Origin of the sequence: Candidatus Nitrosopumilus sediminis (assembly GCF_000299395.1) — an archaeon.
In the GTDB taxonomy this organism is placed as follows: domain Archaea; phylum Thermoproteota; class Nitrososphaeria; order Nitrososphaerales; family Nitrosopumilaceae; genus Nitrosopumilus; species Nitrosopumilus sediminis.
Window position 1 is genome coordinate 561,884 of record NC_018656.1, and the last position, 54,969, is coordinate 616,852.

Consider the following 54,969-nt stretch of genomic DNA (forward strand, 5'->3'; position numbering starts at 1 on the left):
CTGTAAAACTCAAATTAATTTTTTCAAGATTGTATCTTTTTGCAACTACTATGCTATTTTTTTCAATATCTTTGGGACCTATCTCTATTCTTAGTGGGACTCCTTTCATTTCCCAATCATTGAATTTGTAACCTGGCGATAACCCTTCTCGTTCATCTACATGTACTCTAAGATCTTTTGATTCTAATTCTTTTTTGATTTCTTCCACTTTTGGAAGAACTATGCCTTCTCCTTCATCATTTCTGTATATTGGTACAATGACTACTTGTATTGGAGCTACCTTTGGTGGTAACACTAATCCCGTATCATCTCCGTGAACCATTATCATTGCCCCAATTAATCTCCAAGACACTCCCCATGATGTTTGCCATGCAAAATGTTCTACATTGTTTTTATCTGCAAATTTTACTTCAAATGGTATTGAAAAATTTTGGCCAAGAAAATGAGATGTACCCATTTGCAATGCTTTTCCGTCTGGCATAATTGATTCCATAGTTGTTGTATACACTGCGCCGACAAACTTTTCTTTTTCACTTTTTTTTCCTGTCGTTACAGGAATTGCTAATTCTTCTTCAACCGTATCTTTGTAAATATCTAAAATCTTCATCACTTCTTTTTCTGCCTCTTCTTTTGTAGAATGCACTGTATGACCTTCTTGCCACAAAAATTCTGATGTTCTAAGGAATGGTTTTGTTGCTTTAATTTCTGCTCTCAGGGCTGTATTCCAAAAATTAATTTTTAATGGTAAGTCTCTCCAGCTTTGAATCCATTTTGAATATAGTGTATAAGCCAGTGTTTCAGATGTAGGTCTTAACGCAAGTCTATCCCCGACTACGTTGGTTCCTGAATGAGTAACCCAAAATACTTCTGGATTAAATCCTGCAAAATGTTTCTGCTCTTTTCCTAAAAGTGACTCTGGAATTAATATTGGCAAAAATCCGTTTCTAATACCATTTCTTGAAAATTTTTTATCAAATGTGCTTCTAAGTGACTCCCAAATGGAGTATCCATCTGGTCTGAGAACAATTAATCCTTTCACTGGAGCATAATCTGCAAGTTTAGCTTTGAGAACTACTTGTGTGTACCACTCACTAAAATCGCCTTTTTTTGAAACTGTGATGCCTACGTCTTCTTTAACCAAACTAGAATTGATTGAATTAATTTAACTAATGAGCCTTTCGTGATAACCTGAACTATTACAGTTTGTCGCCTTTACAAAGTACTTTTCCCATTACTCTGCTCTGGAAATTTGGACATACAAAACACTGTATGAAATGAATGTCTTCTTTAAGAACTGGACAATCGACAAATTCTTGTTTCATTTTTTTGAGCATTTTTGGACTAACTCCTTTTAGTTTTAGTTTCCCTTTCTCGTCCATCATTCCTGACGATTTTAGTTCTTCTTTGACTGGATCTGGGAGTTTTTGTCTGCCCTCTCTTTCTTGAATTACTACTTCGAACTTATGTTCTAATTCGTCAGCCATATCTAACACACTACCTTCGGTGATTTATTACTAGCGTTTTTTAGATCTAAAACCGGTTTAAACTTTAATATAATTAGCGATTTTTTTCCAAATCAGAAATCTATTGTTAGTAATTTTTGATGTTGAAGGTGTTTTGTATGATGAAGAATATCTCCCTATTCTTGCAGAAAAACTCAACAAACAAGATGAAATTTGGGAAATAACAAAACAAGGAATTCAAGGAAAAATTAACTGGGAGGAAGGATTGCGAACTAGAGTTGCTGCCCTTAAAGGGTTAGATGAAAAAATTTGCCAACAAGTCTCAGATGAATTGCCTATAATGACTGGTGCAAAAGAAGCATGTAAGGCATTAAAAGCTGCAGGATGGAAATTGATGGCTGTATCTGGTGGTTTTACTTTAATGATGCATAGATTGAAAAAAGAATTGGATCTTGACTATGTTTTCTCTAATGAATTGATATTCAAAGATGGAAAATTAGATGGTGTTAAAATTAATGTTGATTCTGATAAATCAAAATCTGCACGCATAAAAATTGAAGAATGGGGTGAGAAAAAAGAAGATATTGTTTGTGTTGTAGATGGTGCAAATGACGTTAAATTGTTTGATATTTGTGGTCTGGGAATTGCATATCGTGCTCAGGATATTGTAAAAGATTTGGCAACTACTACTTTGGAAGAAAAAGATCTTTCTAAAATTATAGATATTATTAACAAACACTACAAACTTGAATTAGAAGCTACAACACCTGCATAAACAATTTTTTAGTCCACTGCTTCAGATATTGTACTTGCAAATAATTCCAATACATGTTGAAAAAGAGATCACTCCTTCCGATGATCTTTCTGACATTGTCCTAAAATCTGAGAAGTTAATTGATGGTGACATTCTAGTTATTGCACAAAAAATCGTCTCTAAACAAGAAGGACGATTAGTAGATCTATCTACTGTAACACCTTCCTTGTTGGCAGAAGGTATTAGCTCACAATATCAAAAGAATCCCAAAATTACTGAATTGATTTTATCTGAATCAAAAAGAATTATCAGAATGAGTAATGGGATCTTGATAGTTGAAACTCATCATGGTTTCATTTGTGCAAATGCAGGAATTGATGAAAGTAATATTGAAGAAGGTTATGCTACTTTGTTGCCCCTTGACTCTGATGTCTCTGCGCAAAAAATCAGAAAGAAAATTTTAGAACACTCTGGCAAAAATGTTGCAGTAATAATTTCTGACACTTTTGGTAGACCATTTAGGATGGGTCAAACGAATCATGCAATTGGCATATCTGGTTTAAACCCAATTTTAGATTATGAGGGAACTAATGATTCTTTTAATAAAATTTTACGCGTTACTGCAATTGCAATTGCAGATGAACTTGCATCTACATCTGAGTTGGTAATGGGAAAATCACTAAAATGCCCATTTGCAATAATTCGTGGATATTCATTTGAATCTGGTGAACATGGGGTGGATGAATTAATTCGGCCTGAACATGAGGATCTTTTTAGATGATGTTTCTTGTAATTTTATTCTGAATTAAAATAGGACAAGCTACTATGCAGAGTTTAGACTTTGTAGAGTGCCCCTAGAGAGATGACAATGTTATCTCTCTAGGACATTACATTTTAACAGGTGCTTTGATTCCTAAAAGATCTAATGCTTTTTCTAAAACAATTTTGAAAGAATTTACTAGGCATAATCGAGAATTCTCTAGTTCAACATCACCCAAATCTAAAACCTTTGATTTTTCATAAAATGAATTAAACGCAACTGCCAAATCATGGCAATAGCGGGCAATGACTTTGGGTGAGAGGTTATTTGTTGCATCTCTAACTTGTAAATTAAAAAGTCCAATGTTTTTGATCAAATCTAATTCAGATTTCTCTTTCAGTAAAGAAAAATTTACATCAATGCTTGGGGAACGATCAGATTTTTCCAATATTCTAGACGCTCTTGCATGTGTATATTGAATATAGGGAGCAGTGTCACCTTCCAAGCTAAGAGATTTTGTTAAATCAAAAGTAATGATTTTATCCAAATCCTGTTTTATCATTTCATATCTTAAAGTTCCAACAGATACAGAGTCGGCTATCGAATCAATTTCAGAATCACTCATTTCAGGATGTCTTTTTTTAGTTTCATCTTTTGTTTTCTCTTTTAGAATATCATATACAGAATCAGCATTTACATACAATCCTTTACGTCCAGACATTTGAGCTTGTTTTCCATCAGTATCCAAACCAAGTGTTTTTGCAGTTTCTGAGCTTAGAGTTACCGATTCATAACCCAGGTGATTGTATGCATCTGGGACAGATTTGAATTTCCCCATCAAAGAAGTAATGATCTTTTGCAATCTAGCTTGTCTAGAATCAATAACAGTTACAACCTTTTCACCAGTAAAATTTTTTGAAATAGGGTTCGCATGATTCAAGGTGGTTTGCCATAAAATACGAGAATTTGGCTGTTCAGGGACATATTTTTCATAATTGAAGGGATCTTCAAGTAACCCTAGCTTCCAAGCAGCATATGGGATATCTTTGGCAATGTATGTTGCAGTTCCATTACTACGAACAATTACCTTATCTTCTTCCTTATCTTCGCCTCTAATAACCCAACAACCATTATTTTTTCCCTCATTTTCAAACTCAACAAGTTTCATTTCTTTTAGTTTTTCAAAGATTTTAGTCCACAAACCAGAACGAATGATTTGAGATTCAAAATTTAAGCAATCATAGGTTACTCCAAGATTCCAACAAGTTTCAAGTTGTCCTGCTAATACTCTTCTAGTAATTTTATCTGCAAATTTTGCGATTTCAGAATTTCCATCTTCAAGTTCTTTTAGAATATTTTTCCTAATCTCTTCAAGACTAGGATCAGCATCATATTTCTCAGTAGTCTTAACATAAACATCATCACCACAATAATGATCAAACTTCTTACCATTTGGCGGTTCTTGATCATATCCCAAGTGTTTGAATCCAACTATAATGTCAGCGACTTGTAGCCCAGAATCATCAATGTAGTTTAACACATTTACTTTGTAATTCGCTTTTTGTAAAATTCTAGAAATAGTATCCCCTATGATGATATTTCTAATGTGTCCAATGTGAAGCGCTTTGTTTGGATTTACACTGGTATGTTCTACCACTATTGTCGAACCATTACCAATGTCGACATCACCACATGTATCAAGATAAGATTCAGACAAAATCAATTGGCTTAGTTTGTCCCAGTTTGCATAGAAATTAAGATATCCTGATGGATGTGCTTCTGATTTTAAAACCAAAGTATTTGTACAATTTGAATATTTTTCAGATAGCATTTCAGCAATCTCTTTAGGACTTTTTTTGAGTTGTTTTGCAAGCAAATAAGAAATGTTAGAGCTAACATCACCAAATCCAGGTTTTGCCGGTTCAACAGAGAATTTTACATCAGTGATAGATAGATCAGATAATATTTTGTTTAGATTATTTTCAATTTCATCAAGTATTGATTTGAAAGTCATTATTACATCTCAGATAATCTAGGTGCTAATTTATCTAATGCTTCAAGAACACCATCACCTGCACCAGATGAGACTACCATACTTGCTTCAGATTTTACCTGATCGGATGCATTTCCCAATGCGATGCTAGTTTTTGCCACATTGAATAAAGGAATATCAGTTGCACTGTCGCCGATGGCAATCACATCTTCAGGCAAAATAGATAATTTTTCCATGATTTTTCTAAAGCCAGTTCCCTTGTTAATACCAGGTGAATTGATATGGTATGCATATTGACTATCAGATAATTCAACTGGAATATTTTTTTCAGAAAGTAGTTTTCGAGCAAGATCTAAATCAAAAGTTCTCTCTAAAACAACCTCAGTCATCCTAGGAAAAACTCGCTTTTCTTTTACACCATCAATATTGTTTTTAATTATATCAAAAGCGCTTTTGCATTCATCAATATTGCCCAACAAGATATGATCATCAGAATCTAATGTAATGCACCCACCATTTTCACCAACAGCAATTTTGGTGGTTCCACCAAAAACAGATAGTAGGAATCCTTCAACAGAGGACCGCCCTGTGACATAGATGACATTATGTCCCATGACGGTTAAACGTCGTAATGCATCAAGGGCATCCAAATGTATTCTACCACCACCATTTTCAGTGATAGTTCCATCAATATCGACTGCAAATGTTCTCTTTTTCATAAAAATTGTTTTGGGAACCGAATAATATTTGCTACTAACTGAAGTAATACGGTTTTATTTGAAAAGAATGTAGATAGAATTGAATAGTATTGGGAATTCCTGAAAAAATTAAAGCCATTCAAGATGAGATGGCAAAAACTCAGATCAATAAAGCGACTGAGCACCACATTGGATTACTAAAGGCAAAGATTGCAAAATTGAAAAGAGAGCAAGAATCAGAAGTTGCAAAAAAATCAGGAATGAAGCAAGATGGCTTTGATGTAAGACGTAGTGGGGATGCAACTGTTGTATTCATTGGATTGCCAAGTGTTGGAAAATCGACTTTGTTAAACAAAATGACAGGAGCAAAATCCACAGTAGGAGCTTTTCAATTCACAACGTTAACTGTAGTTCCAGGCATGATGGAATACAGGGGTGCAAAAATCCAAGTATTAGATCTGCCAGGAATTATCAAAGGAGCATCTACAGGTAAGGGCTTAGGAAAGAGGATCTTGTCAGTTGCCAGAACTGCAGACTTGGTCTTACTGATATTAGATGTCTTTCAACCATATCACGAAGATGTTTTAACAAACGAATTGGGAAATATTGGAATTCGATTAAACCAATTACCACCAAACATCACAATTGAAAAAGCATCAATGGGAGGAATTGCAATTGCACAGCAAGTAAAGTTAACAAAAATTACTGAAAAACACCTCAAAGACATCCTACATCTGTATGGATTAGTTAGTGCAAGAGTGGTAATTAGGGAAGATATCACATCAGAACAGTTGGCTGATCATATTGCAGGAAACATAAGTTATTCTAAAGCACTTACGGTATTAAACAAAATAGATTTGGTAGATGAAGCATTTCTAAAAGATTTGAAGAAGAAAATTAAATCAGACGTAATAGAAGTATCAGCAAATTCAGATACAAATATTGAATTACTCAAAGAGAAGATTTACGAGAAATTAAAATTCATCAGAATTTACATGAGACCAAAAGGAGGAGAAACAGATTTCAAAGAACCATTTATTGCAAGAGAAGGAGACACGGTGGAAGACATCTGTAATAAAATGCATCGAAGATTAAGAAGAGAATTCAGATACGGTTTGGTTTGGGGAAAAAGTGTAAAGTTTGGTGGACAAAGAGTAGGTTTGAATCATGTTTTACTTGATGAAGATGTACTTACGATCATCAAAAGACGCGGTGTTTAGTCAAAAGAAAACAAGAATTTAAAAAAAATAGATTTTAAGAAACATAAGAAAAATAAAATTAATGTATTGACGCGTAAAATACAACATAATTGATCTATTTTTTGGAAAAGATCTGATGAAGAGGCTAAAAATAGAATTAAAAAGAATGTATGAAAAGAGAGAATAAAAAATACGATCAAAAATAAAAAAAATCTAAAAAAACTACTTGATAAATAGTAATCAATTTGTGTAAATTTCTTTAGTTTAACCACTGAAAAACAATGAAAATGCGGAATTTGTAATGGTTACAAAAAGAAAAGCTGCTAGCAAAGCTAAGCGTACAGTTAAGAAAGCAGTAAAAAGAACTGCAACTAAAGCTAAGCGTACAGCAAAGAAAGCAGCTCCAAAGAGAAAGGCAGCTAGCAAAGCTAAGCGTACAGTTAAGAAAGCAGTAAAAAGAACTGCAACTAAAGCTAAGCGTACAGCAAAGAAAGCAGTAAAAAGAACTGCAACTAAAGCTAAGCGTACAGCAAAGAAAGCAGCTCCAAAGAGAAAGGCAGCAGCAAAAAAAGCAGCTCCAAAGAGAAAGGCAGCAGCAAAACGCAAAGCCGCTCCAAAGAGAAAGGCAGCAAAAAGACGATAATCTCGTCAATAAATTAACAATCGTCACAAAGACGACGAATTGTTTTCATTTTTCTAAATCTAAACAGTGAAAACTATGAATTTTGTATTTTAATAAAATGAAATAACCAAAAGGATTTTGAAAATCAATAATTTAAAAATAAAATATCAACTAATAGAAAAAAGAAATTTTCAAAAATTATTTAATGAAATTAAAAAGTAATCAGTAAAGATAACTCATTAGTTTGATTTGTTCTTCAGTAGTGATTATATTTTTGTTAGTTAAGATTTCTAACAAATCTTTGAAAATAGCTTTTTGTTCAGAAGACATTCCTCCAGAAGGACCTTTTTCTCCGGGTGGACCAGGTGGACCTCTCGGACCTGCAGGACCTACGGGGCCTTGTCCTCCAACAGGACCCTGTTCACCAATTGAACCAATAGGGCCAGTAGGACCACGTTCACCTTGAGGACCTTGAATTCCTTGAGGACCTTGTGGACCTTTTTCTCCGGGTGGACCAGTTGTTCCACGTTCACCTTGAGAACCTTGTGGACCTTGTGGACCTTTGTCACCAGGAGGACCTAATGGGCCTGTTTGCCCTTTTTCTCCAATAGGGCCTATGGAACCTTTGTCACCTTTTTCTCCTTGAGGACCTGGAACTCCTGTTAATCCTTTAGAACCAGCTGGTCCCTGTGGACCTTGTGGACCTTTTTCTCCAATAGGACCTTCAACTCCTTTGTTTCCTTTTTCGCCCATTGGACCAAGTGGACCTTTGTCACCTTTGTCACCAAGCGGACCTGTTGGACCTGTTAATCCTTTATCACCATGTGGGCCAGGTGGACCTAATGGGCCTTTGTCACCGGGCGGTCCTAATGGACCTTTGTCACCAATAGGACCAGGACCACCTTGAATTCCTTTTTCTCCTTGAACACCAGATAATCCAGTTGGACCTTTTTCTCCGGGCGGTCCTGTTGAACCTGTTAATCCTTTATCACCAGTTGGACCTTGTGGACCTTTGTCACCTTTTTCTCCAGGGACACCTCTTAATCCAGTTGCTCCTTTATCACCAACAGAACCAGTTGGACCTTTTTCTCCTTTGTCACCAAGCGGACCTTTTAGTCCTGTTGGACCTTTGTCACCAAGCGGACCTGTCGGACCTTTTTCTCCTTTGTCACCGGGCGGTCCTGTGATTCCTTTGTCACCCTTGTCACCTTTATCTCCAGTAATTCCTTTGTCACCAGTAATTCCTTTGTCACCAGAAATTCCTTTGTCACCTTGTGGACCTTTATCACCAGTTGCTCCCTTGTCGCCAGGAGAACCTTTTGGTCCTTCGGATCCTTTAATTCCAACAGGTCCTTGCGGTCCAGGAGGTCCTGGAGGTCCTTTGTCGCCAGGAGGTCCTGGAGGTCCTGTTGGTCCTTTGTCGCCAGGAGGTCCTGTTGGACCATCGTTTGCTTTTGTAATGCGTTTAGGTTTTTGATTATCAGAAATAATTTTTGTTTCAGGTTTTGTTTCAGGTTTTGTTTCAGGTTTTGTTTCAGGTTTTGATGTTGATCTAGTTAGAGGTACATCAAAAACACTATGCAATGATGAAAATAAATCAGTTACAACAATCCAAACTTTATCAAGATTTTCAATTGATTGTGGGAGAGGGTTTGATTGAGAACCGAGAGTTTCAGAAAATACTCCATCTCTTACTCGAAGATGAAAATTATCCTTCCATAAAGATGAGAATTGTTTTGTTTTAATTGCATTCTCAGAGGGCATACTATCAGTAATGGCAATTTGAGCTTCATAGACACCTGATTGCTTGAAAGGTGCCTGTCCTTGAATCTCTAATCGTGGCTGAGATGACACAATCGTTTGTGTATATTTCAAGTATTTCTGTATTTAGATCGCTTAAACCTAATCTAAATCGGGGTTCAGTAACACTAGGCTCAATTAAGCTTGGTATTTATCTAGATAAAATGAATAATTGAGCTGTGAAGAAACCATTTGGTAGAAAAACAAAAAAAGTCAAAGAGACAAAAAGTGACGAGATAATTCCCCAAGAACGAAGTTTAGTGGATATTGACTATAATCGTAAAAAATTATTTAAAAAAGGCGTCAATTTGATGGCAGATGAAAAGCTGGAAGAGGCCATCGAGATTTTTGAGCAAGCATTAAGAATTGATCCAGACAATGTTGAAACTTTAATGAAATTAGGATATGCAAGATTTCATCTAGATGAACATGCAGAAGCGCTAAAAGTATATGACAAAATTTTAGAAATTGATGTCACAAATCCAGAAGCTTGGAATCTAAAAGGATTGGTTCATTATGAGCAAAAAAATTATTCCAAAGCATTAGATGCAGCTCAAAAAGCAATTGAGACAGATCCCACATATGGAATGGCATGGTACAATCAAGCGTGTTACTTATCACTACTAAATCAAGTTCCAGAAGCATTGGAAGCATTGAAACGTTCTATTGAAATAGATGTTAAAAATGCCAGAAAGTCAATTAGAGATAAAGATTTCATGAATGTGAGAGTTGAAGAAGGTTTCAAGAGAATTGAAGAGGTCGTAGTTTTAGAATCAATTAGACAAGGATACCACACATTAGGAGCTATTGTTTGGACAACATTTCTAGATAAAATTGATGCTGAAACAGCTTTGAGAAAATTATTAGAGAAAGGATTAATCGTACAAAATGAAAAACGTGACGGTCTAAGTAAAATTCCAATATATGATCTTGCAGACAATATTGCAGAGAAACTTGGAAAAGAAAAGAAAGGATTGTTTGGAATTACCAAAAAAACATTACCAAAACCAGTTAAGAATTTGAAAGAACTCAGTCAAGCAATTCAATCAGTTAAAGAAGCAATTGAAGAAGAGGATATTGATAAAACAATTGAAATTTTCGATGTCTTCATAGACCCAAAGAAATCAGGCGAACAAATGATAGAGAATTTCTTTGACGAACACAGAGAAATAAGATTATGGAAAATCAGATTAAAAGATAGAGGGGTAGATTATCTAATTGACAATAAAGAGAAAATGATTGTTTTGTTTGACAATATTGAAGGAACTGTGACAAAAAAACTCAGAAATGAGATTTCTTAATTATTCAGCAGAAAGATCCCAGTAACTAGCATCTTCTTGTTTTTCAGTAGGTTTTTCAAGTTTTTTCCATTCTTTAAAAGAACGAACGTATAATTTTGCATTAGATAATCCTGCGGATTTTAATGCATAGTATGCTAACCCAGAAAGAGTTCCAACACTACCACAATAGGTAATGATTTCAGCATTGCCAGTAATGCCACGATTTTCTAGTAATCTCTTCATATCTTCTTTTGAGCGTAAAATTTTATCATTTGAAGCCAAAGTACGATAGGGCAAGCTGATAGCTCCAGGAATGTGTTGTTCAAGGTAATTTAGCCTCTCCCTATTATCGATTAGAATTACATCATCTCTAGTTTGTGCAGTTTCCAAATAGTCAGATGTTGCCAAGATATTTGGCTGAAGGTTCATAGAATGCTCCTTCGTTTGAATTTCAGGAACAAAAGAATCATTTTCTAAACCGAGAGATTTCCAATGACTGTAAGTGGTTTCAAGTAATGTTACATCATTATGTCCTAGATATTCCAGAGTCCAAGCAACTCTTGAAGCCAAAGCACCAAAAGTATCATCATAAACAACCACAGATGTTTCATCATCAATTCCCAATGAGTTTACAAGTTTCAAAACTCTCTCGGGACTATCATCAGATAATAGATTGGCGAGAGGTAAGTTTACGGCAGTTGGTATATGGTCCTGTTTGTAATCACCTTCTCTTCGGACATCAATGACTCTAACACTTTTGTCTCTAATTTCTGAACGCAAAGAGTCTACATCAGTTGTAATATTGCCAGAACCGGTCAAGCAGCACATTCACCCTTTCCAGTTTTTGTGTGATAACTAGTATCACTTCCATAATCCAGATAAAAATCAGGATCATCTTCAATCGTTGGAGGAATGGTCAACGGTTCCAATATTTTTTTAATATCAGCAATTGATTTTATTTTAGAATCTTCATTACCGTTTACAACTCTGTGAACCCAAGATTTCAAAGTGTCATCAGATTTTTTATTTTCTTTAAAAATTTCAATTATTTTAAGAATTACGGGAATTACTCTTTTTGCAGGAACTCTAAGTACTGTTTGCCCCAACATAGTATCACCATCAGAGCGCCCTCCTATAGACATCTGATAGTTAGCATACATATTTTTTCCAACACGTCCACCACCTCCAAAGAATCCAATAGTTGCAATTCCATGTTGTCCACATGAATTAGGACATCCACTTATCTTAATTGAAGAATCGCTAAGATCATCATCTTCATCAAATTTTAACTCAAGGAATTTTCGTTGGATTTCTTTTGCTAGCCTATGAGAATTGGTTAATGCCAGATTACAGGAAGTGGTTCCAGAACAGCCAATAGGAGCAGTCATGGTTAATGCACCTGATTTTGCCAATCCAGCCTCAATCAGTTTAGAATACAAACGAGGTAAATCATCCTCATGCACATATCTTAGAGCAATGTTTTGATTAAAGCCAGATCGAGCCTTGCCTTCTGAGGAGAAATTGCGAATGATGTCAGCCAATGCATAGAGTTGACTAGCAGTAATATCACCTGCCTCAAGAGTAAGAAATACAGAGCGGTAATCTGATTGAGATTGCTTCACTGTATTTGTTTTGAGCCATCGAGCATATCCATCAGGGGTTGTATCATTTCCACTTTCATCAGAAATTCGAATTGGTCGTTTAATTTCATTTGGACTATGATCAACATCTAGCTGAGTAATTACTGATTGAGTGGCGCGAACAACAGCTCTTTCCATTAAAACAAGGTTTTGGAATTTCTCCCAGCCCATATCATTTACAAGATAGCGCATTCTATTTCTTGCAAGATTTTTTCTATCTCCCAACCTATCAAAAATTCTCAGTACAGCAATTGAAGTATAAAGCAAATCTTCTTCAGGAGTAAAATCTTCTAGTTGATGACCAACATAAGATTTGTTTCCTAAACCACCGCCAAGAAAAATTTTGAATCCTTTTTGAAGAGAACCATCTATTTCTCGAATTTGTGGAATTAATCCAACATCCACAATTCTAACCATTCCATGTTTTTCACAACAAGTAAAATTGAATTTGAATTTTCTAGGGAGATTTTGTGCCATAGGATTTCTCAAAAAGAATCTTGCAGTTGCTAGTGCATATGGTGTTGAGTCAAATTCCTCATCAGGGCAAACACCAGATAATGGACTACACATTACATTTCTAACAGAATTTCCACATGCCTCTCTTGAAGTCAATCCAACTTCTGCAAGACCCCTAAATATTTCAGATACATCTTCAAGGATTACCCAATGAAGTTGAATGTTTTCTCTTGTGGAAAAGTGTGCACTACCTATAGAATATTGCTCACTTAATTGCGAGATTTTTTCAATTTGTTCAGGATAAACTTCTCCAGCAGGAAGTTTGATTCTAACCATTGCATAATCACTAGTCATTCTAGTTCCATATGCACCATGTTGAAGTCTAAATCGTCTAAAACTATCTTCATCATATTTTCCCTGACGGAACAATTTCACAGTTTTAGCAAAATTGTCTGCCTCCTCAATTCTAGCCCAATTAATTTTAGGCTTTACAGAATCAGGAGGAGATTGTTTAAGATCAGATATGGTCAATACAAAGAAAATTCTTTTAGTTTGGATATAAATTTTTGATATTTGGAGTTTTTAGGAGAAATGTTTTCCTTCAAGTACAAAATCTTCCTATTTTATTCAGAAAAGAATCATTAGTAATACCTAATTTTTTTAGAAAAAATGTGGCAAAGTATTAATTGTTCACAAAATCCATGATTTTCATGCAAGAAGCAACTGTTGCTGAACAATCAGATAAAATTTTTACAGATGTACGTGAAGTTGAAATTACACGTGCAATCGCAAATGAATTTCACGAAGTATTAATTGACAGAGCTGAGTCAGACGTAATTATTATCGGTGCAGGTCCTGCAGGATTAACAGCAAGTAGGGAATTATCCAACATGGGTTACAAAGTTCTAGTTATTGAACAAAACAACTACCTCGGAGGGGGTTATTGGTTAGGAGGATATATGATGAATCCAGTTACAGTTAGAGAACCAGCTCAAAAAATTTGGGATGAATTAGGGGTTCCATACAAAAAAGTTCAAGAAGGATTGTATTTGACACCAGGCCCACATGCAGTTTCAAAATTAATTGCTGCAGCATGTGATGCGGGAGTAAAATTCCTTCAACTTACAAAGTTTGACGATTTAGTTTTAAAGAACGGAAGAGTTGCAGGCATTGTTGTTAACTGGATGCCAGTCTCAGCATTGCCACGAAACATTACATGTGTTGATCCAGTTGCATTTGAAGCAAAAGTAATCATTGATGCATCAGGTCACGATTCGGTTGCAGTAAAAAGACTCGTAGATAGAGGCCTAGCCAAATGGAAAGGAATGGAGCCAATGTATGTAAATGACGGAGAAGAACATGTTGTTCACAAGACAGGCGAAGTTTATCCAGGATTAATTGCAGCAGGCATGTCAGTAACAGAAACACATGGACTTGCTAGAATGGGTCCGACATTTGGTTCTATGTTATACTCTGGAAAAAGAGCAGCTGAAATCGCAGCAGCAAAAATTAAAGAATTAGAAAGATAGATCATCAAAAAAATCTCACGATATTAATCGCATGAATTAATTCATCACAGATTTTATCAAATCAATAATATCCTCTAATAAAACATCATCTGGACGCATAAAGAAAGTTCCAAGAGTTGCAATAACAATTAAAGAAACAGCACCTATCATTCTAATCACAAGATCTTTTTTATTGTGTTTTTTCTGTTCTTTTGACAACCCCTCAAGAATTGTTTTTGAGATTTTTTTTGTTAAATCCTCCCTATCACCAAAATATTCGTTTGATTTACGCGAATTGATAATTATATTACTTACAAATGGAAAATTCTTTGCATTACATTCTTCACAATCAATATTGTTTTTGGTAATTTTAAATAAAATCCCAATGAAAAATACAGAGAAAACTGCAACAATACTAAGAAATGGAATCAAATCTCCTTGAACAAACAGATAACCATAAACTAAAACAAAAAAACCCAACGGGGGCAAAATGAAAATAAAATTTTGTTTTGCTCGAGAGGTTTTAAAACTCCTTTTCTTATGAGTGTGTAATTTTAATGACCCACAATTAGAACAATGTCTTAATGGACAGACTTGAGTAACATCACTATATTCTGTTTTGCATAACGGACATCTTATCATCTCTATAGGGACATATTGTTTATTTATTGATAAAAATGTAAACTTACTCATGATTGGAGTAGAGAATGTTGAACGAGTGGATAAAACAGGCAAGAGTATTAAAAATCGAATAAAATTTATCTAATATTTTACCAAATTTTACGCTTAAAAACCATATAATAATTTAGAAAATTATTCGTTAGAAAGATAAGCAATTAGAACTAACATCATTTAGTGAAAATATCTAAAATCGTTCTATATGATGAGCCTACAGTTCCAGAAATACAATTAGAGAAAATAAGGGAATTCATCTCAAATGCATTAAACATAGAAGTAGAGGTGAAAGGAAACTTTTTTGAATCAATAGATCACGACATGTGCAAAAAAATTGCAACCACAAGAATTTTTGATTTAAAAAATCCATTTAAAGTGCATACGCCGTCAACAGAGGAGATTCAAATCGAGACCCAAAACAAAGACATGTCTAACAGAAAAGAAATGACATTGTATGATGGATTTGAACTACAAAACATTATCTCAAAACATATTCCATCTATTGAAAACACATTGCACATAATTCTTACAAACAAACTTACAGCAACTTTTGATCAAAATGATTTCAGATATCATGCAAGATCTCTAATTAGTTCAAATCCAACAATAATTTCAACAGCAGGAATTATAGAAGCCCCAGCTAAACCAAAACAATACTATCTAGATTTAATGACAAATTTTTCTGAAAACAGAGTTGAAGAAGTAATGAAAAAGTACAAGGGGGAATTTTTAGAATATCATGATCCAAGACTGTATGAAATTCTAGAAGGATATGTTTTACAGGCCATTCTATACTATAAAACAGGGGAGGCATTTTGCGATAAAAAAGAATGTAGATTATTTAATGCACATTGGCAAAAGGATTTGTTTTATTCTCAAATTGAAAATAAAAAAATATGTAAACATCATCAAGAAATTATAAACGACTTTAACAATTAACTCATACAGAGTTTATCTGATCACGTATTCTTTGAGAAGATTTTTTCAGTAAGACGATTTCAGAATTATCAAGATTTACAGTAAGGATTTTAGAAATACCAGAATGATTGATCAGTACAGGCACACCCATAGCAACATCAACTTCTCCGTATTCACCTTCTAAAACCACAGAAACAGGAACAGAAACCTCTTGATCATTAACTATTGAATTAATTACATCAAAAGTATTTTTAGCGATTCCAAATTGAGATCTACTCTTGTAATGTCTTAGATTTTTCCAATAATTTCTAACACTTGTAGTAATGGCAGATTTTTCTTTCTCATCAATTAAAGACAAAAGAGGTTTACCATCCACTTTAGTCCTAGAGAAGATAGGAACCATTGAATCACCATGTTCGCCTAACACCAATGCATCACCGATTGAAGACTGAGGTACAGAAAACTTTTCAGAGACCAGATAGCGAAATCTGTTAGTATCTAGACTGGACGCAATTCCAAACACTTTGAATCTTGAAAAATTAATTTCTTTTTGAAAGAAATAAGTCAATATGTCAAGAGGGTTTGAAACCACTAAAACAATAGCATCTGGACAATATTGTCGGACTTTTTGTGCAATTTCTTTGATCATGTCTATTTGGGGCTTCATGTTTTCAGTTCTGTCTTTCAAATACACACCCATACTAGCAGTTATGACAACAATAGCAGATCCAGTTATTTTTGAATAATCGGATGTTCCATGAATAGAAAAATGGGAAGTGTTTGGAATAGCATTAGAAACATCCAAAGATTCACCAATTGCTTTATCCTCAGTACGATTTACAAGTAGGACATCATCTAATGCATGGGAAACACAAAGAAATGCAATTGAAGTGCCAACTCGGCCACTACCAATTATTGAAATCAATCAAATCACATTCTATTTATTTAACAATTAGAACGGGACATCTAGTTTTTTGAGAAACACCATTTGCAACACTACCTAAAAGTAATTTATCAAAACCAGTTCGGCCATGAGAACCAATTACTATCAGATCATGTTTTCTAGATTTTGCATAATTAACTATATCATTAACAACGGATTTGGATGTAATAATCTGTGTTTTAATTGAAATATTATTTTTTTCTGCTAAAGATTCTAATTTTTCAATGTATTTTTTTGAAACTTTTTTTTGCTTTTTAATTAATTCAGCATCGGCTCTTGCATCATAGTATTTGTGATGCCATGCATCGCCTTCAAGACAGGTAAGTAAGGTAATGTCAGAATCACGACATTTAGCAATGTCCAATGCAACTTTGAAAGCCCTAGTTGACTGAGTTGAAAGATCAAATGGCACAAGAATATTTTTGAACAATTTCAATACTCCTTTTTACGAATACTATCTCTTTGTCTTTTATCATCATGTTTTGGCAACTCACGCTCTAATTTTCTAGATAGATCATCAGCAATTTTCAAAATATCCCATCCAGATTCTGTATAAATAAGTCTATCACCAGAGGTTTTTACAGTAGCCGTAACTTCATAATGAGTTCTAGAACCTTCAGTGTTTTGGGATTCTACTGCAATTTTTGCTTCAATAATATGAGGTAATACTTGTTGAACTTTCTCTAAAGCACTACCAAATTTTGAGGATAATACTTCATTAGCAGGTTCATCTTTTGCTAGACCAATTACAAATAAAGGTACTTTTTCTGCCATAATCAATCTAAACAAACTAGAACTAAATAGCTTTCTAATAATTATCAAATTTGATTTTCAGCGACGGTTTCATTGAAAGATATTTATCAAATTATTAGATATGATGTTCATGGATGTAAGAGATTTAAAATTATCAGAATTAATTTCAAAACCAATCACAGTAAGTCCCAACACAACACTCATGAAGGCAAGGGAATCAATATTGAAACACAAAGTCAAAAGAGTCATAGTTACAGACAAGAATTATCCAATCGGGGTAATTACTGAAAAAGACCTAGCAAAAAAAATTTATGATTTAGGAGATAAGCCAATAAAATCCGTTAAAGCAAAAGAGTTCAAACCAAAAAAAATGTTTACATTAACTAAAGAAAATACAGTTAAAGAATGCGCACAATTGATGAAAAAGCACAGAATCAGCCTAGTAATAATTCTAAACAAAGATAAAAAACTTGAAGGAATAGTGACAGAAACAAATCTGGTTACTGCATTTCTTACAAAAGGTTCAGACTTAATCAAAATTTCAAAAATAATGGAGCCTGATGTGATAACTGCAGCTCCAAGTGATCCAATATTACATGTAGAAAGCTTGTTGTTAAAATACGGAATTTCTAGAATCATTATCAAAAGAAATCAAAAACCAGTAGGCGTTATCACATTCAGAGATTTTGTCCCTGCAAAAATTCCACAATGGATTGCAGAATCAGCAGATCCTAAAGAAGTTCAAGAATACAAGTTCAAAAAAGGGTTAGAAGAGATGCATTCAAATCAAATGAGTTATCTTTTCCCATTTCATGCAACAGACATTATGGCAACAAACCCAATTACTGTAGAGGCAGATGAAGATGTCAAAAATGCAGTTACAAAAATGATCAAATATAATATCAGCGGTCTTCCGGTTGTAAAAAATGGAAGGTTGGTTGGAATAATTACAAAATCAGACATAGTAAGTACATTAGCAAACTAATTTCATTTCACAATCATTACTGAACATGGAGAAGATTGAGAGAGTTTATTTGAAACGCTTCCTAGTAAGAATCTAGTTACAGCACCAAGTCCTTTATTTCCAACAATTATAAGATCACATTTTTCCTTTTTAGCAACTTTTTCAATTTCACTTACAATGTTTCCTTCTTTTAAAATAATTTTTGCAGTTATTCCTTTTTTGGAAAGCATGACCTTGGAGTTATTCAAAATTTTTGTTCCAAATTTTTGAAGCATTCCCAAGTATTCTTTACGATCTAGTAAATTAACAGGGATAGATTTTTCGACAACATATATCAAAATAAGTTCAGAGTCAAATATTTTGACAAATTCACATGCACGTTTTAATGCTTTTTCAGAATATACAGATCCATCTAGAGGTACAAGGATTTTCTTGTAATTATTTGATGTCATTTTACTACCAATACAGGTTTTTTAGATTTGTGCAAAACATAGTTAGAAACACTACCTAAGAAAATTTCTTTTGCAGCACTTCTTCCACGGGCACCAATAACAACTAAATCAATTCCATTTTTTGAATTGTTTGCAAAACGTGCAATATCATATCCAGGATCTCCTGCAATTGCTTTTCCAGTTAACATAATTCCTTTTTTTGCTGCACGCAATTTTGCATCAGCAAGTAGTTTTTTTACTTCCTTCATAGAATTAAAATCTAAGAATCCAAGAGGATGAATTGCATATATTCCAGGCACCGTTTTTATGGCTAAAGCAGTGATGGTCCCTTGAGATTGCCTTGCGAGGTGGATAGCCATATCCAATCCACGAAGGGAATTTTTAGAACCATCTAGAGGCACAAGGATTTTCTTTGTTTTGACTGCCATATATTAATAAAATATCATTTCTGGTTTAAAGACTTATGTGATTATCTTTATTGATTTTCAATATTGGTAATTTAGAATTTATATCATATAATTGAAAAAAATAATTAGAATATGAATAGTACATTTGTTAGCGATGTAATGAATAAGGATGTGTTAACTCTAGACAAATCAACGTCATTACAAGAAGCGGCAGAACATATGAAAAAATTAGGAGTAGGGTGTGTAATTGTTACAGAAAATGACAAGCCAATTGGGATTATTACTGAAAGAGATTTTGTGACAAAAATTGCTGCAGAAGGAAGACCATTATTTACAGAAATAAAAGAAGTGATATCATCGCCATTAATCACAATTGATTCAGATGAAACGATCTGGGAAGCATCCGAATTGATGAAAGAGAAGTTAATTCACAAGCTTCCAGTCAAAGAAAATGATGAGATCGTAGGGATTATTACAACATCAGATATTGTAAGAATATCAAGTGTGGGTTCAGATTCAGAAATGAGAAGAATTTGTGATCAAATTCTTTTACGAATGAAAGACGAGTAGTTAAAAGAGATATTCACTTAAATTATTGAAATTAAGACAGTTAACATTATGATGGCAGGTGATGCAGGTGCAGCAGTTCTTGAAACAAAAGACGAAGGACCTAAAATACCAGACAAAAATAAAACAAAGTTTGATGTAATTATTATCGGAGCAGGTCCTTCTGGATACACTGCAGGAATTTATTGTTCAAGAGCAGGTTATGATACGTTAATTTTATCAGGAATTTTACCAGGAGGACAATTAGTAAATACTACTGAAGTTGAAAACTATCCAGGATTTGAAAACGGCATTATGGGTCCTGACTTGATGATAGAGATGAGAAAACAATCTCAAAGGATGGGAACTACAATCATAGATGATGTTGCAGTGGATGTAGATTTTAGACATAAACCATTCAAAGTTTTAACAGCATCAGAAGAATATGAAGGACGAGCAGTAATTATCGCAACTGGAGCAAATCCAAGAAAATTAGGGTTAGAAGGAGAAGAAACATTTGCTGGTAAAGGGGTTTCATATTGTGCTACATGTGATGGGCCATTCTTTAGAAATCAAGATATAATTGTTGTAGGTGGAGGGGATTCAGCTATTGAAGAAGCAACGTTCCTTACAAAATTTGCAACAAAGGTACATCTAGTTCATAGAAGAGGAGAATTGCGTGCAAGTAAAATTATGCAGGAGAGAGCACTTAACAATGAAAAAATAAAATTTCATTGGGATTCAGCAGTGACTGAAATTAAAGGAGACCAAAAAATGCAGCAAGCAGTTTTAAAAAATCTAAAAACAAATGAAGAGTCTACATTAGATGCAGGAGGACTGTTTGTCGCAATTGGACACGAGCCAAATACACAATTATTCAAAGGTCAAATTGATTTAGATGAGGATGATTATGTGGTATTAAAAAATAAAACACATACCAATATCGAAGGAATTTTTGCAGCAGGGGATGTGCACGATAGAAATTACAGACAAGCAATTACAGCGGCAGCTTTTGGATGCATGGCAGCAATTGACTTGGATAAATATCTCACAGAGAGTGCAGATAAATAATAATGAAGAATGCCCAATGCAAAAAATGTCTCAATAAATTTTACGAGAAAGAAATCTACACTATTCAACAATTCCAATATAGAAAACAACCAACATACCAATGGTCAGTAAAATATTTTGAAAAACTAGGAATTACTGAATGGGATTCATTTTGTGAAGACTGTATACTATTTTACTTAAAGGAATCAGAAAAAGAATGGAAAAATACAGGATCTAAACTCTTTATTGGTAAGAATGAAAGATGAAGAACAATGAGTGAAGAACCAGAAAATCTTAAAAAAACTGCAAAAGAGCATAGTGACAAACTAGCAAAATTAGGAATGGATTTAGGAGAAAATCAGTTTAGTTATAGGATTGAAGAAAAAGTAACTAAAGAGTACTGGCAACAAAGAATGAAAGATTTTAAAAAATATAATGAAAAAGGTTTAGAATATTATAATCAAGTTCATGCAATGATGAATCTAGTAAACAAAGAAGAGGCGCAAATGTTCCTTTTACGTATAAGTAAATTCAGGCAACTAAGTAAAGAATTGTTGGAAACAATGGAGACAATTAAAGAAAATCCTTCAATAATTGATTCTAAAGATAAACAGCAAAGTTCATGGAGTCGGGAAATTAAAAATAAAATCACAGAACAGAGTAACAAATGTTTACGACATGAAATGGATATGAATTCTTCATTTAGAGAATTTTATGATAAATATTTGAAAAAAATTCTTGAATAATTCAGTAGGCTAATTCTGACATGTATTTTGCATCCTTAAGAGAATTATCAAATTCTTCCTCAGTCATTACATTTTGAGTAGCATAAACACTTTTGAATTTTCTTCCATCATCAGCAAATATTCCTACAACACATGCATCCCCTTCTATAGGATATTTTTTCATGCATGCATATACTGCTGCAGATGAAGGACTGATCAAGAGTTTATCTTTTGCATACACATCTTTTACAACTGAAAATGCTTCATCATTGTCAACAGACACCCAATCATCTACAACATTTTCTCGTTTCAAGAATAAATCAGGCTTTGCGGATTCTTCAAAATTTCTCCAACCCTGAATCAAATGATTTTGTTGTGGTTGACATCCAATAATCTTTACATTAGGATTTTTTTCTTTGAGGAAAGCACCAATTCCAGTAATAGTACCTCCAGTACCAACACCAGTAAAGAAGTGAGTTACTTTGCCTTCAGTTTGTTTCCAAATTTCAGGTCCAGTTCCAACATAGTGTCCTTTGAAATTAGCTTCATTGGCATATTGGTTTGGGGAATAATAGGTATCAGGTCTAGAGGAAGCAATCGAAGTGGCAAGAGCAATACTCTGATCTGTGCCAGCACCTACTTTAGGGCACAGATCATCGCTGGTTTCAAAAACTTTAGCTCCTAATTTTCTAATGATATCTTTAGTTTCATTACTTGCTTTTTCTGGAATAACAATTTCAACTTTGTATCCAAGTACATTTGCAATTCCTGTCAATGCAATTCCAGTGTTACCTGAAGTTGGCTCAATGATAATGCTTTTTCCTTTTTTTAAAATTCCTTTTTCTTCACCATCTTTAATCATCCAGTAAGCAGCTCTGTCTTTTACAGAACCAAACGGATTATGACCTTCTAATTTAGCAAAATATTCTACATTATCGTGAGAAAGTGAATCTAAATGAACCAAAGGAGTATTGCCAACACGATTCAACACATCTGTATCAGTGACAGTAGTCATGATTTAGTTTATTTCACCTTTTTAATTTTGAACGTAATGGTATCGCCATCTTTTGACATATCCATTAACTCATGTCCATTTCGGGTAACCCATCTAGAAATATCATCTTCTGCAGCTGGATCATCAGCAGATACAGTAATGATATCACCTACTTGCATTCTTTCAATTTCAATTTTTGTTCTAAACACAGGTTCAGGACAAAACAATCCAGTTGCATCTAATTTTTTTTCAGTAGATTCTGACATTAGTAACTAATTTTTAAAGACCGATTTGTCATATTAAAATCTATTTTAACAAGTGAAAATGTAGCTATAACAATTAGCTTTTCCTATCATCATTGTTAGAATAATTTTAAAAATAAAACTTTATTCTATGCCTGAAATTTAACCCCAAATCTAATTTTTATCTGGATATAGTAAGATCTACTATCTAATGATGATGGTCAGAACCTCAATTGGATTTAGATATATCCTTTAGGAGTTTAGAGAACTAAACTAATTTTCAGACTCTCGAGGCGACTAGTCAAGTTATTTCAATGACCAAATTGAGTTTATCCTAAAGCAAATCAACCACATCTTGTCTTAATAAGCAGGAAACCGCATATTATAGCGGATAAAAACATTACATGTCACTTGAGATCAATGAATTAACTGGAATTTTAAATGAAGTTAGAAATGAACTTGCCAATCTGATATTGTTGGCTAACAGTAAAAATGAAAAAATTGACATAAAAAAACTCTCTCAAAAGGCTCATGAATTGGATAGAATAATTGCTGTTTCCAGGATTTCTGGTAAAGACAAACTAATGTTACAAAAATTTTCTGCAACTCTAGTACAAGATAATACAACTGTCAAAAACCTGAGATATGAAAAACAAGACCTTGAAAGGATATTTTCCAACCTGGAGGACTTGATTCAATGAATACAATACAATCGTACGGTCAAAAAATTTGTTCAGACTGTAAGAGAATGCATTGTCAAAATGGATGTAATTGTGATTGTCATTGGGATAAAAACAGGTAAATTTATTGTTAAATCATTTAGTAACTCAAGACACTTGTTCGCATAATGCCAAAGTCAAGATGTCAGGATACAAGGACATATACGAATGTACACGATGCCACAAATTCATTACAATCAGCATGCCCAAAGAGATTGATCATGGTGCTCCACAATATTTAGAAAATAGCTGGGAAGATGATGATTAAATTAATTATCAACTCAAATGTATTGGATAGCAAGATCCATATTTTCAGATAACTTAAATTCTATTTTTGTTCCTCTCGAATGTCTTTTTTTAATTTATCGAGAGTTTCCACATATTCTTTTTTAGATAAATTTTCAGGTTTTGTTTTGTTGTTTTTGTTAATTTGAGGATGTTTTGTGTGTTTTTTCATAATAATGTACTTTATGGATGGGTCACTTTAGTAGTTAAGGAGCAGTATAGTTGTGTCTATTCGATAGCAAATCAACTACATCTCGTTTTAATAAGCAGATTCAACCTATGTAATCATGTTAAAAAGACTATTTTCAAAAATTAAAGGAATACAAGATAAGACATCAAAAGAAGTTAATTCATTCAAAAAATCCAAAGATGAATTAAAGGATTCAACAAAATGAGATATAATTGCAGAGAATGCAGTTACAAATGGGATGGAAATTCAGATACTTTTTCTAATGTATTGATACATGAAAAAACTCATTTGAAAATCAACAAAATTGTTTCAACGGAAGTGACAGCATAATGATGGCACTAAATGATTTGAAAGCATGTGAAAATTGTGGCAACATATTCTCAAAAAAGATATTGTCTAAAATTGTAAATCGATGCCCTGCATGTAATGTATGGAAGAAAGTTGTTGTATAATCATGTGGAATGAGAGGAGGCGAAAAGAAATTTCAAATTTAAAACAACTCAGTATGCCTAGACATAAAAAAACATACTATGCATTCGCAGGAGGATTATTGGTAATTGCAATAGTAATGACATTGTGGTAAAACAATAATTTCTTTTTTATCTCTTCAGAATTAAATCAAAATAAAACCTGAAAATCTTAATCGAAAAAAGAATTGGATGGTTTATGTGTAGAGGAATACCATGTTAATTAGGATGTCATATGATTGAATTGACTTTATTTTACGAGTCATAAAGTTATTTATTGAAATCAATGATTTTTCTTTATTCTATACAAGAATTCTTTGTGTTAAAACGGTATAAACACCAACGATTGAAAATCCAAATGTGATTCCTGACAGGAATATGTAGACATAGTGTACTCTCTTACTTACTTTTTCATCTAATTGAGGAATTGCTATCATAGGAATTACTGCTACCAAAAGAGAATAATACAATAATCGTACATAAGGAGTTGTAAAAGATATGGTGTAGACAAGATATTCTTCAGGATCTTTTGGAAGTTCTTCTAAAGCAAAAATCTCAGATATTGAAATTATGAATGAAATACTTAGGCCTATGAGGAATAGTTTAAGCGATGTTCGCATTCTTTTCAGAGATTTTAGAGTTGAATATAAAGCAAATCAGTTTGAAATCAAAGTCATGTTAGAACCGAGAACAATATCTGCAGAAGCATATTGTTTTATGCAATAATTAATAGGAAAAATAACGACAGATAATCCAAATTCTTCAAATAAATCCAATAGTTTAAACAATATGCATCAAGAGCATACAATCAACAGATAGCCTCAAATCAACGTTGTCCAAAAATATTCTTGTTCAAAATGAAGTTTAATCTTAGAAAAGCAGGTATGGGTTTAGGGCCTGCATTATTTTTTCTAATTCTATTTATGCCAACACCCGAAGGAATGTCATATACTGCAAAAGCTGTTTTGGCAATTTCGGTATGGATGATTACTTGGTGGATCACAGAAGCCATTCCAATTTATGCAACTGCACTGCTACCAATGGGATTAATTCCAACATTAGGAATATTGCCTGTTAAACAAATTGCAGCTGAATATATGCATCCAATAATTGTTTTGTTACTTGGAATGTTCATGATAGCATTAGCTATTGAAAAATCAGGATTGCATAAAAAAATTGCATTTGAATTAATATCAGTATTTGGGTATTCCCCAAAGAGAATTGTATGGGGGTTTATGATTACAACTGCATTACTATCTACAGTGGTCATGAGTACCACTGTTGTTTTGATATTACTTCCAATTGCAGGAGTAGTCCTAGCAGCATTATCTAAAACAAATTTCATTACAACAAAATTCAGAGTTATTTTCATGTTGTCTGTGGCATATTCATCATCAATTGGCAGCGTGGCAACATTGATTGGTGCACCACCAAACTTGCTTTATGCAGCAACAGTAATGGAGATGTTTTCACATAAAGTGACGTTTGTGGAATGGTCTTTGCTCGGAGTACCACTTTCAATCTCAATGTTAATTCTTTGTGGGTTATACATGACCAGGCAAATTGGAAAAAGTAATTTTGAGACAACAGATGAAATCAAAAAAACACTACTTTTAGAAAAATCTCAAATAGGAAAAATTACGATGGAGCAAAAAACAGTTTTAGCAGTATTGTTAGGAGTGATGACTTTGATGTTCACTATGCCTTTATGGCAGCCTGAGAGTTCTTTTATTACAAATTCGGTGATTGCCATTCTGGGCGGAATCTCACTCTTTGTGCTACCAAAAACACGTTCTGAAAGTTTGATGAATTGGGCAGGAATTGAAAGATTGCCATATGGATTATTGTTTTTACTTGGTGGAGGATTTGCATTATCCTTGGCATTTGTAGACTCTGGATTAGCGAATTGGATTGCCCATTCTCTTTCATTTGTGGGAGATTATCCGTTTGAGTTGGTGATTTTGGTGTTAGTCGCAATGATCATGTTTTTGACAAATGTCAAATCAAATACTGCTACAGCTGCAATTTTCATTCCAATAGTTGGAACAATGGCTGTGTTAAATGGATGGACGCCATTGCCTATTTTGTTTGCAATAACTGTTGCAACATCATTTGCGTTTCTATTACCTATGGGAACACCTCCAAATGCACTCATCTATGAAAAAGCACAGATTCCAATTAAAGCGATGGTAAAACATGGAATGGTTCTCAACATGATGGCAATAGGTTTAATTTCGGTATTTACAATTCTTGTTTCAACAAAAATTCTAAACTGAACTCATGTTATGTATTAGTGGCCAATTTATTTAAGCCACACTTCATCTAGATACAAAATCTATTTGAGTTTATTACTGTGAATTGAAAGTAATTAAGTCATAAATGTTCCTAACCTGATTATGGGCACAAATCAGAGGCAAATTATCACCATTTCGCAGTTAAATCTTGGTCGTTTTAGTCAATCAAGATGCAACAATGCTAATATAAAATGAATTATTTTTACACATGTTTAATACAAATAACAACCATACAGTGTGATGTCTAAATTAATATTTGAGAAAACACCTAATTGGGAATCTGCAAGCAAATTAATTCTAAGTTTTCCAGGAATTCGATTTATTGGAGTTATAAGCAATTTAGGTAATCTTGTTGTAGGGGATTACAAAAAAGGGATAGTACCAATTGCAAAAATGGATGAATATAAGATCTGTATGGAGCATGCATTGGAACTATTCATGAAAAAGGATCTTGATGACTCATTGGGACCCCTGGATTACATAGTGTCAAAAAGAAAAAAGTTAAAGATAATCACAATTCCGACAAATGCTAACATTGTATTGATATCTGCCGAATCTACTATGGCCATAGAACCTATCATTGATGAAATAATTCGATCTTTGAAGGATATGCCGTAAAAGGATTAGTCTAAAAAATTGTGTATAAAATTAAAGCAATAGTGAGAAATTCAACTTTATCTGATGTCGAAAAATCTCTGATGGATATTTCAACTTTTTCAGCATATCAAGTTCAGATTACAGAAATACATCATTCACATAAAGGCTTGAAATCTGATACAAGTGATTACATTCCTAAATCAAAAATTGAACTTTTGTGTGCTGATAAAGATAAAGAGGAAATTATTAGCACTATACAAAAAACTGCAAACACGGGCCAAAAAGATGATGGTGTAGTGGTTAGTTATAAAATTGATAAATTTGGAAAAATTTGTGATATTGGAGTTGACCTTATTACATACTAAGATGTTGTTTCAATTTTAAGCATGATTGTAATTAGTGCCAAAAGCAAAATAATGTTCAAATCATTCACTACAAGTTAAAGAAAAAAGACTAGTGTTTGAATTGAAAATAATCTTTGCTTTGATTCCTATTGTAGTGTTGTAGGTAGAAAGTTTTAGTTAATATTCTTTAGTAAAATCGTCTTTCTTCAGATCATCTTTTTTATTTTCGGCCAATACACAGGGATGCTTGTTGAAATTTGCCATATCAGTAAAAATTTCACGACATTTCATACATTCAGTTGTTCCAGACATACAATATTAAAGTCCCATTAGTATTTTAATTAAATTTACAATTAACTATCCAGCATTAACCATCTGAAGAACAGCGTTGTTCTTTAGAACATCTTGTGGAAATTGAACGTATACAGTTACTTTCTTATCAAAATCAATGATGACATTGTTAAACAATGTCTTGTATAGGTTGACTTTTCGGCCGCTTGAAGCGATTACATATCCTGCCTTTATCAAAAACCCCTCTTCTATCAGAATATTGATTTTTCTATATCCTGATGTATGTGGGATATCTAGTTTTTCCAATATTTCCTGAATTGTATGTCTAACCCCCATTGATGCGTGTAGGATCTTTGATGTGTCATCATCGCTAAATGCTTTTAGAATAGATTTGCAGGTTGTCTGTTCAAATACGGTAAATCTTTTTTCAACCACATCATTCTCTGATTTGGTTTTTGGATTTAGATAATTTAACATAGTTTAAAAGAAAAAGAAGAGATTATCTTAAGCTACCAGACATCAATACTGCTAATACTGGAAGTATTAGAATTTGTTTTGTTCTTGTCATTGTTTGTATTGCTAAAAATAATGTGTTAAGTCACGCTGACATAGTAATGTGTTTGATGTACATGTACGGCAACATAGAATACGCATTGGTAAGTATTTTGAAATAATTAAATAATTTTAGAAATCCTTTTAAAATTCAATTGTTGTAAAGTGTTATTTATTTTCTAAACAGACACCATTTAATCTGAGGAATACATGTGATCGGAATGGGCATGGGAAAATATGACATCTGTTATTGTAATTGATGATAATGAAGACATTGTTTATTCAATGTCAGAACTTTTAGAAATGTATGGGGTAGATGTTGTTGGAAAAGCACATGATGGGTTAGAAGGATCTGAATTATTTGATCAATTGCGTCCTGATGCTGTTTTGCTGGATTTGATGATGCCCGAATATGATGGGATATATGCATTAAGAAAAATTAGAGAAATTGATCCTAACAGTGTAGTCCTAATTGTAACTGGAGGTTCACATGACTTGATGAGTGAGGAACTAGATTCATTAGTGCCTACAAAAATTTTGTTTAAACCTTTTGATGTAAATGATTTAGTTGAGATAATACTGGAAGAGACAAATAATACAATGCCATTTAGAGTTGAATATTTATTTAATGATGACTCTAAATCATATGCTTGTCTTCTTACACTTGAACAATACAAAAATTTTAAAAATTTACCTGCAATTGCAGAATGTAAAATAACCAAAAATAACGAAAAAAATACGAAATTGCATAAAGAAGAAATGCAAAAAGCATTAGATTTAGCTGCTCAAAATGATGTCAGTCATATCCAAAAACTATCTCAGATCGTTGAATAACTGATTATTTTTTAGGTCTTCTTCTAGGATTCTTTTCATAAAATTTCTCAACATTTTCCTTCCACTCTTTAGTTTCTGCGAGTCGTGAGCGATTATGGGGTTTTTTTCCGTTGTTTGATAGTATTGTACTGTTATCCTCATAGAATCTGTCTGTTTCATTGATCAAGATGTCTAGAAATTCTGAAGCTCCTTTAACTTCATCCCCTTTGGGTTCACGATGAGTTAGTATGGATTTTGCAAGTGTCTCTATCTTTGCTATTTTTATTCTATATTCACTAAGAATTCTGTGCTCAAAAGAAATCATTTCGTTTTGATTGCATTTTACTAGTGTATGTTCATTTCGGTGTGTTGTTTTTACTTGAAATATTGGCTTTTCAACCATACATTGATTTGTCAATCGTAGTATCTGTTGTATTATTCTGTGCTAAAAGTCCGCTAAAATTTGAACGGAGAATTTTTTGAACATGCCCTGAAACTCTTGCCACGTTATCCCATGTGTTATGAAATGACACTCTGTCCAAAACCTCTTCATCTATATGAGAAAATATAGCTAAACCTACAATGTTTTCGCCATCTTTAATCCATTGATGGCCTACATTACATATAGTACAAATTTCACTAATTTCCATTATTGCTTTTGAAAATGATGGATTTTTCATTACCAATAACTTTGAATCTTGAGGTGGAAATCGCATATTTACATTAACATGAATTCTGTCTGATCTGTTTGCATTTTTACTAACTATCACATTTGTCCCCACATGAAACTGCCAGTCTATAATCTTGCTTTTTTCTCGAATTTTTTCAGTTTGATCTTCATAATTGATGTTTGTAACTTTGATGAAATTCTCAACTAGGGTTTTCATTTCTTCTGATGACTTTGCCATGGCTATGATTATTTCTTGTTCAATATATGCATGTTAGAGAAAAAAGGAGTTAATGGCTGTGTCCACAACCACAGGAATCATGACCTTCATGTCCTTGAGATTCGGTTCCTGCACATTTGGAACATTTGTCTGAACCCGTTGGGGAAAAGAAACCAATTCCGCATGATACGCATTTTTGATTTGACATGATGTTTCTAAAAAATTGCTGTATTTAATGAATACGTATTGTTTGTACATAAATAATATGGATTTATTGCTACTCTTTTTTCTGAAATACTCTGTATTCACCAATGACGGAGTTACATTTGTGACAAGTGTATTGACCCCTCTCTATCAAGATCAACCCATCTGCAACTGCCTCGTTTGGCTGCTCCTCAATCTGTATTTGAGTAGGCCCATCAAACTCAGAATCACATTGTTTACAAAAATGTTTTGACATTTTTGCTGTATCCAGTTTTTCAAGTGATGACAAAAAATGCTTATCTATATTTGGAACAAGTTTTGATTTGATCACTTGTTCGTCTGTTAGATCTGCATTGATCCATCCCCCTGAACCTGCTAGTTGAATTTCTGTCAATCTGATTTATTGTTTTGATTGGTATTAAAATACTGTTTGTACCATCACGGAAAAAAAGTCAGTCTCCTTTACTGTGGAGACTCTGAAATGCATTAACTAGTTTATGTGAGCATTGGGCTCTTCCAGCTAACACCGCGAGATGTCTCTGACTCAATGAATCTGTTAGGATGATGTTTTTGTTAAAAAACCAGAATCAAAAATAATTACTTTTAGGTTAAATTTCTAAACGTACGATCAATATCACTCGTATCTGAGTGAGAAATAGCTTCATAATTCGGCAATATTCATCAAATTTGAGGAAATCAGATAGAACCCGTTGTAATAATCATCAGCATAAGATTGCCATTTACACAGTAATTAAGACTTTGAATTTCTTTCCCGCCTCGTCTGTTTGGTCTTAAATGATATTTTGAGTTGTTTTTAATTCCCTTTTTCATTTGAACGATTATAGAGTATTCTTGCTTCTTGCCAAGAGTACCATACAAAGTTCCACACTAAATCATCTATTTCGTTTCGTTGTTTTTCTGTGATTTGACTATTGCGTAAATTGTAGATTATCTTTCCTCTCATAGTACCTAATCTGACTCCAAGCATAACGCATTCTCTGTTGTTTTTAGGTAATGTCTTGCCTCTAAAATTTTCAGGTGCAGAATCAAATGCCTCAAAATGTCCTGGTTTCCATTGGAACTTTGATTTATCAAAGACTTCAAGGATGAGTGCTATGGTGTCATAATCTAATTTTTTCTTGTCTAATTTTTCTTTAATTAATTCTTCTGAAACTTTTTTTATTTCTTTATCGAGTTTTTTCTCTAATTCTTTGAAAGATTTTGATTTAGAATTTTCACTCATTGATATGTTGCATGAAATTGTAAACTTAAGCGTATTGGTATATTTTTGAATTACTCTTTTTGATTTTTCTCTTTGTTGTCTTTATCGTTAAATACAAGATCAGAGTCTCCTTCCTCTTTTTTCCATTTTTCATATTCTTTTTTCTGTCTAATCATTTTTTCACGATATTCTTCTTCCATTTTGAATTGTATACTATAATTGTAAACTTAAGCGTATTGATAATTATCTAATAATTAATGAATGTCTTTGAGTTTGATGTGGTAATCATCTCTGCCATTTCAATTGTCATGTTCTCTTTTATTGAAATCTCTCTCATTTCATTTTGATGTTCTTCTTTCAGATGTTTTAAGAATTCATCTTCTTCTATGTTATTGCGCTTGTAATTACAAGATGGTATTATACAGTTAAAATTCAACGATGCACCCTATTATCCTGTCTGTTTTTAAAAATTATCGATTATCTCATGGTAACATAAGAAGCATACAAAATTGATGAAACTATGACTGAAATGCCTACAATTAGGGCCAGTTCTTTTCTTGAGAATACGTTTGTTCTAAAACTCATGACCTTTTTAAAAAATCATGAACTTAATAATTTACATCAAAAAAACGGTATTCAAATCTGTTATTTTATTAATCGTAAAAGATTTAGAAAAACCAGTAGATTCTTATCTAAAATTTTTAGGCAAAATATATGGCCAAAATTAAACAAAATTCTCCGGTATTATTCTTCTATAATAATTCAAAAAAATGGTTAACGAAAATTTCAAAAAATGAATCATTTCACACACACATTGGAATTCTAAAACATTCTGATGCAATTGGCAAAGAGTATGGCTCTAAATTAATCACAAACAAGGACAAGTATGTCTATCTTCTTGAACCTACAATGTATGATTATGTGATGAGAATTCAACATGGAACTCAGATTGTTTATCCAAAAGATATTGGGTATATTATTGCAAGAGCCGGAATAGGTGACGGACAAAAAATCTTGGAGATTGGAACTGGCAGTGGCTCTTTGACTTCTTTTGTTGCAAGTGTTGTAAAACCTCGTGGACATGTGTACACATTCGATGTTGATGAAAATTTCATGAAAATTGCTGAAAAAAATATCAAAAAAGCAGGAGTTTCAAAATATGTCACTCAACATAACATGGATTTGAAGACTGCCAAAAAAATGCCTTTAGAAAATATGGATGTTGCATTAATTGATTTAGGTGACCCTTGGGTTGTAATTCCTCAAGTTAGACAGATGCTTAAAGGAAGCGGTAGCGTATTTGCAATTTGTCCAACTATGAATCAATTGGAAAAATTAACTATGGCTTTAGTTGAAAATGAATTCACTGACATTGAATCAACTGAACATATAATTCGAAATATTGAAGCTAGGGAAGGAAAAACAAGACATTCTTTCCAAGGTATTGGTCATACCACATACCTTTGTTTTGCAAGAAAGGCTTTTTTTGGTAGATCTAGAGCATCTACAAAAAAGTCAAAACCTGCCGAAGCTAAAAAATCAACTTCAAAACCTGTGAAGAAATCAACAAAAACAATCAAAACCAAAAAATCAACTTCAAAACCTGTGAAGAAATCTACTCCAAAAACAAGTAAAAAGTCTCTTGAAAAATAATCCTGGTAATTTAATACAAAACAAGATTTATTCGACCATTTCTTAGAGAGTATTGCATGGTAAGAAAAAGTCTGACTACATCTATTGTGAAAAAATTCATTCCTGCTAGAAAAGCCAAATCTAGGAAAGGTGATAATGGAATTGTTCTAGTTGTTGGTGGGAGCTACATTTACCATGGTGCACCTATTTTGTCTTCTATTGCTGCATTGAAATGTGGAACTGATCTTGTGTATACTTCGGTTCCTAAAATTAACGTCACACCCACCAGAGCAATCTCTCCTAATCTAATCGTAATTCCATTAGTTGATCAAAAATTAACTCTTGGGGCAGTAAACAAGCTAATTGGGGCATTGCCACGTAATTTGCATTCAGCTACAATTGGAATGGGTCTTGCAATTCAAGAAAAAAATGCTTTGTTACATTTTGTAAAATCCTTACTGAATAGGGATGTTAGATTGTCTTTGGATGCAAGTGCACTAATTCCTGAGGTGTTGCCATTGCTTGCAAACAAAAATGTCGTAGTGACTCCTCATGCTGGGGAGTTCAAGCGATTATTTGGAGAACCTCCATCAAACTCTAAAAATGAACGAATCAAACTTGTAGAGAAAAAGGCAAAAGAATTTGGAATTACTGTATTACTAAAAGGTGCAACAGATGTGATTTCAAATGGTTCAATCACATATCTTAATGAGAAAAAAACTCCAGCAATGACTGTCGGTGGAACAGGTGATGTCTTATCTGGATTGGTTGCTGGATTATTATCAGTAAATCGAAATTCTTTGGAATCTGCAGCTGCTGCCACCTTCATTAATGGATTAGCCGGTAAATCTGCCCAAAAGAAATTAGGTTTGCATATGACTTCGATGGATCTTTTGGATGAAATTCCAAGTGTGATGAAGCCTTTTGATAGAATTGTGTGACTAGGATGATTGCTACAAAATATGTAGATTCTCACATGGAACATCTTGTTTCAGATTTACAGACATTGATTCGTCAACCTAGTGTGTCTGCAAAAAATGAAGGAATAGAAGAATGTGCAAAATTGGTGCAAAAATTATTAAAAAAATCTGGAATTAAATCCGAAATCTTGAGGTTGAAGAAAGGTATTGCGCCAATTGTATATGGGGAAATAAAATCAAAACAAAATCCTGAAAAAACATTGATGTTCTACAATCACTATGATGTTCAACCAGCTGAACCGTTTGACTTATGGGATGACCCTCCATTTAGTGGTGTCAGAAAAGGCAATAAAATTTTTGGGCGAGGTGCAACTGACGATAAAGGCGAACTAATCACTAGGATCAAAGCAGTTGAAGCATATCTTAAAACAACAGGTGATGTCCCATGCAACATTAAATTTGTAATTGAGGGTGAAGAAGAAACTGGCAGTGCGCATATTGAAGATTATTTGAAAAAATACCGCAAGAAATTTTCTTGCGATGGTGTTATCTGGGAATTTGGATATGTTGATGCAAAAAATAGACCTATCATTGGTCTTGGAATGAAAGGATTGCTCTTTGTAGAATTATCCATACAAGAATCCATTAGAGATGCACATTCAAGTTTGGCTGTGTTGATAAAAAATCCTGCATGGAGATTAATTGAGGCTGTACACACACTTCGAAATTCTGATGGTAAAATTCTCATTAAAGATTGGTACAAAGAGGTCTCACCATTATCCAAAAATGATTTAAAAATTATTCAAAATGAGCCTTTTGATGAAAATGTGTTCAAAAAAGAATTTGGAATAAAATCTTTTGTGGGAAATAAGAAGGGCTTGGAAGCAAAAAAGGCCATGGTTGGTGATGCTACTTGTAATATTGCAGGGTTTGTCTCCGGTTATACTGGAGATGGTGCAAAAACTGTTCTTCCTGGTAATGCTCTAATAAAAATAGATTTTAGATTGATTCCTAAAATGGACCCTAAAAAACAAGTATTACGATTAAAAAAACATCTCAAATCAAAAGGATTCTCAGATATATCTGTCAAGGTGTTTCATGGAGAAGCTGCTGCTAGAACTGATTCTTCACATCCATTTGTTTCTCAAGTAAAAGATGCCGCTGACAAATCTTTTGGTAACTCTATACTGAATGTCTCAAATGCAGGAACAGGTCCAATGCATCCTTTTGTTGAAATTCTAAAAGCACCTTGTATTTCTATAGGAAGCACATACATGTTTTCAAGAATTCATTCTCCAAATGAGTTTGCTAGAGTTGATTTACTCAAGAAAACTACAAAATGCATGTGCATGATCATGAATAATTTTGGAAAAACTTAATGAAGACATCTTGGTATTTTTTTGAGTGCTTGAGCAAGTGAGATTCTACCAGGACCTGTAATCATAATTAGTAATACTGATGCAAGCAAAATCAAATCCAATTCCACTCCTCCCTTACCAGTAATGCTTGATGCTCCTTTTACCATAAAAATTGCACCTAACATAATTACTGAAATCAATGATGCAGATAATCTACTTAACACTCCGATAATTATGAAAATGCCTGGAATTAATTCTGCCAATGCAATAGGAATTTGCATTTCTGCTGGTAATCCCATGTTTGGCAGATTTTCAGCAAATCCTGGATTAAATTTTGAAATTCCATGCAGAATAAAGATCACACCTATGGCTGATCTTAATCCCATGAAGACAATATCGTTTAGAAATTTTTCTCTAATTTCTGCAGAAGTCAATGTGTTTTTCCTTGATTTTCAGTATAATTATTTTGCCCATAAATTACTCGTCAAATGTAGAAAGCCCTTTATTATGCGGCAAAATTATTTGAAACATGTCAATGTATATGCCGGGGGCAACTGCTGTTGGAATTACTTTTGATGGTGGCGTAGTTTTTGCTAGTGAAAAAAGGATCGCATTTGGAAACTTTCTTGTTAGTAAATCTACAAAGAAAACATTCCCAATTACTAACAAAGTAGGTGCAACTTGCGCTGGTCTTGTGGCCGACATGCAAATCTTGACCTTACAAATTGCTGCTCTTGCTAAAATTAGAAAAATGGAGCTCAAAAGAGATGTTCCTCCAAACACTGTTGCTAAAATGATGTCAAATATGATGTATGAGAGAAGATACTTTCCATTATTGACCCAAGTAATTGTTGGCGGTGTTGTTGATAAACCAATTATGTATACCCTTGATCCTTTGGGCTCAGTACTTCCTGATGAATACGCTGCAGTTGGAACTGGAGCAGAAATGGCATTAGGTGTCTTGGATCCGCAATTCAAACCAAACATGACTAAAGATGAGGCCGTTGATTTGGCAAAACGTGCAGTACGTGCAGCTGCTCTTAGAGACTCTGCAAGTGGTGATGGACTTGATATACTTGTAATTACTAAAGATGGTACAGAAGAATATTCTGAAAATATCAAATAATTAAATTTTTCAAAGTATTTAATCGTAAATTGTTTTCCCTGTTTCCCAGAATCTATCTGAGATATAGTGTATGTTTTTAATTACTTCTCCTTTTTCCATCTTTTCTAATTCTGAACTTGCCACCAATGATTTTCCGACTGCCAGAAATTTATGTTGAGATTCCTCTACTATGCAAACTAGTTTATCTTTTTCAAATTCTGTGAATTTTTTAATACCTGGCCTCATCACATTTGCTCCTTTACACATGAATTTTACTGCTCCCATATCTACAGTTACTGTTGGGAATTTTTCTAAAGTTTCAGTCTCTGACAAAAATGGAAGATAGTCGTCATCTACTTTCAAAATTTTAATTCCACTACCTGTGATAATTTGTGCATCGTCTAAAATTTGATGAACTTTGACATTTTTGATTTTGGGAAATTCTATGCCCCATCTCTCTGAAACTGTTTTTAAAAGTACAGACGTTTCACTTTTTGAAATTAAGTTAGATTTCAATCTCTAGCAATCTCTTGTCTGATGTCTAACAAATCTCTGAGAATTGAACTAGCTGTTTCCATGCCTCCTGCACCTTTTCCAATAATTGTCTGAGTTCCTGAATGTTCTGAAGTAAATGCAATTGCGTTTAATGTTCCATTAACACATAGGGGGTCATCATTTGATACTTCTTTTGGCCCTACAACAAGATCTTTGTTGCATGAGGCAATTAATTTTATCGAGCAATTATTTTTGGCAGCTCTTTTGATGTCTTCTGAAGTGATTTTACGGATTCCTGTACAATTTATATCTGGAAGTGTCACCTTCATTCCCATAATCCAATTTGCCAAAATAACTAATTTTGCTGCTGCATCTAATCCGTCTAAATCTAAAGATTCGTCTGCTTCGACATATCCCTTATCTTTTGCATCTTTTAGAGCATCTTCATAAGATATTCCTGTTCCCATATTTGTTAAAATGTAGTTTGTAGTTCCGTTAAGAATTCCTGCAAATGATGTTATTCTCTCTCCGCTTAGACTGTTTTTAGCATAATCTAGAATTGGGGTGCCGCCCCCTACCGTGCCACTGAATTTGAACATAACTTGATTGTATGTTGCAAGTTCAAGCAATGACGGAAATGCCAAAGCTAATGGGCCTTTGTTAACTGAAATCACATGCATCCCTTTCTTCATTGCAGTAGTAATGTGTGTCATTCCAGGTTCAGCATCTTTGTAGTTACTTGCTGTTGTCTCAATGAGAACATCTGCATCAACGTTTTTCAACATCTCAATGCCGGACATTGTATTTTTAGTATCTGCATAATTTTTTACAGTTCCAAATTTTTTCTTTACTTCAATTAGTTTGTTGAAATCTAATCCTGATTGATCTACAGCACTTCCTTTACTATCAAATACTCCTATGACTCGGGGCTTTAGTCCATATTTTGCGTAAAGATCTTCAGATCTAGACTCAAATAATTTTACTAAGCTTTGACCTACAACACCAAAACCACACAGTATAATTCTCAAATTCTCTCGTTCCTTTTTGTTCTGTTATTGCATCTCATTTTATTTCTCTTGATTTTCTTATCATTAACTGTGTTTTATTAATAATTTTTGAATATTATTTTACCTATACGCTCTCTTTGATTATTTGCGACTATTCAACATTTTCGTCATTTTCATGTTGTAATGAAATAGAATTGATACAATATCTTTGATTTGTAGGCTTTGGACCGTCATCAAATACATGGCCTAAATGCGCTCCACATTTGTTACAATTAACCTCTGTACGAACCATCCCATATGTTGAATCTGAAATGTATTCTATTTTTTCTTCAGAAATTGGTTTCCAAAAACTTGGCCATCCTGAACCTGAATCAAATTTTGCATCTGATGAAAAAAGTTCTTCACCACAGCAAACACATTTGAAAATTCCTTCTAATTTCGAATCATTGTATTTTCCAGAAAAAGGCGGTTCTGTTCCATGATTAATGCAAATTTCATATTGATTTGGGGTTAGCTGTTTTTTCCATTCTTCTTGACTTTTCTCAATTTTTTCTGTCATGATACTTTTTACTGTTTCAAATATTAGAATATTTTCTATTTCTTTAATTTTTTTCTCTTTTCTTCGGTTCTTTTTTCAGATTCAAATCTTTCCAAATCATATTCTTTCATATCTACATATTTCATAATTTTACTTAGATTTGGATGAACTTTGTTTATTTGTTTGAACATCTGTTGCGCAACTCTTCTATAGTCTACATGTCCTTGTGGAACTGTCCTTAGTTCTATTAGATGACATGCTTCTCTAAGATTAAATTTCATAAAATATGGGTAATTATATCCAAAGTTTACTACATACTGCCCCTGCTCTGGATACTTTGTCCTAATTTTATCAAATGCTTCTTTTGTTTTGTTCATACAATCTTTGAAATCTTTTTCAATTCCTAAGATTTTGATTTCATTGGGCATGTTATATCCATGATCTGTTGTAAGTAACTGTCTCTGTAGAGTCAATGCTCTATGTCTGTGGAAATCTCTGAACATTCCATAGTTATTACATAAATCAAATGTATAGTAGATGTTTTCAAAAGCCCTTGATGGTCTATGACGTCTGTTTGTTCGAATTTTTGTAAATTCATCAATAATTTTAATTTTCTTTTCGTTAGACATTTTTTTGACTTGTTGCAAAATATTTTGATACGATGTGCTAGGTGATTGTTCATACATTATACTGGTGATTATTTTGTCGATGGATTTTTTTTCTGGTTCATAGTCCACAAGCTTTGTAATCATTCCTTTTTTTGGATTTGATTTTATTTCTTTTTTCGTAATTGATTTTGATTTATTTTTAATATCTTTAAGGTATTTTTGAAATGCTTTACCATATTTGTCGTCTGCCCGTCTAACAAATGATTTGATGGTCGTATCAAGCTCTTTCTTAATTTTTGAGGCTAAATCTTGCTCTTCTTTTAGTTCAGATGAGCCTAACACCGTCAAAAGATATTCGAATGCTCTCCCATTCCCCGTGATGCCAACATTTGTCAAAGTTGATGCAGGCAATAATCCTCTTAGAATATCTAACGCTTTAGCTTTGGTTGATCCTCGGTAAATCATGTTTGCAGATTTTATATCTGACTCATTTTTCAATTTAGAAAATATTTTTTCTTTCCCATCTGTTGAATCTTTAAAACTGTATTTTTCTATGGGATATTTTTCTCTGACATAGTTTACCATTGATTCAATATTTTTTGAATATATCTCAAATGAAAAATTACAGCTATCTTCATACATATCTGCAAAACGTGATTTCATAATTTCTGGATCTCTGTAAAATCTGTATTTTCCTTTTTCTTTTTTATTCCATGCGACATATCTAGATGATTTTTCCAAATATGATAATCCTATTCGTCTATCTTCGATTTTTTTTACTGCGATGTTTGACAATCCCTCAATTGCTATTTGCGCTTCGCCTAATTCTGCAACAGAATCATCACCATATTCTAAAAGTACTCTATTGTAAAATTCCTCTCCTCTATTTTTGTTTTTTAAAAATTCATCAAGAAATATTCGTCTCATGCTTTTGTCCGTTCGACTGTATCTTGACATTAATGCACCACGATCAACTTGTCTTGGAGTGATTATTGCAAACACATTACCTTCCGTATTTGAAAAGTGATCTGATAGAATTTTTCTTTCTTTAATTGAGAATTCTGACAATAACGATATGTTGATTCCCAATTATTAATAGTCTATTTCTTCTTTCCAATTTGAATTAGATCGGGGCCCTTGTCTCTGTTTTTATCTTGACCTTTTGCTTGCCATCTGAGTAAAACTTGCTTGAATGCTTCAGCATCTTCTTCATTTTCTGTGTACAACAAAGTTGTAACCCAATATCCTTTTTTAGCAGTTTTCCCTCCGATAGAATTCATCCAAAAATCACTTGGCAAGGTCTCCATTGCTTTGTTGTTTGGATCCTTTGTGACTTCAATCCATCTACTTGCGACAAAGTTCAAAATTTGCTCTAATTCTTCTTTTTGAATCATGTGCCTGTTATTTTGTCTCTAGATTTTAAAATTACTAAATATCCTTGGATTTTGTGTAGGTGAATTTAATCTTACTAAAACTAAAAACATTTCTTACACTTTGTCGGTTATACAAATCCCTAAACTATCACATATGACAAACGACGATATCGAAATTATCGGTAAAAATGTCAAAGACATGTACGGAACATTCATGGGTAAAGTCGTAGGAACAATAACTGATATTGACGGAAGTATTCAATCCGTTGGCATTGACTGCGGTTCACAAGGATTACAGCAAATCCAATATGAACAATTAGTAGTTCAAGGCGAAGTTGTTATTTTCATTCCAAAATGGAGACTCGACTCACAAAGACTCATTCGTGAAAAACAATTAACTCTACGTCGATTGAAAGCATTGATTGACATTGTTTCAGAAAATGATGACATGAAAGCAGATGCAGAAATCATTCATGAAAAATACAAGTCAAAACTTGTATCATTAGATGAAACAGAACATGAAATCAAAGCAATACTTGAGGCAAGATTGACTGAGTTAAATGAACAAATGAAGTCAGCTAAAATGTTATCGTTTGATGCAAAAGTACAATTCAAGAGCAACGAAATCTCTGATGCAACATTTGAGACAGTGAAATCATGCACAACTGAGGTAATTGAGCATGTAACTCACGAAACAGCAGAAATCGCAAATGTAAAGAGTAGAATTGCAGATCTTGAATTGGAAGTGCAAGAGATAACAGCCCCTCCAACACCAGACATCCAAGAATCAGCCGTTTCATATCTGGAGACATCTGAACAAGAACAACAAATTGTTCAGACTATACTTCCAGAAGTACCAGTCGAATCAACAACAATACCTTCAGAACCAATTGAGGCACCTAGTACCCCTATACCAGAACCTCCAACTGAATCTGAGGCAAAATTTGCATTTCCAGAACCACCCCAACAGGTGACAGCAGATACTTCAAAAGACGACAATGATAACGATTGGCTTGCTAGAATGGAAGCACAATAATTTTTTTAAATAATTTTTTTAACACTTAGAAAGATCTAAGTTCATACATTTTTTGATGTCTGAGACATATAGAATTGGACTTGGAAATAATAATAACAGTTTAAGGGAAAAGGCAAATTCTGATTTTGTATCTTTTTGGGATGAACAAGCAAAACATTTGTCATGGTTTTCTCCTTGGGACAAAACCCTTGATTGGAGCCCTCCCTTTGCCAAATGGTTCGTTGGAGGCACAATTAATGCCTCATATAATGCCCTAGATATACATCAGAGTGAAAAATCTACAAAATCTGCTATCTTATGGGAGGGTGAAAATGGAGAATCACGAAATGTCACATATGGTGAAATGTTCACACTGGTTCAGAAATTTGCAAATGTCCTAAAATCTCTAGGTGTTCAAAAAGATGACAGGGTAACTATCTATCTTCCAATGGTTCCAGAACTCATAGTTTCAATGCTTGCATGTGCACGAATTGGCGCAATACATACTGTAATTTTTTCTGGATTTAGTGCAACCTCAATTAAAGATAGGGTGTCTGATTCAAAATCTAAAATTATCATTACTGCAGATGGAGGGTATAGAAGAGGAAAAATTGTAAAACTCAAAGATGTAATTGATGATGCAATAAAGGATATTGATTTTGTTGAACATGTAGTGGTACTTGAAAGAACTAAAAATAAAATCACAATGAATCCTAAAGATAATCTTTGGAATGATTTAATGAATAACATTTCAGAACTGTGCTCTGCTGAAGCATTACCGAGTGATCATCCTCTTTACATTTTGTATACTTCAGGTACTACTGGAAAACCAAAAGGCGTGTTACATGGTACTGGTGGATACTTGACTCATTTGCATTCAACTTTCAAATGGGCTTTTGACATAAAAGATTCTGATGTCTTTTTTTGCACAGCCGACATCGGTTGGGTTACTGGACATAGTTATGTTGCATATGCTCCATTTCTTCATGGTGCAACACAAGTAATGTATGAAGGTGCACCCGATTTTCCTGATGCGTCAAGAATGTGGGATATTTTACAAAAATACAAAGTAACAATTTTTTACACAACTCCTACTGCATTGAGGATGTTTATGAAATTTGGAGATGAAATCCCAAACTCATTTGATCTTTCAAATTTAAGATTACTTGGTTCTGTAGGTGAGCCAATAAATCCTGAAGTTTGGAAATGGTATTTTAAAACAATTGGAAAAGAAAAATGTCCTATCATTGATACTTGGTGGCAGACTGAAACTGGAGGTATGCTAATATCGCCTCTTCCGGGATTGGAATCTATTCCTCTAAAGCCTGGATCTGGAACCCTCCCAATTCCAGGCGTAGATATCTCGGTAGTTGATGAAATTGGAAAAGATGTTCCTGTAAATACAAAGGGGTATCTTGTAATCAAAAATCCTTGGCCTGGAATGCTTTTGACATTATGGAATGATGATGAAAAATACAAAACAGTATACTGGTCAAAATATGAAAATTGTTATTATCCTGGAGACTATGCTCGAAAAGATGAAGATGGGTATCTTTGGTTACTGGGTAGAGCAGATGATGTTCTAAAAGTTGCAGGTCATCGAATTGGAACTGCGGAACTTGAGAGTTGTATTGTCTCACACCCTAGTGTGGCAGAATCTGCAGTATGTGGAATTCCAGATGAAGTTAAAGGTGAAGTAATTATTGCATTTGTCGTTTTAAAACAAGGTGTAGAGCAGAATTCCAAAATACTGGAAAAAGAAATTATTGATAAAATTAGAAATAATATTGGATCCATAGCAACTCCGAAACAAATCTATTTTGTTTCAAAACTCCCAAAAACCCGCAGTGGAAAAATAATGCGTAGACTACTAAAAGCAATTGGAAACAATGAAAAAATTGGTGATGTGAGTACTTTAGAAGATGGGGCTGCCGTTACTGAAGTTCAACAAGTTTTTGATGAACTTAAAACTTCTATTAAAAATAATTTAGAATGATTTATTTTTTGCAAAAATCACAACTACATTTGAACATGCCTGCTTTTTCCATGCATTGATCATGGTGTTGATTATAACATTTATTGCAAATTACCATTTAATCAACACTATTATTTTTATGAGTTTTTTCATGAATTAACACTTTATCAAATGTATCTGAATACCCATCCCAGTGGAAACTACATTCTCTGCACTTGTATTTCATTTGGATTTTTCCTCGTTTATTTTTTCAGTTTCTTTGAATGCATTAACATCTTCATTTACTTTGGTTTTATCTGAACCTCTTTTCAATTTTGATAGAATCTTTTTGAACATACTTTGAGTAGTTGACCTCTTGTATATACTGACGTAATTTTTTGATTTTGTGCCTAATTCCCTATATATCATTTCACGATTCTATAACTATTAGGCATAAATAGATATTATTGTTAATTTCTATATAGGACATGCCGGGATATTTAGGAAACAAATCTGACAACATCGTACATCATTTAGCAGAAATGACACCTGATTGTAAAATTGTTGAAATCAAAAAATTAGAAAGAATTTACTTTACTCCAGACAATTTGGATGAAGCAAAAAAAGAAAAATTCACAAGTTGCAAATATTGCATAAAATCTTAACCTGTAATATAATCAATAATTAATAATATTTTTTTAGTTCTGATTGTGTTTACAAATCATAACATTTTTCATGAATATAATGTTCTTTAAAAATTTGTTTTTGCAGGATATAATTTATTGAAAATTTCTCATCCTTGTCTTTGATACTTTTAGTGTATGATGATTTGAAATTACTTAATTAACAATATTTTCAATAATTCTTTAAACTATTTTCTTAACTCGTCAAAATCAATCGTGGATAACATTTCAAACATCTCTTTCAATCCGTCATATTCTGATTTTGAATTTTCATCCATCTGATCGTACTCTTTTTCTTTAATCTCTTCTAGTTTATCATTTGAATCTTTAAAGAATTTTTTATATTCATTTATTTTTTCATCTGTCATTTGTTTCAAATCAAAAATTACTGTGTTGCTTCCAAGCACATTTTTATTTTCATCATACAAACTTGTTGCTTGTAATAATCCAGAAAAAGTTTCTCCGTTTTGTTTTTTAAAAGTGATTTTCCTGTCTCTTACTTTTCCTGTATCGAACCAAATTTTTAGTGAATCATTCATATCTTTCCAAGACTCTTTTGGTACGTGTTCAAAAATTGACTTTCCTATGATCTCTGATTTGGTATATCCTAGATTTATCGCATAAGTTGAATTACAATCTAAAATCACGCCTATGGAATTGATTCTTCTCCACATAACTGGGGCGTCTTTGAGTGTTTTCCTAGCTTCGGTTTGAGACATTTTTTAAAATTGGATTGACTAGTTATTAAATTGAAATCTTAGAACCATTGATCGAGATTTTGACTCTTCTTCTCTAGAGCTTTTTTTAATCGATTTAAAGTTGATTGAATCCTGTCTTCAGAAAAACTCCTCTCTTTTACTAGGTAATTTGTTACTCCTTCATAGTCTACTTCATTAAACACAATTTCATCCACTTCTGCTACTTCTGGATTTAAGAATATATTTCGGATTTGTTTGAAATCAATCTCTTGTAATTGCTCTTGAATTTGTGGAATGTCTTCCAATCTTGAATACTGTTTGATTAACTTCATTGCTGTTTTTGGACCAATTCTTTCAAAACCATTTGGATTAAAATCAGTCCCAATCAAAATTCCAACATCGATTAATTCTTCTCGTGTCAATCCAATTTCATCTAATGTCTTTTGGGTTTCAATAATTTCTGGAAGTATGTCGATGTATGTATTTCTATTTGGAATCTTTCGTCTTCCACTTGTTGTAAAATTTCTTACTAGTCTCTTTGCTCCGCATAAAATTGAATCATAGTCTTGACTTGCAGAAGCATATGCTTGTCCTGTATTTGTTAAATGAGCTGCAGTTGCCTCTCCTTCTGATGGGGCTTCAATATATGGAATTCCTAAATATGTTAGAAACTGTTTTGATTCTTTTACCATTCCATCTTTCATGCTGGTTGTTTGTTGCGCAAATTTTCGTGCATCCTCCATATTTCCTGCTGCTACTGCTTTTTCGTATTTCACTGTCGCATCCTTTTTGATTTGTTTTCTGCGCTCAATTTCTGCTGTCTTCAGAGATGGTGGCCTTCCATCAAAAACATAGACTGGCTTTATCCCTAGAGATAAAAAATTTACATTTCTGTAAAGTAAACCGCTAAGATGACTGGTGATTCTCCCTTCTGAATCTGATAATTGTAATCCGTCTGGTCCTCTGATGCTTGCTAAAAACTGGTAAATTGCATTGTATGCATCAATCGCAATTACCCTGTTTGAAAATGCCTCAAGTGTAGTTTTCTCTCTGATTACCAAATCTTTTAGGTTAAGCCCCATAGAATTTCTTGCAATTTTCAGGTATTTTGTGTTTATCCTTCTGAAATGATCGATGTTTTAGACGCATTTTTTTGAAATCGATTTTAATATGGAAATTAACAGTATGAAACTAATGTCTTCTGTGAATTTTCCCTTGCATTTACAGGATAAAATTTTTGAAATTAGGTATGATTCTGATAATTCTATTTTGAAAATAACATCATACTTTCCTTTTTCTGAATCCGAAAAACAAGAAATTCATTCAATTTTAGATGATCCTGTTTTTGATGGATTCCATTCAATTTTTTCAGATTTTGTAGATGAAGATGAATGGAATAGAACCAAAGATCAAATAAAAAAGAGATTCAGAGATGAATTGGTTGATATTGATAAAATTTGATTCTAGCAATTCGCTTTATTATGGAGAATATATCAGAATAGTTGCCGAGATAGCCAAGTAGTACGGCGGCCGTCTCGAAAACGGCTACGCGCAAGCGTGCGGGGGTTCGAATCCCTCTCTCGGCGTTCTTAACATAGCAAAATCACATTTTGAATCATTAATTTATCTTAAAATTGCTTGAGACCTCTATAAACTGAAGATTATTTCAAACGTCTGTAAATCTCTTTGAATTCCATTCCAAGATTATATGAGATGTTAAGTAAATGAGCAAGCTGATTCATAGACGTCTTATCATGACCCAATTGTTTTAACAATGTCAAAGCTTTTTGGGGTGAAGTTCCAGATGGTGGTTTTTGACCCGACCATGTCTTAAAAGAATCTCCTACATCCAAACTGAAATTCAAAATAAATTCTTTCCAGTGGGGCATTGCACTAAGAGCTTTTTCACTTAGAAGAACTTGAGATAATTCACGAAATTCATTTTTTCGGTCTAGATACAGCATATCCAAAGCTTGATGAATTTTCTCTGGCTTGTATTCCTCAGTGTTTAGCATATACATCCCTTCAAGGCTCATGGTTTCAATTTCATTAATGGATAATTAAACTAATCCAAAATTTTCATATTTCTCTCCAGTTTCATCCCTTAAATGGCGTATGTTCTCTTGGAGTTGGCACTAGTCAGAAAATGATTTTGATATTATATATAAATAAAATTTTTCAAAATCAATGAAGAAGATTTGCATACATTGCAAAAAAGAATTTAATAATCGATCTACTGATTTTTGTTCTAAAGAATGCTTTATTGAATACATGATCATTGGTGGCAATAATTAATACATTCCAAAATATTTTAAAAACAGACATTTTTCATCTATTTTTATTCCAATTTACTGATCTCTCTCACTCGTGCTATTGAAACTGTATTGTTCATCCCACTTTCTGTACCTTTCGATTCCTGATAGTCTGTTTTTCACAACTTTGTTTTTTTGCCCTATGAATAGTTCAAAATGTTTAAACTGACTTGAATCATGAAAATGACCATGACTCAAGAAACCGAATCTAAGATAAAAGATTCTGAAATTTCTACTGCAGAATTAATTTCTCATTTTAGAGAAAAATGTAAAATTTGTGGCCATCATAGAATTATGCATAATGAATTTGGTGCATGTGAAGGCGTAATGAACAAACCATGCACCTCTGGGTGTGATGAATTTGAAGCAGAATAGATGATCTAATCGTGTTTTGAATTTTTTACAATTCTTTAATATTATATTTTTTCTAACATTATTATGGTCTCAGACGGTGTTGAAGAGAAAATTTACCCTTTAGGATATGAACCAGAAATATCTCCTGATGAGACTGATCCTAATGTCAGAAATAACCTACTTGATTTTATCTTAAAATCTGGACCTACTGAAGTTGTAGATACTGATTTGTTTGCTGTAATGGCAAAGAGGCGCTCAACAAGAAAATTCTTAGACAAACCAGTTGAAACTACAAAAATTGATAAAATAATTGCTGCTGCTGATACTGCTCCAACTGCTGGTAATTTTCAGGGTTTTGAGATCTTTTATGTGAAAAGCCCTGAAAAGAAAAAGAAATTAGTTGAAGCCTGTAACAAACAGCCTTATGTTGATGCTCCTGTTGTTTTGGTTTTCTGTAAAAATCCCTCAAGAGTAAAACTTGATTTCTCTGAATATATTTTGAAAAAATTTGCAATACAGGATGCTACTTTGGCTGCTGGATATTCTCAATTGGCAGCTCAAGCTCTTGGATTAAGTTCCATTTGGATTGGTATGTTTGATGAACAAAAGGTGATGGATATACTTGAAACTGATCTAGTTCCTTCATCTGTGCTTTGCATAGGTTATCCAAAACAAACTAAATTCCCAAAACCTCGTCGAAATCTCAAGGATTTGGTACATGTTACTTGGTAAGATCCGCAAAATTCTCCATCTTTAAATAATCATAGTTTATTGTCTAGACATGACTGATGCATATGTTATGCTTAATTGTGAGCTTGGTGCAGAAGCTGAAATAATTGATCAATTAAAAGAGATTGAACAAGTTGTGGATGTGTTTGAAACAATTGGAACTCACGATATGATGGTAAAACTACAAGCAGAAAATTTTGAAAAGATTCGTGAGATTATCTCGTGGAATATCCAAAAACTAAAAAAAGTCCGTTCTACTGCAACCTTGATAAAAAAAGATAATTAAGATCAAGTTATAATACAATCAAATGGTTGATGAAAAGAACGAAATTGAGAAATTAATTGATAATATGATTACTAGTGGTGATGACCTGGTAAATAACCTCAAAACAGTTTTGCCTAATTCTCTGTCTGAATCCATGGTGATGTTTCATGAATCAAATGTGGCAAATCTCAAGAAAATCAAAGAATTTTTGAATAAATAGGTCTAGTATCATTAATTCCTATGATTACTACTATATCTTTTTTAATTATTATTTGAAATTCATTTCATGGGTAGGTCTAGGACAATTACAATGACTGTAAAAAAGAAAACAGGTGATGCATTTGATGCAATTTTGAACATGCCTTCTAAAATGATGCCTGATGCAAAAATCAATGATGCTGGTTGGTGGTCATTTACAGGTCCTCATGGAAAATCTAAACTGAAATTTAATGAAAATAAATCCTTGGGCATTCTAGATCACCAATTCATTGATGAGGAGTCTTCATGGAATGTCCCAATGAGAGTTGTATCTAATGGTGATGTTTCTGAAATTATCGTTACTTTGAATAAGCCTGATGAAATAACTGATGAACAATTTGATCAAAGGATGGATGAAATCAATGAGATGTTCAGTTCCATGAAGAATATTATAGAATCCGAATCTTGATGTTTTAGAAATTTATGCCTGATTCAAGTACAAATCATTCTTCAAGGTTAAATGCAAATTTGGTTATATAATACTGAGAAAAAATGCCATATGAAGAAGTGTATTTTCAAAGAATGGAAGAAGATAGTCCTGAAGAATACAAAAAATTAAAATCTAAAAAATAGACCTAGTCTTTATCAGAATCCTCTGAATTTTGATTGTTTCCTGGACCTACCATATCTTCTGGTTTGACTCTATTATCCCAGTCTCCTCTTGCACCTTTAATCAGAGATGCTATTCCTGCTCCAATAATTCCAATTACAGCTCCAAAAAATACGGCCTGATCAAATATCTTAAATGAGCAATTAATTTCTACTGGTGGCGAATCATCTGAATATTCATAACATGTGCCAAACTGATTTGATTCAAGAGTGGCGGCTTGATAATTTTGACCGAACCCTCCTAGAATTATGAATCCTGCAAAAACCAATCCAATCCCGATTATGATAAATCTCATATCGCTCATAATTTTTTTTCTAATTTATCGTATTTACACTTTGATTTGAATAACATCTAGTGTTATTTTTCAAGAGATGTTTTGAGATTTTCAAGAGATGCCTCGTAAAATGCTCCCAAAAACACTACAAAATCTAAGAATTGTTTTTCAGACATTTTCTTACTGTTAAGATATGATTGCCATGTCAATTCAACAAGATTTTTAGATTTTGGCTTTATTGAAATCGTTGCAACATATGCTCTTAATGGCAATCCTTCTGTTGCGATATATGTAAAATATTCTCCTTTTTTCCAGGCTACTACATGCTCTTCAATTCTATTTCCGTCTGCAAATGTGATCAATCTAACTGCTCCCACATCTTTTTTCTTTTTAGATAGATAGACTGTTTTTTTTACATCGACTACCCATGTTGGCAATCCTGTGATATTGCTTATTTTTCTCCATACTTTGTCTTTTGATGCTTTAATTTTGATTGTTTTTTTGACTGTTCCTGTATGGAATGTTTTTTTTGCCATGCCATCCTCTAAAATATACTGAATTTTAAATTTTAGTTGTACAACCATTTTTAATCCCCCGAGGAAAAAGATAGCCAAATGGTCTTTGGATGGGGTAAAAAGAAAGAAGAAGAAAAACCTGCTGAGGAAATCCCTAAAAATAAAGAAATTTTACTCACAGATGTCCCGAAAGTCATTTCTGATCTTAGTGGGTTGAGAAAATCTCAAACTTTGACTGAAATAAATAATTTGAGAAATAATACAGAACCACTAATCAAAGATTTGATGAAAATTGGAAATGTTCTTGAAAAAGATAATCTCAACATTGATGATATAGATAAACATCTTGCCATTATTGTGGTACGAGGTAAAAAACAAGTTATTGATGTAATCAAAAAAGGTGTTGTTTCATTACCAAAAATTTCGTCTTTTGATGATGCCGAAAAATTAGATTCAGTTCTCGGTCTAATTCTTAAAAAAGTTGGTGATGTCTTAGGGAGGCAAACAAGGGTCATACACATCTTTGCAAAAAAATACGCCTTGCAATTAAAGGAAAATCTTGAAGTGATGAATGCAAATCATTCTGAAATTAGCAAGCTGTTAAAAAATTATGAATCTACAAAATCTCTTTCTGACGAGATAAATGATTCTATAAAACAAATAAAGAATTTGACAGATTTACGTAATGAAAAATCTCTAAAACTTGCAGATATAAACAAAAACATTGTTTCGACTCAAGAAAAAATAGATGATATTCAAAACTCTATTGCTAAGGTAAAATCTTCTGAAAACTACAAAAAATATCTCGATTTAAAAAATACCTTGGATAAATTCACTTCCCGAAAATCAAAAATCAAAGATCAAATTAACACTCAATTTACCAAAATCTCCCGACCTTTGAGCCGATATGAATATGCCTCATCACTAGATAAGGATCAAAAGAATATTTTATCTAATTTGCTGGCAGAACCTTTTGATGTACTTTCATCTGATAATAAAGACTCTATTATCACAATACTTGAAAATGTTAGAAAAGGAATTTCATCTGGTTCTATATCTGTAAAAGATGTTGATAAAACATCTGCTCAAATAACTGAGATAGAAGAGTCCTTGGATGACTTTGTAAACCAAATTTCAGAATATTACAACAAATACAAAGAAATGAAAAATGAAGTGAGTTCTCTTTTGCCTGAGCAATTAGGCTCTTTGGAAGATGATCTTGAAAAAAATACTTTACTGTTTAATGACTCTAAACTAAAATCTGAAACTTTTCAAGGTGAAATAGATGAAATAAATTCTAAAATTCCTGAACTTATCTCTGAAATCGAACAAAACCTGCGACAATTTTCTAATACTAGATACACTATTTTGACATCTTAAAATTAAATTACTTCCAAACTAGAGTTCTGGTGTGTTATTCAAAAAGAAAAAGTTTGAACGTAAAATAATTTTGAAAAAAGAAGTTCATGACAGTATTTTGTCATTTTGTCAAATGAAACATCCTAATGAAGGAATTTTGATTTTGAAAGGAAAATCAAAAAATGGTGAGATAAAAATCGATGGACTTGTAATTCCTCCTTTTAGTGAAACTGGTCCTACTTTTGCCGGATTTCCACATTCCTTTTTGCCTTTTGATATGAGTTATGTTGGAATTGTTCACTCTCACCCAAGCGGCTCTGCAGAACCATCTGTAACTGATTTGCATAATTTCTTTGGGTTAGTATCAATGATCGTAAAGTCTCCCTACGATGATGATTCTATTTTTGCATGGGATAGTAATGGCAATTCCATTCCTCTCTCAATTGAATAATTTTGAAAAACACTGCTGGTAATACAGAAGAAAACTGAAGAAACTTTATAACCGTTTTAACGGTACTTTTAATGAATTGAATCCTCAACTCAAAAGATACTATATTTTCCTAGGTGCTTCTTTGGTTTTTAGCATCGGATTGCAAATAGGGCTTTCAGCTCTTGGGGTTCCATGGTTTATCAGTATAGGATTGGTAATGGCAATTTTCATTATGTTGCCAATGATTATTAGAAGACGACAAATGGGTCGTATGGGAAGTTATAGGGGTGATTCTGGATCTGGAGGAGGCGGATTCTTTGGAATGGGATCTCAAGGTGGTTCTGGTGGTGTCCGATATGTTTGCCTTGTATGTAACAACAAACACAAAGGCGGAACTTGTCCAAGATGTGGTTCCAAAATGCAAAGAGCTGATTTTTAGCTAAAGAGATATGTCGTTAGATGAACTTCGTAAAAAGGTAATCTTTCATAATTCTGTTGATGTGTGGATTGCAGCTTGTTCTGAAAAAAATACTAGTTGGGCAAATCCTGAAGATTACAAAAAATTCATAGCGTATCTTTTAAAAAATAATCTCAATCTAAAGGCGTTTAATCTATGTGCTCATGAAGCCGGTGCAACTGAAGATGAGAAAGTAAAATTTACAGAAATCTTGGCAGAAACTAAAGATGATCCAAATTCTCTCACATATACCATCAAACTCAATGATGCTGCCATAGATATCATTCGCAATTATTCTAATTGATTATCTTTTTAGTTTAGGATTAACTATTGCATCAAGAGCATTGCCTATAAACACAAAGGCCAACCCTGTAATTGCAATCATTACTCCTGGAGGCATAATCCACCACCACATTCCTCTGGCTGCTGCCCCAAATGTATTTGCATCATGCAAGATTTGTCCCCATGTTGGAAATGTAGGATCCCCCAACCCTAAAAAACTTAGACCTGCTTCGGTGGTGATTGCTGCTGGAACCGAAATTGCAATACTTGCAAATGCATATGGTAATAATTGAGGTACAATATGTTTTAAAATGATTTTAGAATCTTTTTGACCCATCATATTTGCTGCATCGACATAGCCTCGAGTTTTAATTTGAAGTGACATGCTTCTTGATACCTTTGCTATACCTACCCATCCAAAAATCATCAAAAATCCTACCATCACAAATATGCTATTGCTGATTGTTACTGAAAGAATTATGAGAAATGGTAGTGCTGGCAATGCATAGATGACATCGTTGAATCTCATCATTACCTCATCTGTCTTTTTGCCTTTGTATCCTGCATATACCCCATAAAGTAATCCTGCAACTACCGATGCAATGGATACCACTAGACCTATGAATAATGCTAAAGGCGTTCCCCAAAGTAACCCTATTGCTAAATCTCTCCTTAGTTCATCAGTTCCCATAATTCCAAATGCCTTTCCGCCCACAATCAATTTTGATTCGTAAATTTGATTTTCAGAGTTTACTCCATACAGATCTACAGAAAATATGTAATTTCCTTTTAATGGCTCATTTACGTGAGTTTTTGAAAACACAATGTCTTCTGCAGACAGTCTTTCAAATTTGAATTCAAAATTTTCTGATTGCAATGAGAGATTTTTCTTTATTGCATGATCTGTCGAAAAAATTCTTTCACTGTGTGTAGTCTTTTCGTTTGAATAAGGCAGTGATGTTGTCAGTAAATCAATTTTGATCCCATCTGGTCGAATTACTGACATTTGTAATAGTGGGGATCCTGAATATTCTGATGAAAACTCATAGATGAAATCATTTGGAAAGCCATCATAATCAAAATTTAATCCAAACTGATGTGATGTCAATTCGATTCCTGTATTTGTTATTTTTTCAATGTTTGGCTCTTTCAAAATTTTATGTTCTGGAATTTTTTCAGTCAAAAATATGTTAACCCAAATCGGAATTGCTACTTTTGGATTTGAAATCCAGTTGCTGGGGTTATTCCACTCTTGGAATGTTTCTACAGGAATTGCAATTATTGCCACAATTGAAGTTGACACCAATATCAAAAGGATCGCAATTCCCGCAATTCCCATCTTGCTTTTGAGAAATTCTTGCTTGATCTCTTGAGGTGTAATGTTGCTCAATTCCCTGTCCTCACTCTAGGATCAAAATATCCATAAAGCAAATCTGCAATGAATATGCTGATTAGAAAAAATACTGTTAGCAGATATGTTGCACCGATAATTACTGGAAGATCCATCACTGTAATTGCTTCAAAATATAATCTTCCCATTCCTGGCCAATCAAAAACAGCTTCTGTAATTATTGCCCCTCCTAATGATCCTGACAAACTTAATGCTAATATTGTCACAATTGGCGGTGCTGCATTTTTCAATGCATGAGTGTAAATTATCTTCTTTTGTTTAATTCCGATTGTTTTTTTTGCCATGATAAAATCCTCTTGCATTATTCCCACCATGAAATTTCTTACAAGATATGCCCATGAACCAAACCCAATCATTACAATTGTGATTAATGGTAGTGCCATATGGTATAGCAAGGATCCAATATATGCTGGATCCGATGATGGGATATCTGGTGTTGCTCTGGCAGGAAATACTTGCCATGTAAACGCAAATAGAAATATCATTAACATTCCTATCCACCATACAGGAAAACTGGAACTAATGATTGCAAAACTTGATGTAATTCTATCTATTCCAGAACCTACTTTGCTACTAGAAAAAGCTCCGAGAAATATTCCAATGATTGAAATGATGATTGT

The 54,969-nt window shown here is 33.3% G+C and carries 76 protein-coding genes and 1 tRNA gene (2 of these 77 only partly in view); 38 read left to right on the forward strand and 39 right to left on the reverse strand.

What is annotated here, in order from left to right; translation table 11 throughout:
* A protein-coding gene (gene proS / locus NSED_RS03430) for a proline--tRNA ligase (RefSeq protein ID WP_014964853.1) crosses the window boundary here: on the reverse strand, positions 1–1,141 show its 5' portion. Its footprint begins 302 nt before the window's first position; the window shows 1,141 of its 1,443 coding nt (coding positions 1–1,141); the start codon lies at positions 1,139–1,141; the stop codon falls past the left edge of the window.
* Between the two features lie 55 nt (positions 1,142–1,196).
* Positions 1,197–1,484, reverse strand: coding sequence for a hypothetical protein (locus tag NSED_RS03435; RefSeq protein WP_014964854.1), 288 nt, complete (start codon positions 1,482–1,484; stop codon positions 1,197–1,199).
* A 103-nt stretch (positions 1,485–1,587) separates the two neighbouring features.
* On the opposite strand from NSED_RS03435, the gene serB reads away from it, so the two are divergent.
* Positions 1,588–2,238 carry a phosphoserine phosphatase SerB gene (gene serB / locus NSED_RS03440; RefSeq protein ID WP_014964855.1) on the forward strand — a complete coding sequence of 217 codons (651 nt, stop codon included), beginning with the start codon at positions 1,588–1,590 and terminating at the stop codon, positions 2,236–2,238.
* A 34-nt stretch (positions 2,239–2,272) separates the two neighbouring features.
* Complete coding sequence (gene cofE / locus NSED_RS03445; protein ID WP_014964856.1) at positions 2,273–2,998, forward strand: coenzyme F420-0:L-glutamate ligase; 726 nt, start codon at positions 2,273–2,275, stop codon at positions 2,996–2,998.
* Between the two features lie 106 nt (positions 2,999–3,104).
* Here the strand turns inward: cofE and NSED_RS03450 are convergent, their stop codons facing one another.
* Entirely contained in the window at positions 3,105–4,991 is a 1,887-nt protein-coding gene (locus tag NSED_RS03450) for an arginine--tRNA ligase (protein WP_014964857.1), read from the reverse strand.
* 2 nt (positions 4,992–4,993) lie between these two features.
* Positions 4,994–5,689 carry a phosphoglycolate phosphatase gene (locus NSED_RS03455; protein WP_014964858.1) on the reverse strand — a complete coding sequence of 232 codons (696 nt, stop codon included), beginning with the start codon at positions 5,687–5,689 and terminating at the stop codon, positions 4,994–4,996.
* A gap of 89 nt (positions 5,690–5,778) precedes the next feature.
* On the opposite strand from NSED_RS03455, the gene NSED_RS03460 reads away from it, so the two are divergent.
* Both NSED_RS03460 and NSED_RS03465 read left to right on the forward strand, forming a co-directional pair.
* Positions 5,779–6,888, forward strand: coding sequence for an OBG GTPase family GTP-binding protein (locus NSED_RS03460; protein WP_014964859.1), 1,110 nt, complete (start codon positions 5,779–5,781; stop codon positions 6,886–6,888).
* A gap of 280 nt (positions 6,889–7,168) precedes the next feature.
* Positions 7,169–7,510 carry a hypothetical protein gene (locus tag NSED_RS03465; protein ID WP_014964860.1) on the forward strand — a complete coding sequence of 114 codons (342 nt, stop codon included), beginning with the start codon at positions 7,169–7,171 and terminating at the stop codon, positions 7,508–7,510.
* A 201-nt stretch (positions 7,511–7,711) separates the two neighbouring features.
* Here the strand turns inward: NSED_RS03465 and NSED_RS10925 are convergent, their stop codons facing one another.
* Positions 7,712–9,343 carry a collagen-like domain-containing protein gene (locus NSED_RS10925; protein WP_014964861.1) on the reverse strand — a complete coding sequence of 544 codons (1,632 nt, stop codon included), beginning with the start codon at positions 9,341–9,343 and terminating at the stop codon, positions 7,712–7,714.
* 125 nt (positions 9,344–9,468) lie between these two features.
* On the opposite strand from NSED_RS10925, the gene NSED_RS03475 reads away from it, so the two are divergent.
* On the forward strand, positions 9,469–10,590 hold the full coding sequence (locus NSED_RS03475; RefSeq protein ID WP_014964862.1) for a tetratricopeptide repeat protein: 1,122 nt from the start codon (positions 9,469–9,471) through the stop codon (positions 10,588–10,590).
* Here the strand turns inward: NSED_RS03475 and NSED_RS03480 are convergent, their stop codons facing one another.
* Positions 10,591–11,388, reverse strand: a complete 798-nt coding sequence (locus NSED_RS03480; RefSeq protein WP_014964863.1) for a sulfurtransferase — start codon at positions 11,386–11,388, stop codon at positions 10,591–10,593.
* The gene (locus NSED_RS03485; protein ID WP_014964864.1) at positions 11,385–13,196 is read right to left on the reverse strand and encodes a nitrite/sulfite reductase; all 1,812 of its coding nucleotides are present in this window, start codon (positions 13,194–13,196) and stop codon (positions 11,385–11,387) included. The genes NSED_RS03480 and NSED_RS03485 overlap by 4 nt, the downstream gene beginning before the upstream one ends.
* 179 nt (positions 13,197–13,375) lie before the next feature.
* Between NSED_RS03485 and NSED_RS03490 the strand changes: the two genes are divergently transcribed.
* Entirely contained in the window at positions 13,376–14,194 is an 819-nt protein-coding gene (locus tag NSED_RS03490; protein WP_026089892.1) for a sulfide-dependent adenosine diphosphate thiazole synthase, read from the forward strand.
* A 36-nt stretch (positions 14,195–14,230) separates the two neighbouring features.
* Here NSED_RS03490 and NSED_RS03495 read toward each other — a convergent pair whose 3' ends face one another.
* Positions 14,231–14,653 carry a hypothetical protein gene (locus tag NSED_RS03495; protein ID WP_016939803.1) on the reverse strand — a complete coding sequence of 141 codons (423 nt, stop codon included), beginning with the start codon at positions 14,651–14,653 and terminating at the stop codon, positions 14,231–14,233.
* A 375-nt stretch (positions 14,654–15,028) separates the two neighbouring features.
* Between NSED_RS03495 and NSED_RS03500 the strand changes: the two genes are divergently transcribed.
* On the forward strand, positions 15,029–15,787 hold the full coding sequence (locus NSED_RS03500) for a DUF6775 family putative metallopeptidase (protein ID WP_014964867.1): 759 nt from the start codon (positions 15,029–15,031) through the stop codon (positions 15,785–15,787).
* A gap of 1 nt (position 15,788) precedes the next feature.
* Here the strand turns inward: NSED_RS03500 and NSED_RS03505 are convergent, their stop codons facing one another.
* Genes NSED_RS03505 through NSED_RS03515 form a run of 3 tightly spaced genes read right to left on the reverse strand, consistent with a single transcriptional unit; the run spans position 15,789 to position 17,483 of the window.
* Positions 15,789–16,691 carry a malate dehydrogenase gene (locus NSED_RS03505; protein ID WP_014964868.1) on the reverse strand — a complete coding sequence of 301 codons (903 nt, stop codon included), beginning with the start codon at positions 16,689–16,691 and terminating at the stop codon, positions 15,789–15,791.
* 16 nt (positions 16,692–16,707) lie between these two features.
* Positions 16,708–17,145, reverse strand: a complete 438-nt coding sequence (locus NSED_RS03510) for a universal stress protein (protein WP_014964869.1) — start codon at positions 17,143–17,145, stop codon at positions 16,708–16,710.
* Positions 17,142–17,483, reverse strand: coding sequence for an HPF/RaiA family ribosome-associated protein (locus NSED_RS03515; RefSeq protein ID WP_026089894.1), 342 nt, complete (start codon positions 17,481–17,483; stop codon positions 17,142–17,144). Before NSED_RS03515 ends, NSED_RS03510 begins: the two co-directional genes overlap by 4 nt.
* A 109-nt stretch (positions 17,484–17,592) precedes the next feature.
* On the opposite strand from NSED_RS03515, the gene NSED_RS03520 reads away from it, so the two are divergent.
* Positions 17,593–18,447, forward strand: coding sequence for a CBS domain-containing protein (locus NSED_RS03520; RefSeq protein WP_014964871.1), 855 nt, complete (start codon positions 17,593–17,595; stop codon positions 18,445–18,447).
* A 2-nt stretch (positions 18,448–18,449) separates the two neighbouring features.
* Here NSED_RS03520 and NSED_RS03525 read toward each other — a convergent pair whose 3' ends face one another.
* Both NSED_RS03525 and NSED_RS03530 read right to left on the reverse strand, forming a co-directional pair.
* Positions 18,450–18,878 (reverse strand): universal stress protein, encoded by a 429-nt coding sequence (locus NSED_RS03525; RefSeq protein ID WP_014964872.1) that lies wholly within the window; start codon positions 18,876–18,878, stop codon positions 18,450–18,452.
* Positions 18,875–19,306: a universal stress protein gene (locus NSED_RS03530; protein WP_014964873.1), complete on the reverse strand. Its 432-nt coding sequence runs from the start codon at positions 19,304–19,306 to the stop codon at positions 18,875–18,877. Before NSED_RS03530 ends, NSED_RS03525 begins: the two co-directional genes overlap by 4 nt.
* A 111-nt stretch (positions 19,307–19,417) precedes the next feature.
* Between NSED_RS03530 and NSED_RS03535 the strand changes: the two genes are divergently transcribed.
* Genes NSED_RS03535 through NSED_RS03550 form a run of 4 tightly spaced genes read left to right on the forward strand, consistent with a single transcriptional unit; the run spans position 19,418 to position 21,627 of the window.
* Positions 19,418–19,855 (forward strand): CBS domain-containing protein, encoded by a 438-nt coding sequence (locus NSED_RS03535; RefSeq protein ID WP_014964874.1) that lies wholly within the window; start codon positions 19,418–19,420, stop codon positions 19,853–19,855.
* A gap of 48 nt (positions 19,856–19,903) precedes the next feature.
* A complete protein-coding gene (trxB, locus tag NSED_RS03540; protein ID WP_014964875.1) occupies positions 19,904–20,902 on the forward strand; it encodes a thioredoxin-disulfide reductase in 999 nt (332 codons plus the stop codon).
* Between the two features lie 2 nt (positions 20,903–20,904).
* Entirely contained in the window at positions 20,905–21,147 is a 243-nt protein-coding gene (locus tag NSED_RS03545; protein WP_014964876.1) for a hypothetical protein, read from the forward strand.
* Positions 21,148–21,153: 6 nt separating this feature from the next.
* A complete protein-coding gene (locus NSED_RS03550) occupies positions 21,154–21,627 on the forward strand; it encodes a hypothetical protein (protein WP_014964877.1) in 474 nt (157 codons plus the stop codon).
* 1 nt (position 21,628) lies between these two features.
* Here NSED_RS03550 and NSED_RS03555 read toward each other — a convergent pair whose 3' ends face one another.
* Complete coding sequence (locus NSED_RS03555; protein ID WP_014964878.1) at positions 21,629–22,621, reverse strand: cysteine synthase family protein; 993 nt, start codon at positions 22,619–22,621, stop codon at positions 21,629–21,631.
* 8 nt (positions 22,622–22,629) lie between these two features.
* Positions 22,630–22,866, reverse strand: coding sequence for a sulfurtransferase TusA family protein (locus tag NSED_RS03560; protein WP_014964879.1), 237 nt, complete (start codon positions 22,864–22,866; stop codon positions 22,630–22,632).
* Positions 22,867–23,246: 380 nt separating this feature from the next.
* Here NSED_RS03560 and NSED_RS03565 point away from each other — a divergent pair, with 380 nt between their 5' ends.
* Positions 23,247–23,543 (forward strand): hypothetical protein, encoded by a 297-nt coding sequence (locus NSED_RS03565; protein ID WP_014964880.1) that lies wholly within the window; start codon positions 23,247–23,249, stop codon positions 23,541–23,543.
* 106 nt (positions 23,544–23,649) lie between these two features.
* Positions 23,650–23,829, forward strand: a complete 180-nt coding sequence (locus NSED_RS03570) for a hypothetical protein (protein WP_026089895.1) — start codon at positions 23,650–23,652, stop codon at positions 23,827–23,829.
* Between the two features lie 60 nt (positions 23,830–23,889).
* Here NSED_RS03570 and NSED_RS10930 read toward each other — a convergent pair whose 3' ends face one another.
* Positions 23,890–24,018, reverse strand: coding sequence for a hypothetical protein (locus NSED_RS10930; protein ID WP_016939805.1), 129 nt, complete (start codon positions 24,016–24,018; stop codon positions 23,890–23,892).
* 347 nt (positions 24,019–24,365) lie between these two features.
* Between NSED_RS10930 and NSED_RS10720 the strand changes: the two genes are divergently transcribed.
* Together NSED_RS10720 and NSED_RS10245 are read left to right on the forward strand one after the other, a co-directional pair.
* Complete coding sequence (locus NSED_RS10720; RefSeq protein ID WP_014964881.1) at positions 24,366–24,488, forward strand: hypothetical protein; 123 nt, start codon at positions 24,366–24,368, stop codon at positions 24,486–24,488.
* On the forward strand, positions 24,467–24,619 hold the full coding sequence (locus NSED_RS10245; RefSeq protein ID WP_157861911.1) for a hypothetical protein: 153 nt from the start codon (positions 24,467–24,469) through the stop codon (positions 24,617–24,619). Before NSED_RS10720 ends, NSED_RS10245 begins: the two co-directional genes overlap by 22 nt.
* Positions 24,620–24,805: 186 nt before the next feature.
* On the opposite strand, the gene NSED_RS03575 is transcribed toward NSED_RS10245, so the two are convergent.
* On the reverse strand, positions 24,806–25,123 hold the full coding sequence (locus tag NSED_RS03575; RefSeq protein WP_014964882.1) for a hypothetical protein: 318 nt from the start codon (positions 25,121–25,123) through the stop codon (positions 24,806–24,808).
* A 237-nt stretch (positions 25,124–25,360) separates the two neighbouring features.
* On the opposite strand from NSED_RS03575, the gene NSED_RS03580 reads away from it, so the two are divergent.
* The 3 genes from NSED_RS03580 (at position 25,361) to NSED_RS03590 (ending at position 27,759) form a co-directional block, all read left to right on the forward strand.
* Positions 25,361–26,779 (forward strand): SLC13 family permease, encoded by a 1,419-nt coding sequence (locus NSED_RS03580; RefSeq protein ID WP_014964883.1) that lies wholly within the window; start codon positions 25,361–25,363, stop codon positions 26,777–26,779.
* A 258-nt stretch (positions 26,780–27,037) separates the two neighbouring features.
* Positions 27,038–27,415 carry a DUF6659 family protein gene (locus tag NSED_RS03585; RefSeq protein WP_014964884.1) on the forward strand — a complete coding sequence of 126 codons (378 nt, stop codon included), beginning with the start codon at positions 27,038–27,040 and terminating at the stop codon, positions 27,413–27,415.
* Positions 27,416–27,435: 20 nt separating this feature from the next.
* Entirely contained in the window at positions 27,436–27,759 is a 324-nt protein-coding gene (locus NSED_RS03590) for a P-II family nitrogen regulator (protein WP_014964885.1), read from the forward strand.
* Between the two features lie 156 nt (positions 27,760–27,915).
* On the opposite strand, the gene NSED_RS10935 is transcribed toward NSED_RS03590, so the two are convergent.
* Both NSED_RS10935 and NSED_RS03595 read right to left on the reverse strand, forming a co-directional pair.
* Positions 27,916–28,050 carry a hypothetical protein gene (locus tag NSED_RS10935; RefSeq protein WP_016939738.1) on the reverse strand — a complete coding sequence of 45 codons (135 nt, stop codon included), beginning with the start codon at positions 28,048–28,050 and terminating at the stop codon, positions 27,916–27,918.
* A 45-nt stretch (positions 28,051–28,095) separates the two neighbouring features.
* The gene (locus NSED_RS03595) at positions 28,096–28,506 is read right to left on the reverse strand and encodes a helix-turn-helix domain-containing protein (RefSeq protein ID WP_014964886.1); all 411 of its coding nucleotides are present in this window, start codon (positions 28,504–28,506) and stop codon (positions 28,096–28,098) included.
* Between the two features lie 312 nt (positions 28,507–28,818).
* Between NSED_RS03595 and NSED_RS03600 the strand changes: the two genes are divergently transcribed.
* Positions 28,819–29,415 carry a response regulator gene (locus NSED_RS03600; protein ID WP_014964887.1) on the forward strand — a complete coding sequence of 199 codons (597 nt, stop codon included), beginning with the start codon at positions 28,819–28,821 and terminating at the stop codon, positions 29,413–29,415.
* 4 nt (positions 29,416–29,419) lie between these two features.
* On the opposite strand, the gene NSED_RS03605 is transcribed toward NSED_RS03600, so the two are convergent.
* The 7 genes from NSED_RS03605 to NSED_RS03630 all read right to left on the reverse strand — a co-directional run bounded on the left by NSED_RS03605 (position 29,420) and on the right by NSED_RS03630 (position 32,143).
* Entirely contained in the window at positions 29,420–29,797 is a 378-nt protein-coding gene (locus NSED_RS03605) for a hypothetical protein (protein ID WP_014964888.1), read from the reverse strand.
* Positions 29,790–30,302 carry a hypothetical protein gene (locus tag NSED_RS03610; RefSeq protein ID WP_014964889.1) on the reverse strand — a complete coding sequence of 171 codons (513 nt, stop codon included), beginning with the start codon at positions 30,300–30,302 and terminating at the stop codon, positions 29,790–29,792. The genes NSED_RS03605 and NSED_RS03610 overlap by 8 nt, the downstream gene beginning before the upstream one ends.
* A 49-nt stretch (positions 30,303–30,351) precedes the next feature.
* Positions 30,352–30,489 carry a hypothetical protein gene (locus NSED_RS10440; protein ID WP_193353271.1) on the reverse strand — a complete coding sequence of 46 codons (138 nt, stop codon included), beginning with the start codon at positions 30,487–30,489 and terminating at the stop codon, positions 30,352–30,354.
* A 69-nt stretch (positions 30,490–30,558) separates the two neighbouring features.
* The gene (locus NSED_RS03620; protein WP_014964890.1) at positions 30,559–30,879 is read right to left on the reverse strand and encodes a hypothetical protein; all 321 of its coding nucleotides are present in this window, start codon (positions 30,877–30,879) and stop codon (positions 30,559–30,561) included.
* Positions 30,880–31,299: 420 nt separating this feature from the next.
* Complete coding sequence (locus NSED_RS03625; RefSeq protein ID WP_014964891.1) at positions 31,300–31,728, reverse strand: hypothetical protein; 429 nt, start codon at positions 31,726–31,728, stop codon at positions 31,300–31,302.
* 50 nt (positions 31,729–31,778) lie between these two features.
* Entirely contained in the window at positions 31,779–31,907 is a 129-nt protein-coding gene (locus NSED_RS10940) for a hypothetical protein (RefSeq protein WP_016939740.1), read from the reverse strand.
* Positions 31,908–31,954: 47 nt separating this feature from the next.
* Positions 31,955–32,143, reverse strand: a complete 189-nt coding sequence (locus NSED_RS03630; protein WP_014964892.1) for a hypothetical protein — start codon at positions 32,141–32,143, stop codon at positions 31,955–31,957.
* Between the two features lie 278 nt (positions 32,144–32,421).
* Between NSED_RS03630 and NSED_RS03635 the strand changes: the two genes are divergently transcribed.
* The 3 genes from NSED_RS03635 to NSED_RS03645 are packed head-to-tail and all read left to right on the forward strand — an operon-like array spanning position 32,422 to position 35,638.
* On the forward strand, positions 32,422–33,360 hold the full coding sequence (locus tag NSED_RS03635) for a tRNA (adenine-N1)-methyltransferase (protein ID WP_014964893.1): 939 nt from the start codon (positions 32,422–32,424) through the stop codon (positions 33,358–33,360).
* Between the two features lie 56 nt (positions 33,361–33,416).
* Entirely contained in the window at positions 33,417–34,280 is an 864-nt protein-coding gene (locus NSED_RS03640; RefSeq protein WP_014964894.1) for an NAD(P)H-hydrate dehydratase, read from the forward strand.
* Between the two features lie 5 nt (positions 34,281–34,285).
* A complete protein-coding gene (locus NSED_RS03645) occupies positions 34,286–35,638 on the forward strand; it encodes a M20/M25/M40 family metallo-hydrolase (protein WP_014964895.1) in 1,353 nt (450 codons plus the stop codon).
* Here NSED_RS03645 and NSED_RS03650 read toward each other — a convergent pair.
* A complete protein-coding gene (locus NSED_RS03650; RefSeq protein ID WP_014964896.1) occupies positions 35,635–36,051 on the reverse strand; it encodes a DoxX family protein in 417 nt (138 codons plus the stop codon). The genes NSED_RS03645 and NSED_RS03650 overlap by 4 nt on opposite strands.
* 95 nt (positions 36,052–36,146) lie before the next feature.
* Between NSED_RS03650 and NSED_RS03655 the strand changes: the two genes are divergently transcribed.
* On the forward strand, positions 36,147–36,743 hold the full coding sequence (locus tag NSED_RS03655) for an Ntn hydrolase family protein (RefSeq protein ID WP_016939742.1): 597 nt from the start codon (positions 36,147–36,149) through the stop codon (positions 36,741–36,743).
* Positions 36,744–36,761: 18 nt separating this feature from the next.
* Here the strand turns inward: NSED_RS03655 and NSED_RS03660 are convergent, their stop codons facing one another.
* The 5 genes from NSED_RS03660 to NSED_RS03680 form a co-directional block, all read right to left on the reverse strand.
* A complete protein-coding gene (locus NSED_RS03660; protein WP_014964898.1) occupies positions 36,762–37,238 on the reverse strand; it encodes a PUA domain-containing protein in 477 nt (158 codons plus the stop codon).
* The gene (locus NSED_RS03665; protein ID WP_014964899.1) at positions 37,235–38,245 is read right to left on the reverse strand and encodes a homoserine dehydrogenase; all 1,011 of its coding nucleotides are present in this window, start codon (positions 38,243–38,245) and stop codon (positions 37,235–37,237) included. Before NSED_RS03665 ends, NSED_RS03660 begins: the two co-directional genes overlap by 4 nt.
* 130 nt (positions 38,246–38,375) lie before the next feature.
* Positions 38,376–38,783 carry a peptide-methionine (R)-S-oxide reductase MsrB gene (msrB, locus tag NSED_RS03670; protein WP_014964900.1) on the reverse strand — a complete coding sequence of 136 codons (408 nt, stop codon included), beginning with the start codon at positions 38,781–38,783 and terminating at the stop codon, positions 38,376–38,378.
* A gap of 35 nt (positions 38,784–38,818) precedes the next feature.
* Positions 38,819–40,438: an FAD-dependent thymidylate synthase gene (locus tag NSED_RS03675; RefSeq protein ID WP_016939743.1), complete on the reverse strand. Its 1,620-nt coding sequence runs from the start codon at positions 40,436–40,438 to the stop codon at positions 38,819–38,821.
* 32 nt (positions 40,439–40,470) lie between these two features.
* A complete protein-coding gene (locus NSED_RS03680) occupies positions 40,471–40,764 on the reverse strand; it encodes a hypothetical protein (protein WP_014964902.1) in 294 nt (97 codons plus the stop codon).
* A 133-nt stretch (positions 40,765–40,897) separates the two neighbouring features.
* On the opposite strand from NSED_RS03680, the gene NSED_RS03685 reads away from it, so the two are divergent.
* From NSED_RS03685 to NSED_RS10445, 3 genes are all read left to right on the forward strand, one after another.
* Entirely contained in the window at positions 40,898–41,779 is an 882-nt protein-coding gene (locus NSED_RS03685) for a CdvA-like protein (RefSeq protein ID WP_014964903.1), read from the forward strand.
* A 55-nt stretch (positions 41,780–41,834) separates the two neighbouring features.
* Complete coding sequence (acs, locus tag NSED_RS03690; protein ID WP_016939744.1) at positions 41,835–43,754, forward strand: acetate--CoA ligase; 1,920 nt, start codon at positions 41,835–41,837, stop codon at positions 43,752–43,754.
* A gap of 446 nt (positions 43,755–44,200) precedes the next feature.
* Complete coding sequence (locus tag NSED_RS10445) at positions 44,201–44,377, forward strand: hypothetical protein (RefSeq protein WP_016939746.1); 177 nt, start codon at positions 44,201–44,203, stop codon at positions 44,375–44,377.
* A 206-nt stretch (positions 44,378–44,583) separates the two neighbouring features.
* On the opposite strand, the gene NSED_RS03695 is transcribed toward NSED_RS10445, so the two are convergent.
* Positions 44,584–45,114 (reverse strand): PAS domain-containing protein, encoded by a 531-nt coding sequence (locus tag NSED_RS03695; protein ID WP_014964905.1) that lies wholly within the window; start codon positions 45,112–45,114, stop codon positions 44,584–44,586.
* A gap of 38 nt (positions 45,115–45,152) precedes the next feature.
* Positions 45,153–46,175 (reverse strand): flap endonuclease-1, encoded by a 1,023-nt coding sequence (gene fen / locus NSED_RS03700; RefSeq protein ID WP_014964906.1) that lies wholly within the window; start codon positions 46,173–46,175, stop codon positions 45,153–45,155.
* A 103-nt stretch (positions 46,176–46,278) separates the two neighbouring features.
* Here fen and NSED_RS03705 point away from each other — a divergent pair, with 103 nt between their 5' ends.
* The gene (locus tag NSED_RS03705; protein WP_016939748.1) at positions 46,279–46,554 is read left to right on the forward strand and encodes a hypothetical protein; all 276 of its coding nucleotides are present in this window, start codon (positions 46,279–46,281) and stop codon (positions 46,552–46,554) included.
* Positions 46,555–46,597: 43 nt separating this feature from the next.
* Positions 46,598–46,679, forward strand: a tRNA-Ser gene (locus NSED_RS03710).
* 75 nt (positions 46,680–46,754) lie between these two features.
* Here the strand turns inward: NSED_RS03710 and NSED_RS03715 are convergent.
* A complete protein-coding gene (locus NSED_RS03715) occupies positions 46,755–47,129 on the reverse strand; it encodes a hypothetical protein (RefSeq protein WP_014964908.1) in 375 nt (124 codons plus the stop codon).
* A 465-nt stretch (positions 47,130–47,594) separates the two neighbouring features.
* On the opposite strand from NSED_RS03715, the gene NSED_RS03720 reads away from it, so the two are divergent.
* The 5 genes from NSED_RS03720 to NSED_RS03735 all read left to right on the forward strand — a co-directional run bounded on the left by NSED_RS03720 (position 47,595) and on the right by NSED_RS03735 (position 49,420).
* Positions 47,595–47,780, forward strand: coding sequence for a hypothetical protein (locus NSED_RS03720; RefSeq protein ID WP_016939751.1), 186 nt, complete (start codon positions 47,595–47,597; stop codon positions 47,778–47,780).
* A 63-nt stretch (positions 47,781–47,843) separates the two neighbouring features.
* A complete protein-coding gene (locus NSED_RS03725; RefSeq protein WP_014964910.1) occupies positions 47,844–48,491 on the forward strand; it encodes a nitroreductase family protein in 648 nt (215 codons plus the stop codon).
* Positions 48,492–48,540: 49 nt separating this feature from the next.
* Positions 48,541–48,774, forward strand: a complete 234-nt coding sequence (locus NSED_RS03730; RefSeq protein WP_014964911.1) for an Lrp/AsnC ligand binding domain-containing protein — start codon at positions 48,541–48,543, stop codon at positions 48,772–48,774.
* Positions 48,775–48,796: 22 nt separating this feature from the next.
* Positions 48,797–48,973, forward strand: coding sequence for a hypothetical protein (locus tag NSED_RS10450; RefSeq protein WP_016939752.1), 177 nt, complete (start codon positions 48,797–48,799; stop codon positions 48,971–48,973).
* A 66-nt stretch (positions 48,974–49,039) separates the two neighbouring features.
* Entirely contained in the window at positions 49,040–49,420 is a 381-nt protein-coding gene (locus NSED_RS03735; RefSeq protein WP_014964912.1) for a hypothetical protein, read from the forward strand.
* 166 nt (positions 49,421–49,586) lie between these two features.
* Here the strand turns inward: NSED_RS03735 and NSED_RS03740 are convergent, their stop codons facing one another.
* On the reverse strand, positions 49,587–49,916 hold the full coding sequence (locus NSED_RS03740) for a hypothetical protein (protein WP_014964913.1): 330 nt from the start codon (positions 49,914–49,916) through the stop codon (positions 49,587–49,589).
* Positions 49,917–49,978: 62 nt separating this feature from the next.
* A complete protein-coding gene (locus NSED_RS03745) occupies positions 49,979–50,479 on the reverse strand; it encodes an SRPBCC family protein (protein WP_237737704.1) in 501 nt (166 codons plus the stop codon).
* A 30-nt stretch (positions 50,480–50,509) separates the two neighbouring features.
* On the opposite strand from NSED_RS03745, the gene NSED_RS03750 reads away from it, so the two are divergent.
* The 4 genes from NSED_RS03750 to NSED_RS03765 all read left to right on the forward strand — a co-directional run bounded on the left by NSED_RS03750 (position 50,510) and on the right by NSED_RS03765 (position 52,960).
* The gene (locus NSED_RS03750) at positions 50,510–51,790 is read left to right on the forward strand and encodes a hypothetical protein (protein WP_014964915.1); all 1,281 of its coding nucleotides are present in this window, start codon (positions 50,510–50,512) and stop codon (positions 51,788–51,790) included.
* Between the two features lie 31 nt (positions 51,791–51,821).
* Entirely contained in the window at positions 51,822–52,220 is a 399-nt protein-coding gene (locus tag NSED_RS03755) for a Mov34/MPN/PAD-1 family protein (RefSeq protein ID WP_014964916.1), read from the forward strand.
* A 76-nt stretch (positions 52,221–52,296) separates the two neighbouring features.
* Entirely contained in the window at positions 52,297–52,638 is a 342-nt protein-coding gene (locus NSED_RS03760; protein WP_014964917.1) for a hypothetical protein, read from the forward strand.
* A 10-nt stretch (positions 52,639–52,648) separates the two neighbouring features.
* Positions 52,649–52,960 (forward strand): hypothetical protein, encoded by a 312-nt coding sequence (locus NSED_RS03765; RefSeq protein WP_014964918.1) that lies wholly within the window; start codon positions 52,649–52,651, stop codon positions 52,958–52,960.
* Here the strand turns inward: NSED_RS03765 and NSED_RS03770 are convergent, their stop codons facing one another.
* Both NSED_RS03770 and NSED_RS03775 read right to left on the reverse strand, forming a co-directional pair.
* On the reverse strand, positions 52,961–54,328 hold the full coding sequence (locus NSED_RS03770; RefSeq protein ID WP_014964919.1) for an ABC transporter permease: 1,368 nt from the start codon (positions 54,326–54,328) through the stop codon (positions 52,961–52,963).
* Positions 54,325–54,969: the 3' portion of an ABC transporter permease gene (locus NSED_RS03775; protein ID WP_014964920.1), read on the reverse strand. Its footprint extends 405 nt past the window's final position; the window shows 645 of its 1,050 coding nt (coding positions 406–1,050); its start codon lies off the right edge, out of view — the gene reads right to left on this strand; it ends in the stop codon at positions 54,325–54,327. Before NSED_RS03775 ends, NSED_RS03770 begins: the two co-directional genes overlap by 4 nt.

Coding starts and splice junctions, on each gene's coding strand:
- NSED_RS03435 (WP_014964854.1), bottom strand. CDS start 1,484: ATGGCTGACGAATTAGAACATAAGTTCGAAGTAGTAATTCAAGAAAGA.
- NSED_RS03450 (WP_014964857.1), bottom strand. CDS start 4,991: ATGACTTTCAAATCAATACTTGATGAAATTGAAAATAATCTAAACAAA.
- NSED_RS03455 (WP_014964858.1), bottom strand. CDS start 5,689: ATGAAAAAGAGAACATTTGCAGTCGATATTGATGGAACTATCACTGAA.
- NSED_RS03465 (WP_014964860.1), top strand. CDS start 7,169: ATGGTTACAAAAAGAAAAGCTGCTAGCAAAGCTAAGCGTACAGTTAAG.
- NSED_RS03490 (WP_026089892.1), top strand. CDS start 13,376: ATGCAAGAAGCAACTGTTGCTGAACAATCAGATAAAATTTTTACAGAT.
- NSED_RS03515 (WP_026089894.1), bottom strand. CDS start 17,483: ATGGCAGAAAAAGTACCTTTATTTGTAATTGGTCTAGCAAAAGATGAA.
- NSED_RS03520 (WP_014964871.1), top strand. CDS start 17,593: ATGGATGTAAGAGATTTAAAATTATCAGAATTAATTTCAAAACCAATC.
- NSED_RS03525 (WP_014964872.1), bottom strand. CDS start 18,878: ATGACATCAAATAATTACAAGAAAATCCTTGTACCTCTAGATGGATCT.
- NSED_RS03530 (WP_014964873.1), bottom strand. CDS start 19,306: ATGGCAGTCAAAACAAAGAAAATCCTTGTGCCTCTAGATGGTTCTAAA.
- NSED_RS03535 (WP_014964874.1), top strand. CDS start 19,418: ATGAATAGTACATTTGTTAGCGATGTAATGAATAAGGATGTGTTAACT.
- trxB (WP_014964875.1), top strand. CDS start 19,904: ATGATGGCAGGTGATGCAGGTGCAGCAGTTCTTGAAACAAAAGACGAA.
- NSED_RS03545 (WP_014964876.1), top strand. CDS start 20,905: ATGAAGAATGCCCAATGCAAAAAATGTCTCAATAAATTTTACGAGAAA.
- NSED_RS03550 (WP_014964877.1), top strand. CDS start 21,154: ATGAGTGAAGAACCAGAAAATCTTAAAAAAACTGCAAAAGAGCATAGT.
- NSED_RS03555 (WP_014964878.1), bottom strand. CDS start 22,621: ATGACTACTGTCACTGATACAGATGTGTTGAATCGTGTTGGCAATACT.
- NSED_RS03560 (WP_014964879.1), bottom strand. CDS start 22,866: ATGTCAGAATCTACTGAAAAAAAATTAGATGCAACTGGATTGTTTTGT.
- NSED_RS03565 (WP_014964880.1), top strand. CDS start 23,247: ATGTCACTTGAGATCAATGAATTAACTGGAATTTTAAATGAAGTTAGA.
- NSED_RS10930 (WP_016939805.1), bottom strand. CDS start 24,018: ATGAAAAAACACACAAAACATCCTCAAATTAACAAAAACAACAAAACA.
- NSED_RS10720 (WP_014964881.1), top strand. CDS start 24,366: ATGATGGCACTAAATGATTTGAAAGCATGTGAAAATTGTGGCAACATA.
- NSED_RS10245 (WP_157861911.1), top strand. CDS start 24,467: ATGGAAGAAAGTTGTTGTATAATCATGTGGAATGAGAGGAGGCGAAAA.
- NSED_RS03575 (WP_014964882.1), bottom strand. CDS start 25,123: ATGCGAACATCGCTTAAACTATTCCTCATAGGCCTAAGTATTTCATTC.
- NSED_RS03580 (WP_014964883.1), top strand. CDS start 25,361: ATGAAGTTTAATCTTAGAAAAGCAGGTATGGGTTTAGGGCCTGCATTA.
- NSED_RS03585 (WP_014964884.1), top strand. CDS start 27,038: ATGTCTAAATTAATATTTGAGAAAACACCTAATTGGGAATCTGCAAGC.
- NSED_RS10935 (WP_016939738.1), bottom strand. CDS start 28,050: ATGTCTGGAACAACTGAATGTATGAAATGTCGTGAAATTTTTACTGAT.
- NSED_RS03595 (WP_014964886.1), bottom strand. CDS start 28,506: ATGTTAAATTATCTAAATCCAAAAACCAAATCAGAGAATGATGTGGTT.
- NSED_RS03600 (WP_014964887.1), top strand. CDS start 28,819: ATGACATCTGTTATTGTAATTGATGATAATGAAGACATTGTTTATTCA.
- NSED_RS03605 (WP_014964888.1), bottom strand. CDS start 29,797: ATGGTTGAAAAGCCAATATTTCAAGTAAAAACAACACACCGAAATGAA.
- NSED_RS03610 (WP_014964889.1), bottom strand. CDS start 30,302: ATGGCAAAGTCATCAGAAGAAATGAAAACCCTAGTTGAGAATTTCATC.
- NSED_RS10440 (WP_193353271.1), bottom strand. CDS start 30,489: ATGTCAAATCAAAAATGCGTATCATGCGGAATTGGTTTCTTTTCCCCA.
- NSED_RS03625 (WP_014964891.1), bottom strand. CDS start 31,728: ATGAGTGAAAATTCTAAATCAAAATCTTTCAAAGAATTAGAGAAAAAA.
- NSED_RS10940 (WP_016939740.1), bottom strand. CDS start 31,907: ATGGAAGAAGAATATCGTGAAAAAATGATTAGACAGAAAAAAGAATAT.
- NSED_RS03635 (WP_014964893.1), top strand. CDS start 32,422: ATGGCCAAAATTAAACAAAATTCTCCGGTATTATTCTTCTATAATAAT.
- NSED_RS03640 (WP_014964894.1), top strand. CDS start 33,417: ATGGTAAGAAAAAGTCTGACTACATCTATTGTGAAAAAATTCATTCCT.
- NSED_RS03645 (WP_014964895.1), top strand. CDS start 34,286: ATGATTGCTACAAAATATGTAGATTCTCACATGGAACATCTTGTTTCA.
- NSED_RS03655 (WP_016939742.1), top strand. CDS start 36,147: ATGTCAATGTATATGCCGGGGGCAACTGCTGTTGGAATTACTTTTGAT.
- msrB (WP_014964900.1), bottom strand. CDS start 38,783: ATGACAGAAAAAATTGAGAAAAGTCAAGAAGAATGGAAAAAACAGCTA.
- NSED_RS03680 (WP_014964902.1), bottom strand. CDS start 40,764: ATGATTCAAAAAGAAGAATTAGAGCAAATTTTGAACTTTGTCGCAAGT.
- NSED_RS03685 (WP_014964903.1), top strand. CDS start 40,898: ATGACAAACGACGATATCGAAATTATCGGTAAAAATGTCAAAGACATG.
- acs (WP_016939744.1), top strand. CDS start 41,835: ATGTCTGAGACATATAGAATTGGACTTGGAAATAATAATAACAGTTTA.
- NSED_RS10445 (WP_016939746.1), top strand. CDS start 44,201: ATGCCGGGATATTTAGGAAACAAATCTGACAACATCGTACATCATTTA.
- NSED_RS03695 (WP_014964905.1), bottom strand. CDS start 45,114: ATGTCTCAAACCGAAGCTAGGAAAACACTCAAAGACGCCCCAGTTATG.
- fen (WP_014964906.1), bottom strand. CDS start 46,175: ATGGGGCTTAACCTAAAAGATTTGGTAATCAGAGAGAAAACTACACTT.
- NSED_RS03705 (WP_016939748.1), top strand. CDS start 46,279: ATGAAACTAATGTCTTCTGTGAATTTTCCCTTGCATTTACAGGATAAA.
- NSED_RS03715 (WP_014964908.1), bottom strand. CDS start 47,129: ATGAGCCTTGAAGGGATGTATATGCTAAACACTGAGGAATACAAGCCA.
- NSED_RS03720 (WP_016939751.1), top strand. CDS start 47,595: ATGACTCAAGAAACCGAATCTAAGATAAAAGATTCTGAAATTTCTACT.
- NSED_RS03725 (WP_014964910.1), top strand. CDS start 47,844: ATGGTCTCAGACGGTGTTGAAGAGAAAATTTACCCTTTAGGATATGAA.
- NSED_RS03730 (WP_014964911.1), top strand. CDS start 48,541: ATGACTGATGCATATGTTATGCTTAATTGTGAGCTTGGTGCAGAAGCT.
- NSED_RS10450 (WP_016939752.1), top strand. CDS start 48,797: ATGGTTGATGAAAAGAACGAAATTGAGAAATTAATTGATAATATGATT.
- NSED_RS03735 (WP_014964912.1), top strand. CDS start 49,040: ATGGGTAGGTCTAGGACAATTACAATGACTGTAAAAAAGAAAACAGGT.
- NSED_RS03740 (WP_014964913.1), bottom strand. CDS start 49,916: ATGAGATTTATCATAATCGGGATTGGATTGGTTTTTGCAGGATTCATA.
- NSED_RS03745 (WP_237737704.1), bottom strand. CDS start 50,479: ATGGTTGTACAACTAAAATTTAAAATTCAGTATATTTTAGAGGATGGC.
- NSED_RS03750 (WP_014964915.1), top strand. CDS start 50,510: ATGGTCTTTGGATGGGGTAAAAAGAAAGAAGAAGAAAAACCTGCTGAG.
- NSED_RS03765 (WP_014964918.1), top strand. CDS start 52,649: ATGTCGTTAGATGAACTTCGTAAAAAGGTAATCTTTCATAATTCTGTT.